This is a genomic window from Citrobacter sp. Cf072, from assembly GCF_030334485.1.
In the GTDB taxonomy this organism is placed as follows: domain Bacteria; phylum Pseudomonadota; class Gammaproteobacteria; order Enterobacterales; family Enterobacteriaceae; genus Citrobacter; species Citrobacter freundii.
The window spans coordinates 229958-287628 of the sequence record NZ_JAOWDX010000044.1 but is presented as its reverse complement, the minus strand read 5'-3'; the positions used below and the strand labels follow the sequence as shown (position 1 = coordinate 287628).

General features: G+C 52.0%; 53 protein-coding genes and 2 pseudogenes (2 of these 55 running past the window's edge). 23 read left to right on the top strand and 32 right to left on the bottom strand.

Going from position 1 to position 57671, the window contains the following annotated elements:
- The 3 genes in view from fepC to fepD are tightly spaced (each overlapping or abutting the next) and all read right to left on the bottom strand, a layout consistent with a single transcriptional unit that may run on beyond the window.
- A protein-coding gene (gene fepC, locus OGX66_RS10465) for an iron-enterobactin ABC transporter ATP-binding protein (RefSeq protein ID WP_003022023.1) crosses the window boundary here: on the bottom strand, positions 1-555 show its 5' portion. It extends 243 nt beyond the left edge of the window; 555 of the gene's 798 nt are visible here — the first part of the coding sequence; it begins with the start codon at positions 553-555; the stop codon falls past the left edge of the window.
- The gene (gene fepG / locus OGX66_RS10460; protein ID WP_003022026.1) at positions 552-1544 is read right to left on the bottom strand and encodes an iron-enterobactin ABC transporter permease; all 993 of its coding nucleotides are present in this window, start codon (positions 1542-1544) and stop codon (positions 552-554) included. The genes fepC and fepG overlap by 4 nt, the downstream gene beginning before the upstream one ends.
- Entirely contained in the window at positions 1541-2548 is a 1008-nt protein-coding gene (fepD, locus tag OGX66_RS10455) for a Fe(3+)-siderophore ABC transporter permease (RefSeq protein WP_003835646.1), read from the bottom strand. The genes fepG and fepD overlap by 4 nt, the downstream gene beginning before the upstream one ends.
- Before the next feature lie 109 nt (positions 2549-2657).
- Here fepD and entS point away from each other — a divergent pair, with 109 nt between their 5' ends.
- Complete coding sequence (gene entS / locus OGX66_RS10450) at positions 2658-3893, top strand: enterobactin transporter EntS (protein ID WP_058842522.1); 1236 nt, start codon at positions 2658-2660, stop codon at positions 3891-3893.
- Between the two features lie 61 nt (positions 3894-3954).
- On the opposite strand, the gene fepB is transcribed toward entS, so the two are convergent.
- Positions 3955-4911, bottom strand: coding sequence for a Fe2+-enterobactin ABC transporter substrate-binding protein (gene fepB, locus OGX66_RS10445; RefSeq protein WP_088902614.1), 957 nt, complete (start codon positions 4909-4911; stop codon positions 3955-3957).
- 187 nt (positions 4912-5098) lie between these two features.
- On the opposite strand from fepB, the gene entC reads away from it, so the two are divergent.
- From entC to entH, 5 genes are read left to right on the top strand one after another with little or no spacing between them, the layout of a single operon-like run.
- Positions 5099-6274, top strand: a complete 1176-nt coding sequence (gene entC / locus OGX66_RS10440) for an isochorismate synthase EntC (protein ID WP_003847433.1) — start codon at positions 5099-5101, stop codon at positions 6272-6274.
- 31 nt (positions 6275-6305) lie between these two features.
- Positions 6306-7916 carry a (2,3-dihydroxybenzoyl)adenylate synthase EntE gene (gene entE, locus OGX66_RS10435; protein WP_032936901.1) on the top strand — a complete coding sequence of 537 codons (1611 nt, stop codon included), beginning with the start codon at positions 6306-6308 and terminating at the stop codon, positions 7914-7916.
- 13 nt (positions 7917-7929) lie between these two features.
- On the top strand, positions 7930-8787 hold the full coding sequence (locus OGX66_RS10430) for an isochorismatase (RefSeq protein ID WP_088902613.1): 858 nt from the start codon (positions 7930-7932) through the stop codon (positions 8785-8787).
- Positions 8787-9542, top strand: a complete 756-nt coding sequence (gene entA, locus OGX66_RS10425; RefSeq protein WP_003022049.1) for a 2,3-dihydro-2,3-dihydroxybenzoate dehydrogenase EntA — start codon at positions 8787-8789, stop codon at positions 9540-9542. The genes OGX66_RS10430 and entA overlap by 1 nt, the downstream gene beginning before the upstream one ends.
- Positions 9543-9544: 2 nt before the next feature.
- Positions 9545-9958 carry a proofreading thioesterase EntH gene (gene entH / locus OGX66_RS10420; RefSeq protein ID WP_003022055.1) on the top strand — a complete coding sequence of 138 codons (414 nt, stop codon included), beginning with the start codon at positions 9545-9547 and terminating at the stop codon, positions 9956-9958.
- A gap of 44 nt (positions 9959-10002) precedes the next feature.
- Here entH and OGX66_RS10415 read toward each other — a convergent pair whose 3' ends face one another.
- Positions 10003-14466, bottom strand: coding sequence for an autotransporter outer membrane beta-barrel domain-containing protein (locus tag OGX66_RS10415; RefSeq protein WP_286511484.1), 4464 nt, complete (start codon positions 14464-14466; stop codon positions 10003-10005).
- A 594-nt stretch (positions 14467-15060) separates the two neighbouring features.
- Here OGX66_RS10415 and cstA point away from each other — a divergent pair.
- Together cstA and OGX66_RS10405 are read left to right on the top strand one after the other, a co-directional pair.
- On the top strand, positions 15061-17166 hold the full coding sequence (cstA, locus tag OGX66_RS10410; protein WP_003022061.1) for a pyruvate/proton symporter CstA: 2106 nt from the start codon (positions 15061-15063) through the stop codon (positions 17164-17166).
- A 63-nt stretch (positions 17167-17229) separates the two neighbouring features.
- Complete coding sequence (locus OGX66_RS10405) at positions 17230-17427, top strand: YbdD/YjiX family protein (RefSeq protein WP_006685574.1); 198 nt, start codon at positions 17230-17232, stop codon at positions 17425-17427.
- Between the two features lie 114 nt (positions 17428-17541).
- Here OGX66_RS10405 and OGX66_RS10400 read toward each other — a convergent pair whose 3' ends face one another.
- Positions 17542-18630, bottom strand: a complete 1089-nt coding sequence (locus OGX66_RS10400; RefSeq protein ID WP_088902611.1) for an oxidoreductase — start codon at positions 18628-18630, stop codon at positions 17542-17544.
- A 131-nt stretch (positions 18631-18761) separates the two neighbouring features.
- Here OGX66_RS10400 and OGX66_RS10395 point away from each other — a divergent pair, with 131 nt between their 5' ends.
- On the top strand, positions 18762-19922 hold the full coding sequence (locus OGX66_RS10395; protein ID WP_103798323.1) for a pyridoxal phosphate-dependent aminotransferase: 1161 nt from the start codon (positions 18762-18764) through the stop codon (positions 19920-19922).
- Here OGX66_RS10395 and OGX66_RS10390 read toward each other — a convergent pair whose 3' ends face one another.
- From OGX66_RS10390 to dsbG, 4 genes are all read right to left on the bottom strand, one after another.
- Positions 19923-20540 (bottom strand): IbrB-like domain-containing protein, encoded by a 618-nt coding sequence (locus OGX66_RS10390; RefSeq protein WP_088902609.1) that lies wholly within the window; start codon positions 20538-20540, stop codon positions 19923-19925. It lies immediately after the preceding gene.
- On the bottom strand, positions 20525-21748 hold the full coding sequence (locus tag OGX66_RS10385; RefSeq protein ID WP_003835626.1) for a phosphoadenosine phosphosulfate reductase: 1224 nt from the start codon (positions 21746-21748) through the stop codon (positions 20525-20527). Before OGX66_RS10385 ends, OGX66_RS10390 begins: the two co-directional genes overlap by 16 nt.
- A 171-nt stretch (positions 21749-21919) precedes the next feature.
- On the bottom strand, positions 21920-22825 hold the full coding sequence (citR, locus tag OGX66_RS10380; protein ID WP_032936897.1) for a DNA-binding transcriptional repressor CitR: 906 nt from the start codon (positions 22823-22825) through the stop codon (positions 21920-21922).
- A gap of 204 nt (positions 22826-23029) precedes the next feature.
- Positions 23030-23776 carry a thiol:disulfide interchange protein DsbG gene (gene dsbG / locus OGX66_RS10375; RefSeq protein WP_016149767.1) on the bottom strand — a complete coding sequence of 249 codons (747 nt, stop codon included), beginning with the start codon at positions 23774-23776 and terminating at the stop codon, positions 23030-23032.
- Positions 23777-24142: 366 nt separating this feature from the next.
- On the opposite strand from dsbG, the gene ahpC reads away from it, so the two are divergent.
- The 6 genes and pseudogenes from ahpC (at position 24143) to OGX66_RS10345 (ending at position 30791) form a co-directional block, all read left to right on the top strand.
- Positions 24143-24706 carry an alkyl hydroperoxide reductase subunit C gene (gene ahpC / locus OGX66_RS10370; protein ID WP_002894394.1) on the top strand — a complete coding sequence of 188 codons (564 nt, stop codon included), beginning with the start codon at positions 24143-24145 and terminating at the stop codon, positions 24704-24706.
- A gap of 154 nt (positions 24707-24860) precedes the next feature.
- Positions 24861-26426, top strand: coding sequence for an alkyl hydroperoxide reductase subunit F (ahpF, locus tag OGX66_RS10365; RefSeq protein ID WP_003835619.1), 1566 nt, complete (start codon positions 24861-24863; stop codon positions 26424-26426).
- A 222-nt stretch (positions 26427-26648) separates the two neighbouring features.
- Positions 26649-27203: a TorD/DmsD family molecular chaperone gene (locus tag OGX66_RS10360; protein ID WP_057101280.1), complete on the top strand. Its 555-nt coding sequence runs from the start codon at positions 26649-26651 to the stop codon at positions 27201-27203.
- Positions 27200-29470 (top strand): annotated as a pseudogene (locus tag OGX66_RS10355) (molybdopterin-dependent oxidoreductase). Before OGX66_RS10360 ends, OGX66_RS10355 begins: the two are co-directional and overlap by 4 nt.
- Positions 29467-30024: a 4Fe-4S dicluster domain-containing protein gene (locus OGX66_RS10350; protein ID WP_003022094.1), complete on the top strand. Its 558-nt coding sequence runs from the start codon at positions 29467-29469 to the stop codon at positions 30022-30024. The pseudogene OGX66_RS10355 and the gene OGX66_RS10350 overlap by 4 nt, the downstream one beginning before the upstream one ends.
- Complete coding sequence (locus tag OGX66_RS10345; RefSeq protein ID WP_270921605.1) at positions 30024-30791, top strand: dimethyl sulfoxide reductase anchor subunit family protein; 768 nt, start codon at positions 30024-30026, stop codon at positions 30789-30791. The genes OGX66_RS10350 and OGX66_RS10345 overlap by 1 nt, the downstream gene beginning before the upstream one ends.
- Before the next feature lie 69 nt (positions 30792-30860).
- Here OGX66_RS10345 and uspG read toward each other — a convergent pair whose 3' ends face one another.
- The gene (gene uspG, locus OGX66_RS10340) at positions 30861-31289 is read right to left on the bottom strand and encodes a universal stress protein UspG (RefSeq protein ID WP_003022101.1); all 429 of its coding nucleotides are present in this window, start codon (positions 31287-31289) and stop codon (positions 30861-30863) included.
- A gap of 183 nt (positions 31290-31472) precedes the next feature.
- Positions 31473-31883, bottom strand: a complete 411-nt coding sequence (gene rnk / locus OGX66_RS10335; RefSeq protein WP_003022104.1) for a nucleoside diphosphate kinase regulator — start codon at positions 31881-31883, stop codon at positions 31473-31475.
- A 275-nt stretch (positions 31884-32158) separates the two neighbouring features.
- On the opposite strand from rnk, the pseudogene OGX66_RS10330 reads away from it, so the two are divergent.
- Positions 32159-32988 (top strand): annotated as a pseudogene (locus OGX66_RS10330) (alpha/beta fold hydrolase).
- Between the two features lie 96 nt (positions 32989-33084).
- A complete protein-coding gene (locus OGX66_RS10325) occupies positions 33085-33708 on the top strand; it encodes a flavin reductase family protein (protein ID WP_003022109.1) in 624 nt (207 codons plus the stop codon).
- A gap of 41 nt (positions 33709-33749) precedes the next feature.
- On the opposite strand, the gene rna is transcribed toward OGX66_RS10325, so the two are convergent.
- From rna to citC, 8 genes are all read right to left on the bottom strand, one after another.
- Positions 33750-34556, bottom strand: a complete 807-nt coding sequence (gene rna, locus OGX66_RS10320; protein WP_003835606.1) for a ribonuclease I — start codon at positions 34554-34556, stop codon at positions 33750-33752.
- A 110-nt stretch (positions 34557-34666) separates the two neighbouring features.
- On the bottom strand, positions 34667-36130 hold the full coding sequence (gene citT, locus OGX66_RS10315) for a citrate/succinate antiporter CitT (protein ID WP_003022114.1): 1464 nt from the start codon (positions 36128-36130) through the stop codon (positions 34667-34669).
- A gap of 25 nt (positions 36131-36155) precedes the next feature.
- The gene (gene citG, locus OGX66_RS10310; protein WP_003835603.1) at positions 36156-37061 is read right to left on the bottom strand and encodes a triphosphoribosyl-dephospho-CoA synthase CitG; all 906 of its coding nucleotides are present in this window, start codon (positions 37059-37061) and stop codon (positions 36156-36158) included.
- Positions 37030-37584, bottom strand: coding sequence for a citrate lyase holo-[acyl-carrier protein] synthase (citX, locus tag OGX66_RS10305; protein WP_044712724.1), 555 nt, complete (start codon positions 37582-37584; stop codon positions 37030-37032). Before citX ends, citG begins: the two co-directional genes overlap by 32 nt.
- Positions 37585-37587: 3 nt before the next feature.
- Positions 37588-39120 carry a citrate lyase subunit alpha gene (gene citF, locus OGX66_RS10300; protein WP_003835599.1) on the bottom strand — a complete coding sequence of 511 codons (1533 nt, stop codon included), beginning with the start codon at positions 39118-39120 and terminating at the stop codon, positions 37588-37590.
- A 9-nt stretch (positions 39121-39129) separates the two neighbouring features.
- Positions 39130-40038 (bottom strand): aldolase/citrate lyase family protein, encoded by a 909-nt coding sequence (locus tag OGX66_RS10295; RefSeq protein WP_088902608.1) that lies wholly within the window; start codon positions 40036-40038, stop codon positions 39130-39132.
- Positions 40035-40331, bottom strand: a complete 297-nt coding sequence (gene citD / locus OGX66_RS10290) for a citrate lyase acyl carrier protein (RefSeq protein WP_003022125.1) — start codon at positions 40329-40331, stop codon at positions 40035-40037. Before citD ends, OGX66_RS10295 begins: the two co-directional genes overlap by 4 nt.
- The gene (citC, locus tag OGX66_RS10285; RefSeq protein WP_003022129.1) at positions 40328-41404 is read right to left on the bottom strand and encodes a [citrate (pro-3S)-lyase] ligase; all 1077 of its coding nucleotides are present in this window, start codon (positions 41402-41404) and stop codon (positions 40328-40330) included. Before citC ends, citD begins: the two co-directional genes overlap by 4 nt.
- Positions 41405-41793: 389 nt before the next feature.
- Between citC and dpiB the strand changes: the two genes are divergently transcribed.
- Both dpiB and dpiA read left to right on the top strand, forming a co-directional pair.
- Positions 41794-43455 carry a sensor histidine kinase DpiB gene (gene dpiB, locus OGX66_RS10280; protein ID WP_049002017.1) on the top strand — a complete coding sequence of 554 codons (1662 nt, stop codon included), beginning with the start codon at positions 41794-41796 and terminating at the stop codon, positions 43453-43455.
- Entirely contained in the window at positions 43424-44104 is a 681-nt protein-coding gene (gene dpiA / locus OGX66_RS10275) for a two-component response regulator DpiA (RefSeq protein WP_003022133.1), read from the top strand. Before dpiB ends, dpiA begins: the two co-directional genes overlap by 32 nt.
- A gap of 116 nt (positions 44105-44220) precedes the next feature.
- On the opposite strand, the gene dcuC is transcribed toward dpiA, so the two are convergent.
- Positions 44221-45606 (bottom strand): anaerobic C4-dicarboxylate transporter DcuC, encoded by a 1386-nt coding sequence (dcuC, locus tag OGX66_RS10270; protein WP_003022136.1) that lies wholly within the window; start codon positions 45604-45606, stop codon positions 44221-44223.
- 462 nt (positions 45607-46068) lie between these two features.
- Between dcuC and pagP the strand changes: the two genes are divergently transcribed.
- Both pagP and cspE read left to right on the top strand, forming a co-directional pair.
- Complete coding sequence (gene pagP / locus OGX66_RS10265) at positions 46069-46632, top strand: lipid IV(A) palmitoyltransferase PagP (protein ID WP_003835590.1); 564 nt, start codon at positions 46069-46071, stop codon at positions 46630-46632.
- 189 nt (positions 46633-46821) lie between these two features.
- Positions 46822-47031 carry a transcription antiterminator/RNA stability regulator CspE gene (cspE, locus tag OGX66_RS10260; protein WP_000034825.1) on the top strand — a complete coding sequence of 70 codons (210 nt, stop codon included), beginning with the start codon at positions 46822-46824 and terminating at the stop codon, positions 47029-47031.
- 51 nt (positions 47032-47082) lie between these two features.
- Here the strand turns inward: cspE and crcB are convergent, their stop codons facing one another.
- Positions 47083-47466, bottom strand: a complete 384-nt coding sequence (gene crcB / locus OGX66_RS10255; protein ID WP_003831281.1) for a fluoride efflux transporter CrcB — start codon at positions 47464-47466, stop codon at positions 47083-47085.
- Positions 47467-47556: 90 nt separating this feature from the next.
- Between crcB and OGX66_RS10250 the strand changes: the two genes are divergently transcribed.
- Entirely contained in the window at positions 47557-48345 is a 789-nt protein-coding gene (locus OGX66_RS10250) for a deaminated glutathione amidase (protein WP_136345840.1), read from the top strand.
- A gap of 128 nt (positions 48346-48473) precedes the next feature.
- Positions 48474-48677: a twin-arginine translocase subunit TatE gene (gene tatE, locus OGX66_RS10245; RefSeq protein ID WP_003022699.1), complete on the top strand. Its 204-nt coding sequence runs from the start codon at positions 48474-48476 to the stop codon at positions 48675-48677.
- Between the two features lie 97 nt (positions 48678-48774).
- On the opposite strand, the gene lipA is transcribed toward tatE, so the two are convergent.
- From lipA to OGX66_RS10195, 10 genes are all read right to left on the bottom strand, one after another.
- Positions 48775-49740: a lipoyl synthase gene (gene lipA, locus OGX66_RS10240; protein ID WP_003022702.1), complete on the bottom strand. Its 966-nt coding sequence runs from the start codon at positions 49738-49740 to the stop codon at positions 48775-48777.
- Positions 49741-49946: 206 nt separating this feature from the next.
- Positions 49947-50588, bottom strand: coding sequence for a lipoyl(octanoyl) transferase LipB (gene lipB / locus OGX66_RS10235; protein ID WP_057101285.1), 642 nt, complete (start codon positions 50586-50588; stop codon positions 49947-49949).
- 114 nt (positions 50589-50702) lie between these two features.
- Complete coding sequence (gene ybeD, locus OGX66_RS10230; RefSeq protein WP_003022706.1) at positions 50703-50966, bottom strand: DUF493 family protein YbeD; 264 nt, start codon at positions 50964-50966, stop codon at positions 50703-50705.
- A gap of 106 nt (positions 50967-51072) precedes the next feature.
- A complete protein-coding gene (gene dacA / locus OGX66_RS10225) occupies positions 51073-52284 on the bottom strand; it encodes a D-alanyl-D-alanine carboxypeptidase DacA (RefSeq protein WP_003022711.1) in 1212 nt (403 codons plus the stop codon).
- A 142-nt stretch (positions 52285-52426) separates the two neighbouring features.
- Positions 52427-53536: an endolytic peptidoglycan transglycosylase RlpA gene (rlpA, locus tag OGX66_RS10220; protein ID WP_286511476.1), complete on the bottom strand. Its 1110-nt coding sequence runs from the start codon at positions 53534-53536 to the stop codon at positions 52427-52429.
- 10 nt (positions 53537-53546) lie between these two features.
- Positions 53547-54659, bottom strand: coding sequence for a peptidoglycan glycosyltransferase MrdB (gene mrdB, locus OGX66_RS10215; protein ID WP_003022718.1), 1113 nt, complete (start codon positions 54657-54659; stop codon positions 53547-53549).
- 2 nt (positions 54660-54661) lie between these two features.
- Positions 54662-56563 carry a peptidoglycan DD-transpeptidase MrdA gene (mrdA, locus tag OGX66_RS10210; RefSeq protein ID WP_003022722.1) on the bottom strand — a complete coding sequence of 634 codons (1902 nt, stop codon included), beginning with the start codon at positions 56561-56563 and terminating at the stop codon, positions 54662-54664.
- Between the two features lie 30 nt (positions 56564-56593).
- Entirely contained in the window at positions 56594-57061 is a 468-nt protein-coding gene (rlmH, locus tag OGX66_RS10205) for a 23S rRNA (pseudouridine(1915)-N(3))-methyltransferase RlmH (RefSeq protein WP_003022725.1), read from the bottom strand.
- A gap of 3 nt (positions 57062-57064) precedes the next feature.
- Positions 57065-57382 carry a ribosome silencing factor gene (gene rsfS / locus OGX66_RS10200; protein ID WP_003022728.1) on the bottom strand — a complete coding sequence of 106 codons (318 nt, stop codon included), beginning with the start codon at positions 57380-57382 and terminating at the stop codon, positions 57065-57067.
- A 254-nt stretch (positions 57383-57636) separates the two neighbouring features.
- Positions 57637-57671: the 3' portion of an adenosylcobalamin/alpha-ribazole phosphatase gene (locus OGX66_RS10195; protein WP_049002024.1), read on the bottom strand. It continues 577 nt past the right edge of the window; only the last 35 of its 612 coding nucleotides appear in the window; its start codon lies off the right edge, out of view; it ends in the stop codon at positions 57637-57639.

Genomic DNA, 57671 nt, shown 5'->3' with positions numbered 1-57671 from the left:
CAGTTCCAGCAGATCGATCTGATGACTGATATCCAGCCAGGTGGTGGGTTCATCAAGCAGCATAATCGACGTTTCCTGCGCCAGCACCATCGCAATCCATGCACGTTGACGTTGTCCGCCGGAAAGGGTATCCACACTTTGTGATGCCAGGTGGGTGATACCCGTCGCCTGCATGGCGTTTGAGACCGCAATTTCATCCTCTTGCCGCCAGCGGGTAAACAGCGGCTGGTGCGGATAGCGCCCGCGGGCAACCAGCTCCTGTACCGTAATATCTCCCGGCGTGGTGGCGTTTTGCGCCAGCAAACCTATTCTTCGGGCGACTTCTTTGCTGGCATAGTGTTGAATATGTTCGCCGTCGAGCCAGACCTTGCCGTTCGCGGGCGTCATCAGGCGACTAAGCGTGCGCAGCAATGTCGATTTCCCGCAGCCATTTGGCCCGATAATCGCGGTGAAGTGACCGTCGGGAATCGACACATTGAGGTTTTCCGCCACGGTAAACTTGCCATAACCCAGCGTTAACTGGTCGCCACGCAAACGGGCTACTGATTCGGTCATTTTTTGCGGGACTCCTGAATTAACAAGACGATAAGATAAATACCGCCGAGGCTTACGGTGACAACGCCCACCGGAAGCTGATAAGGCATAAACAGCTGTTGGGCGCATAAATCCGCCATCAGCAGCAGCAACGCGCCGCACAGCGCTGACAGGGTTAATCCCCAGCGCGATGTGCCGCTTATACGTCGTGCGATATGCGGCGCGACAAGGGCAATAAACGAGATAGGACCCGCCAGCGCGGTGGCGGCAGCGGTCAGTACAACCGCAACCAGCATCATCATCAGACGCGAGCGCTCAACGCTGACACCAAGCGCACAGGCGCTGTCATCACCCATTTCCAGTAAGCGCATCCGGCGTACCAGCAATGTGGCGCATACCAGCATGATAATAATCAGCGGGGCAGACGGCCAGGTTTTGGCCCAGGTCAGGCCATTGAGCGATCCAGCGTTCCACAGTCCGGCCGTTAGCGCGGTTTCTAATGATGCTTTCAGCAGTAGCCAGGTGTTGAACGCCACCAGCATGGCGCGTATGCCGATACCAATAATAATTAGCCGGAAGGTGTCGATCCCATTGCGCCAGGCGAGCGCCCAGACCACCAGAGAAGTCAGGATCCCACCGAGCATGGCCGCCAGCGCGATCGCGGTAAGATGCTGTCCGAACAGCACCATTGCCACCAGCACACCGCTCCAGGCACCGGTATTAAAGCCCATCACATCCGGGCTACCCAGCGGGTTACGCATCAGCGACTGGAATATTGCGCCGCTCACGCCGAGCGCTGCGCCAATCAATAGCGCCATGAGCACGCGTGGCAAACGCCATTCGGTCACCACCAGGGTAATACTGCGCGGCGCATCGCCGAGCAGGGCGGCAATAATTTGCTGGGTTTCCAGCGTAACAACGCCGCTACGCAGGCTCCATAAACCAATGACGAGACAACCTGCAACCAGCAGCAGGCTGCTGATTATCAGGCGGCGGGAGAGGTGCATCATGCGCCACCCCCGCGCGATTTACGGCGTACCAGAAAGATAAGCACCGGCGCGCCGATGAAAGCGCTGACCACCGACACGCGCAGCTCGCCGGGAACAATCAGGCGACCGATGATATCGGCAATCAGTAACAGAGAAGGGGTTGCCAACAGGGTGACGGGCAGTGACCAGCGGTGATCCGCCCCCACCAGCCAGCGCGCCATGTGAGGTATCATCAGGCCGATAAAGGCGATAGGACCGACAATCGCGGTCGCGCTGCCGCACAGTACGGTAATAACCAGCAGGCCAATAAACTGTGTGCGAGCGACTTTACTACCAAGCGCGGTAGCTGTGTCGCTCCCGAGGCTCAGGCTATTCAGGGCGCGACTGAGGAACAGTGCGACAGCCGCGGCAATCAGTACTGGTACCAATACAACCTTCAGCGTTTGCAGGCTGCGGATATCCAGTGAGCCAGCTTGCCAGAAACGCAACTGATCGTAAACGTCCGGGTTGAGCAGGGCGATGCCGGTGGATAATCCTTCCAGCACCGCGCCCAGGGCAACGCCCGCCAGCGTCAAACGTACCGGGCTTAACTGCCCACCGCCCTGACTACCGGTAAAAGCTACGATCAGTGACGCAGCCAGCGCACCGCAAAAGGCCATCAGCAGTTGCTCTTGCGCAGAGGAAAAGCCGAACAGCGCGGCGCCCAGCACAATAGCGAAGCTGGCACCGGAGTTGACACCCAGAATGCCGGGATCGGCGAGAGGATTACGCGTGAGCGTTTGCATTAATGCGCCAGCCAGGCCCAGCGCACCACCGGCGAGCAGCCCCGCCAGCGTGCGTGGGAGTCGCGCGTCAAGCACGATGGTGCAATCAGCGCTTTGACAACTGCCGGTGAGCGCATCCAGCACCACGGAGGCAGGTAGCGACTTGGCGCCAATAACCAGACTTAATACCGTGGTCAGAACAAGTAATAACAATAGTCCGGGCACGGCGAAGGCGCGTGTCGCGGAAACAGAGCATGACATATCAACTTCCCTGATAATGATAGTAATTATCGTTATCGATCTTATTTGGATATGTTAGCATGTGCAGCCATCGAATGGATATTGAAAAAGTACCTGGTAAGGCTCTGTAATGAATCGACAATCATGGCTGCTCAATCTCAGCCTGTTAAAGACCCACCCTGCATTTCGTGCAGTCTTCCTCGCCCGTTTTATTTCCATTGTCTCTCTGGGGCTACTCGGCGTCGCGGTTCCGGTTCAAATCCAGATGATGACCCAGTCGACCTGGCAGGTCGGTTTGTCGGTGACGCTGACCGGCAGTGCAATGTTTATTGGCCTGATGGTGGGCGGTGTGCTGGCCGACCGCTATGAGCGTAAAAAAGTGATCCTGCTGGCGCGTGGTACCTGTGGCATTGGCTTTATTGGCCTGTGTTTGAATGCGTTACTTCCCGAACCGTCGTTACTGGCAATTTATCTGCTTGGCTTATGGGACGGTTTCTTTGCTTCGCTGGGCGTGACTGCTTTACTGGCAGCGACGCCAGCGCTGGTCGGGCGGGAGAATCTGATGCAGGCCGGGGCGATTACCATGCTGACGGTACGTCTGGGATCGGTAATTTCGCCGATGCTTGGCGGGGTGTTGCTCGCGACCGGCGGCGTGGCCTGGAACTACGGACTGGCGGCGGCGGGGACCTTCATTACCTTACTACCGTTGCTGAGTCTTCCCGCGTTGCCGCCTCCGCCGCAGCCGCGTGAGCATCCGCTGAAATCGCTGCTGGCAGCATTCCGCTTTCTGCTTGCCAGCCCACTGATTGGCGGCATTGCACTGCTCGGTGGTCTGTTAACCATGGCGAGCGCCGTGCGCGTGCTGTATCCGGCGTTGGCGATTAACTGGCACATGTCGAGTGCGCAAATTGGCCTGCTGTATGCGGCTATTCCGCTGGGGGCAGCCGTGGGTGCATTGACCAGCGGACAACTGGCGCACAGTCTTCGTCCGGGACTGATTATGCTGGCATCGACCGTGGCTTCATTTCTGGCTATCGGTCTGTTTGGCTTGATGCCCGTTTGGCAGCTTGGTGTGGTTTGTCTGGCGCTGTTCGGCTGGTTGAGTGCGGTCAGCTCTTTGTTGCAGTACACCCTGTTACAGACGCAGACGCCGGAAGCGATGCTCGGGCGAATTAATGGTTTGTGGACCGCACAGAACGTCACCGGTGATGCGATTGGCGCGGCGTTGTTAGGTGGTCTGGGCGCGATGATGACGCCGGTTGCTTCGGCAAGCGTGAGTGGGTTTGGGCTGGTGATTGTCGGTCTTTTACTGCTGCTGTTGTTGGGAGAAGTGCGCCGATTCCGGCAAGTCCCCGTGAATGTCTGATCGCGTTGTGCTCTACGGATTGTAGGCCGGATAAGGCGTTAGCCGCATCCGGCGCTGGCAATTAAAACAGAGCCGACAGACGTTGCAGCAGCAGCATTGCGCTGTAGTAGTCGAGACGGAAGGTTTCCGTACCCAGGGCGTAAACACGTTTATTTTGCACGGCTGGCAGATGCGCCAGAAGCGGATTAGCGTAAATAGCATCGGCATCTTTGCTGTCGCCAGCAAACAGGAACAGCGCTTCGCCGTTCAGGCCTGCCGCCAGGTTCTCACCGCCAAGCTGGATGATATCGTGGCGTTTGCCCTGACTCTGGCTGGTATGCAAGTTGGCAGGCAGCGTTGCCAGCGTGAACCCTAACTGCTCCATCAGCTTGCCTTGCGCTGACTCGGGCGTCCACAGATTGGCGCTGTGCGCCGCGGCGGTATATACCAGCGCGCTGACCGGCTGTGGTGGCAGGGTAATACGTTGCTTAACTGCCTGTAGTTGCTTATCAAACTCGGCAATACGCGCAGCAGCCTGTTGCTCCTGACCGGTAATTTCACCTAACTGGGTCAGCAGCGACTGCCAGCTTTTATCGTCGTAATTAATGATGAGCGTTGGCGCAATGGTGGACAGCTGATCGTACAGCGCGAGGGCAGAATCGCCCCCGGTGGCGCTTACCAGAATCAAATCCGGCATTTGAGCTGCGATGGCCTCGGCGCTCGGTTCGCCGATATACAGGCGGCTCAGTTTGCGTTCTTTTGCCACTTCGCTCCACTGGCGTAAAAAGCCCTGCGCATCGCCGATGCGATTGTTCGGCGTAGTGGCACCGCTGGCGATGACCGGGGCATCAATCGCTAGCAGCGAACCGGTGAGGGTCACGCTGGTGGAGACAATTCGCTGCGGTTTATGCTCCAGCGTATGCGTGCCGCGGCTGTCAGTAACCTGACGCGGCCAGTCGGCGGCGTGACCTGAAGAAATTCCTGAAAGAGATAAACCTGCCAGTAAGAGCACGGTGCGGCAAAAAGAGGGGAGACTCACGAATCAGCTTCCTGTTATCAGTATAAGTAATGCTTCTCATTTTCATTGTTAGCGAGCAAGGATGCAAGCCAAAGTCGCACATTGTGCTACCACAAGAGTTGACATACCGCCGCTTTACTTTTAGGTTAGCGACCGAAAATATAAATGATAATCATTATTAGAGCCTTTATCATTTTTGGAGGATGATATGGATACGTCACTGGCCGAGGAAAAAACGCAGACTATGCCGACGCTCGCTCCCGACAGTTTTTTCTTTATGTCGCCGTACCGTAGTTTTACGACGTCAGGATGCTTCGCCCGCTATGCGGAACCGGCAATTGATGGCGATTCGCCAGACAGCCCTTTCCAACAAAAAATGAACACACTGTTTGCTGATGCCAAATCACAGGGTATCGCGAATCCTGTCATGGTCGGGGCGATTCCCTTTGATACCCGCCAGCCATCATCGCTGTTTATTCCCCAATCGTGGCAGAGCTTTTCTCGTACGGCGAAGCAGCAATCATCACGTTACTTTACCGCGCATCAGTCGCTGAACGTCGTGGAACGTAAATCGATCCCGGAACAGGACTTTTTTGAAGATATGGTCGCCCGGGCGGCTGCGCTGACGTCTACTCCGGAAGTCGACAAAGTGGTGTTGTCACGCCTGATCGATATCACCACCGATGCCAACATTGACAGCGGTGCGCTGCTGGAGCGTCTGGTGGCGCAAAATCCAGCGAGCTACAACTTCCATGTGCCGATTGAAGACGGCGGCGTATTGATTGGTGCCAGCCCGGAATTGCTTCTGCGCAAAGAAGGCGAGCGTTTCAGTTCTCTGCCGCTGGCGGGCTCTGCACGTCGTCAGCCTGATGATGTGCTGGATCGCGAAGCAGGGATCCGCCTGCTGGCATCTGAGAAGGACCGCCATGAGCACGAACTGGTGACGCAAGCTATGAAAACGATATTGCGCGATCGCAGCCGTGAACTGCAACTGCCTTCTTCTCCGCAGCTGGTTACTACGCCGACGCTCTGGCACCTCGGCACGCCGTTTGAAGGTAAAGCCAACGCGCAGGAAAACGCCCTGACGCTGGCGTGCCTGCTGCACCCGACGCCTGCGCTGAGCGGCTTCCCACATCAGGTTGCGCGCAAACTTATCGCCGAGCTGGAGCCGTTCGATCGCGAACTGTTCGGCGGTATTGTCGGCTGGTGTGATGCCGAAGGTAACGGTGAGTGGGTAGTGACGATCCGCTGTGCGAAGCTGCTGCGCAATCAGGTGCGTTTTTTTGCCGGAGCAGGAATTGTTCCAGCCTCTTCCCCGGTTGCGGAATGGCGTGAAACGGGGGCCAAGCTCTCCACGATGTTGAATGTTTTTGGACTGCATTAAGAGCCTTGTGGACTGGTTTTAAGGAGCAATAATGAGTATTCCATTCACCCGCTGGCCGGAAGAGTTTGCCCGCAGGTATCGTGAAAAAGGTTACTGGCAGGATTTGCCGCTGACCGACATTCTGACCCGTCATGCCGACAGCGACCATACGGCGGTTATTGATGGTGAACGCTATCTGAGCTATCGCCAGCTGAATCAGGCCGCTGACAATCTTGCCTGCAGTTTGCGTCGCCAAGGGATTAAACCCGGTGAAACCGCGCTGGTACAACTGGGCAATGTGGCTGAGCTGTATATCACCTTCTTTGCGTTACTCAAGCTGGGCGTAGCTCCGGTGTTGGCCCTGTTCAGCCATCAGCGTAACGAACTCAACGCCTATGCCAAACAGATTGAACCGGCGCTGCTGATTGCCGATCGTCAGCATACGCTGTTTAGCGGGGACGATTTTCTAAACGCTTTTGTGGCCGAACACAATTCAGTGCGCGTGGTGCAACTGCACAACGACGAAGGTGAACACAATCTGCAAACGGCGATAAGCCAACCTGCGACTGATTTTACTGCTACACCGTCGCCCGCTGATGAGGTGGCGTACTTCCAGCTTTCCGGCGGGACGACCGGGACGCCAAAGCTGATTCCTCGCACTCATAACGATTACTACTACAGCGTGCGTCGCAGCAATGAGATTTGCCGCTTCACCGGGGAAACGCGTTATTTATGCGCAATCCCGGCGGCGCATAACTACGCCATGAGTTCGCCAGGCGCGCTGGGCGTGTTCCTGGCCGGCGGCACCGTCGTGCTGGCGGCCGACCCGAGCGCTACCCTGTGTTTCCCGCTGATTGAACAGCATCAGGTTAACGTCACGGCGCTTGTGCCACCTGCGGTGAGCCTGTGGTTGCAGGCTATTGCGGAGTGGGGCAGCAATGCGCAATTGGCTTCGCTGAAACTGCTACAGGTCGGTGGAGCGAGACTTTCCGCCACGCTTGCGGCGCGTATTCCGGCTGAGATTGGCTGCCAGTTGCAGCAGGTCTTCGGCATGGCTGAAGGGCTGGTGAACTACACCCGTCTGGACGACAGTCCTGAGCGCATCATCAATACCCAGGGTCGCCCGATGTGTCCTGATGATGAAGTCTGGGTAGCAGACGCTGACGGCAACCCCTTAGCCCAGGGAGAGACCGGACGCTTGATGACACGTGGTCCGTACACCTTCCGTGGTTATTTCAAAAGCCCTGAGCATAATGCCAGCGCCTTTGACGCCAACGGCTTTTACTGTTCCGGCGATCTGATCGCTATCGACCCGGATGGCTACATCACCGTTCAGGGACGCGAAAAGGATCAGATCAACCGCGGCGGGGAGAAGATCGCTGCTGAAGAGATTGAAAACCTGTTGCTGCGCCATCCAATGGTTATCCATGCCGCGTTGGTCAGTATGGATGACGAACTGATGGGCGAGAAAAGCTGTGCCTGGCTAGTGGTAAAAGAACCGCTGCGCGCGGTTCAGGTGCGCCGTTTTCTGCGCGAACAGGGTGTGGCGGAATTCAAATTACCCGATCGTGTTGAGTGCGTTGAGTCATTACCGCTGACTCCAGTGGGGAAGGTAGATAAAAAACAATTACGTCAGTGGCTGGCATCACGTTCACTGGCCTGAAGGAGAAATAGAAATGGCAATTCCTAAACTGCAGGCTTATGCGCTACCAACGGCGCTCGATATTCCGGTGAACAAAGTCGACTGGGCATTTGACCCTGAACGCGCCGCGCTGCTGATCCACGACATGCAGGATTATTTTATCGGCTTTTGGGGCGATAACTGTCCGATGATGGAGCAGGTCGTCGCGAACATCGCCGCGCTGCGCCAGTACTGCAAAGAGCATAATATTCCGGTGTATTACACCGCTCAACCGAAAGAGCAGAGTGATGAAGACCGCGCTCTGCTCAATGATATGTGGGGACCGGGCCTGACGCGTTCGCCGGAACAACAAAAGATCGTTGAGGCGCTGGCGCCGGATGAAGCGGATACCATTCTGGTGAAATGGCGTTATAGCGCATTTCATCGCTCCCCGCTTGAACAGATGCTCAAGGAAACCGGGCGTAATCAACTGATCATCACCGGGGTGTATGCGCATATTGGCTGTATGACCACCGCAACGGACGCTTTCATGCGTGACATCAAGCCGTTTATGGTTGCCGATGCGCTGGCGGATTTTAGCCGTGACGAACACTTGATGTCGCTGAAATACGTGGCGGGACGTTCCGGGCGTGTGGTTATGACCCAGGAATTATTACCGACGCCGGTTCCGGTCAGTAAAGATGCGTTGCGCAGCATTATTCTACCGCTGCTGGATGAGTCCGAAGAGCCGATGGATGACGAAAACCTGATCGACTATGGGCTGGATTCCGTGCGCATGATGGCGCTGGCGGCGCGCTGGCGTAAGGTTCATGGTGATATTGATTTCGTGATGCTGGCGAAAAAACCGACCATTGACGCATGGTGGGCTCTGCTCTCCCGCGAGGTGAAGTAATGGCCGGATTTGATTTTGCCGGGAAAACCGTCTGGGTAACCGGGGCGGGAAAAGGGATTGGCTACACCACGGCGCTGGCGTTTGCGAATGCAGGTGCTGAGGTGACTGGATTCGATCGCGAATTTCCTCAGGATAACTACCCGTTTACGACCGAAGTGCTGGATGTGGCGAATGCCGGACAGGTAGCTGAGGTGTGCCAGCGCGTCCTCAAAGCGCGCGAGCGTTTGGATGTGTTGGTCAATGCCGCAGGTATTTTGCGTATGGGTGCCACCGATGCGCTAAGCGCTGAGGAGTGGCAGCAGACGTTTGCGGTTAACGTTGGCGGAGCGTTCAATCTGTTTCAGCAGACGATGGCGCAGTTTCGTCGCCAGCAGGGCGGGGCGATCGTGACCGTCGCGTCGGATGCGGCGCACACGCCGCGTATCGGCATGAGTGCTTACGGTGCGTCAAAGGCCGCGTTGAAAAGCCTGGCGCTGACCGTCGGACTTGAACTGGCAGGCAGCGGTGTGCGTTGTAACGTGGTTTCTCCGGGGTCGACCGATACCGACATGCAGCGTACGCTGTGGGTCAGCGATGACGCGGAGCAACAGCGCATTCGTGGATTTGGCGAGCAGTTTAAGCTTGGGATTCCGCTGGGGAAAATCGCCCGGCCGCAAGAGATCACCAACACTATTTTATTCCTCGCTTCCGATCTGGCCAGCCACATTACATTACAGGATATCGTGGTGGACGGCGGTTCCACGCTGGGGGCATGACGATGATCTGGAAACGTCATTTGACGCTGGATGAACTCAATGCCACCAGTCAGAACACGATGGTGGCGCATCTGGGAATGGTCTATACACGACTGGGTGATGATGTGCTGGAAGCCGAAATGCCGGTGGATAGCCGAACGCATCAGCCGTTTGGCCTGCTGCATGGCGGCGCGTCGGCGGCCCTGGCGGAAACGTTGGGTTCGATGGCGGGTTATCTGATGACGCGCGACGGGCAGTGTGTGGTGGGGACGGAACTAAACGCCACGCATCATCGGGCGGTATCGCAGGGGAAAGTACGCGGCGTTTGTCAGCCGTTGCATCTTGGGCGTCAAAATCAAAGCTGGGAAATCGTCATCTTTGATGAGCAGGGACGACGCTGCTGCACCTGCCGTTTAGGCACGGCGGTTATGGGGTGAAAGATAAAACGCGTCTGAGCATACCAGACGCGTTTTTGTGTAGATTACCAGCTATAGTGCAGGTTAACGCTGCCACTGAGATCGCTGAAATCGTTGTTTCCTTTCTGCCCTGTTGCCTGCGCGCTAATGTTCCATTGATTGTTGATAGCGGCCTGGATCCCGAGTTTTATTTCAGCGCGATCGGCGGGAAGATCCAGGTTTACCGCTGAGTTATCAAAGGATACCGCCATATCATCGGTCATATGTAGCCAGTTGACTTCGGCGAATGGCTGAAGAATCGCATTGGTTGTCGGTGACGAACCCTCGACGCGAAGACCGAGGCGAGTGGTCCAGTTTTCGCTATTTTGACCGTCAATACGCGTATTGTGTGCTTGCACGCTGTCCGCTTTGTAGCTCTGCCAGACAACTTGTAATTGCGGTATCAGACTTAACGATTGGTTACTGGCGAAGTCCATCGTATATCGATAGCCGCTTTCCAGAGAGAGCGCGTTGGCGGTTGAGTCGTAATGTGTTGTTCCTGCATCACCGTTTTCAACGCTATTATCGTAGAAACCATATTGATACCAACTGTCGACATACCAGCCACGATGACGCATAGCATCAGCATACCAGGTTGCGTAAACGCCCAAATTGTAGCCGTCGATATCTCCGGTGGCTGAAAACTGACTGCCATCTGCGCCGCGGTTTCCTGTGCTATCTGTACTGCCATTGATATAGCTTCCCATGAGTCCCAGCGTCAGACTTTGCTGACCGTTGTTCCAGGTGGCGATATCCCCGCCAAGTTGGAACCGGACGTAATCGCTGTCCATGTCGACATTTCCATCCGCAGCAGTAGAGTCCGTGTTTCCGCCTTTTACACGTAGCCATAAGTCACCTTCATGTGAACGATACTGGCTATCCTCACGGTCGAAAAGCGTTTGCATTTGTAGCTCGCGAGCCAGCCACTGATTCCCCAGATAAGCGCCGATATCGGCACGGTATTGTGGATTTGATGGTTTACCGTCGCTGCCGCCGTCGTCGGGGTCGACAGGGGTTACGTCGCTGCCGCCATCGTCGGGGTCGACAGGGGTTACGTCGCTGCCGCCGTCATCGGGGTCGACAGGGGTTACGTCGCTGCCGCCGTCATCTGGGTCGACAGGGGTTACGTCGCTGCCGCCGTCGTCGGGATCGACGGGGGTTACGTCGCCGCCGCTGTCGTCGGGATCGACGGGGGTTACGTCGCTGCCGCCGTCATCGGGGTCGACGGGGGTTACGTCACTGCCATCGTCGTCAGGATCGACAGGAGTAATATCTCCCCCGTCATCGGGTGCCTCCGCCTGTGAGCGCAAATACCAATTTTCATTATCTTCGTATAAGCGATATTCGTACGGCCCAATCAGGACCCGATTGCCCAGCGAGAAAGCATCATCTGTTGATGTACCGCCAACATTCACAATTTCAATACCCTGGTCGGTGAATGCGCCTTCTCCTCCAGCCTGGTTGATGTACAGCGTGGTTTTACCGTCCACGTCACCCGCTACAATCAGTTCATCGGTCGGCGAGCTATCGTCGCCTAAATAAGTATTGAGTGTCAGGTTACCGCCATTGCCGGTGTAGTTGCCGTTAATAGTCAATGTATTGCCCGGCGTCGTCCCGGAGCTTGCGATACTGCCCTTGTTAGTGACATTACCGTTTATGATAAAACTGCTTTGGGCGGCAGTATTATCGCCAAAGCGTAATGTTCCAGCGTTGTCCACGTTGCTGTTAACGGTGCCATTGCCACCTAAGGTTGAACCCTTCCCGATAGTGACATACTGCTGACTGCCTGCGGCGCCAATAACGCCTGTCTCTGTTAGCCATAACGTCCCCTCCTGCACGGCGGTGGTACCGCTATAGGTGTTATTCGACGTCAGAGTGAGTGTGCCTTCTCCTTTTTTGGTAAGGCTCTTACCGTCCCAACCGCTGCGCGTGTCTGATGCGACGTCTTCCAGTTGGCTATTGACAGTAAACTGCTTGCCGCCATCGAGGGTGAATGTGCCGTGAGCAGGGGTGGCGACGGAGCCAGACTGTCCGGCATACCAGTTCAGGCCAACACCCAATTGGTATTGGGTGTTATCTGTGGCGCTGATTTGCCCGAATACTGACAGGTAATCCGGCATTGAGTCAGTATCCGTTGATAAGCTGGCAAAATCTCCGGTGATTGAAGAGTCTGTATCAATCAACGTAATGGCTTCAATGTCTTGTAATTGAGCGTCAGAGGTGAGTGTGCCGATATCCAGCGCGTTGCCGCTATTACTGATATGTAAATCACCGTCTAACGCAATCTCACCCCCGGTAATCAATGGTGCGCTATTGGTGCTGGCCAGGGCTGCTGCGCTAAGATCAACATTCAGGATGCTACTTTCCTGCAACGTCAGGCTATTAGCATGTAATGTGCTGTCGGCTGCCAGTTCTACGGTACCCGCATTGTCCAGCGATGTCAGGGTTGAACTGTCAGTAACGAGCCATTTTCCTTGATCGGCGAGCGTAAGGTTAAGCTCAGAGTCCAGGCCCCGGGTGTTAAAGTCGTGATTGATGGATGTTGCGCCCTCAAAATAAGATCCCGCATCCATTGTCAGATTGATATATCCCCAGCCGCTGTTAACGATGTCGCCGATAATCGTCATTTTTCCCGTACCGTTGATGGTGCCACCGGGCAATATATTGCTGCCGGACGACACTTTAGGTACCCAGATAGCGATTCCATCGTCGTTGGTTTTAATCGTTGTGTCACCACTCAGATTGACGATGCCGCCCTGTTGAACCATAACGCCAGAAGCGTTGCTGGCTCCTGTCATGTCGATGTTCATGTTGCTGGCATTAATAATGCCTGCGCGGGTAAAACTGTTATCGCCTATAGCCGAAAGCCCGTAGGAATTGGCTCCGTTCATAATGATGTCGGTATTGGAGATATTAATAGTTGAGCCACTAAATTGTGCTGATGCGCCATAGCCTCCCGAGGCATAAATTGTGTTTCGATTATCCTGAGAACCGTTGAAATTGATCGTTGATGGGTCAGAAAAAGATGTGTTGGCTACCAGCCCGTACGTTTTGGCGGTGTCGCTTCGTCCGTCGATCGTACTGCCTTCACCAATATTAACGACGGTGGCATACATGCTACTTTGGGCTGTTATCGCTGTTCCTTGCGCGGTTTTTACCGTCAGGTTATCCGCGTCAAGTTCCCCGTATCCTCGGCCAGTGAGGTAAATAGTTGATGCCGTTCCGGTGGCGCTGATGGAACTGCCGGAACCGAGATCTACCAGACCTCCCTCTATACGGATACCTTCGGTTTTGCCGCCGGTCACTTCAATTGTCAGGTTTTCGGCATGTGCTGCGGCAGTGACGTCTTCTTTTTTTGTCGCCGAATAATCTCCGACAAACAGACCATATCCTTCGGAAAAGCCTGCCACTGTTATGGTCGAATCGTGGCCAAAGTCGATGTTGCCTGAGATGTCTGCGCCGCGGCCACTTGTGTGTCCTGTAGAGGTAGTGGATACATCGATCGTCAGGTTATTAGCAGCGATCTGACTTCCCCTTCCTGACGTCAATCCATAGGCCGTTCCACCTGGGGTGGAGAGCGTTATCTTACTGCCTTCACCCAGATTAATATGGTTGTTTGACCCTGTCTGGATTCCATAAATCATCACAGTATTTGCTGAGTCTAACGTTGTGACATCAATAACCAGGCCGTTCGCGTTGAGCGTTGTATCTTTGCCGAAATAGAGACCACTGCCTCTCTCGGTACCACTGTTGATTTCTATGTGGGTGTTGTCTCCCAGATTGAGCGTGGTTTTCTCTGCCCTGGAGGTATCGATACCCGTCGCTTTACCGGCGGAGTTGGAGGTTACATGAATGGAACCGCCATCCATGGTGAATGTATTACCGCCATCATAGAAAAAGACACCGGTGCTATTTCCGCTCAGGGATTCAACGTTGATTTTGCTTCCTTGCCCGAAGTCGAGAGATGAATCCATACCGTGAATATAAACACCATAGGCGGTGTTGTTACTGGCAACGTTAATTAATAGATTGTTGGCATCGATGCGAGTACCCGGATTTACTTTACTAATGTAAACACCATTTGTTGAGCTTGTGGTGGTTGAACCGGTATCGGTTACGTTAATCTGTGTATCGTTTCCTAAATCATTTATCACACCATTATCGAGTTTAACGCCGATTGAACCGCTATCCCCCGTAACGTTAATTGATGCCTTACCCTCAATTTGCACTCCTTGACCACCAGTCACGGTGCTATCGATACCCGTCTCTCCTGATAATGACGTTATAGTGTCACCATTGTTCAGGATGATGGTTTCTCCGCTCTGTGGCCCTTTATCTGCGGCAAGGGCGGCGCTGGTCATGATGCCGACGGTTGATAAAAGCACCCCGGCAACGGTGGTTCGTACCCGGTTATCACCACGAGAGCGTTCTGACACGACGATGAACATGTTTCGCGCGATATTCCAGACAATGCGATAGCATTTATTCATTATTTATATCCTTATAAAATTATGCCGCCATTAATGAACAACATTCTGCGTAAAATGATTTTGGATGTTTCTATGTATGCTTTTGAAATATATGTCAGAAGGCGGTGGTGATGATTTTATGTGATTTCACTTAATCAATGTTGCTTTGGATTATAGGTAGGGGGCATCGCTAAAGGTAGCTTTTGATGTCTGATTTTTTTATCAGGATTAATAAAAGCACTCCATGTATAAAAAATGAGAATATCCTAAGATTATTAATGGTTTTATAATTAAGGATGTTGCTACTTATGGTTTTAAAATAAGGGCACATCGCCAGAGTGATGAAATGCTAAATAATTATAATTTACTGTAAATGTATCTATGTTGATGATGAATTCTGTAATTGGCCTCCTGGGCAAGCAAAACGCTGGCCCAGCCGCATAAGTAACGTAATTGTTTCAGCTATAGTTGTAGCAAAGGTGATCCAGTTAACAATGCAATGTAAATAGTCAGTGATGTCTCAGGTTTATGTGGTTGTCAGGTTGTTAAAATCAGGAAAGATGTTATAGAAACAAAATGTAACATCTTTCTGGATCACGCAAACGGACAACAACTATGAATAAATCAGGGAAATACCTCCTCTGGACATTGCTCTCCGTTATCGGAGCATTTGCCCTGGGATATATTGCGTTAAATCGTGGTGAACAGATCAACGCGTTGTGGATAGTCGTGGCGTCAGTCTGTGTCTACCTTATCGCTTACCGTTTCTACGGCCTGTACATCGCGAAAAATGTACTGGCGCTGGACCCGACGCGTATGACGCCAGCCGTGCGTCATAACGATGGTCTGGATTATGTACCCACCGATAAAAAAGTACTGTTTGGTCACCATTTTGCGGCGATTGCCGGAGCGGGTCCGTTAGTTGGACCGGTGCTGGCGGCGCAAATGGGCTATCTGCCGGGTATGATCTGGCTGCTCGCCGGGGTGGTACTGGCAGGGGCGGTGCAGGACTTCATGGTGCTGTTTGTTTCTACCCGTCGCGATGGTCGTTCCCTTGGCGAACTGGTGAAAGAAGAGATGGGCCCTACGGCGGGTGTTATTGCGCTGGTAGCCTGTTTTATGATCATGGTGATTATCCTCGCGGTACTGGCGATGATTGTCGTGAAAGCGCTGACCCACAGCCCGTGGGGAACTTACACCGTAGCGTTCACTATCCCGCTGGCGATTTTTATGGGGATTTACCTGCGCTATCTGCGCCCGGGCCGCATTGGTGAAGTGTCGGTCATCGGTCTGGTATTCCTGGTGTTTGCCATTATTTCCGGCGGCTGGGTAGCGGAAAGCCCAACCTGGGCACCGTACTTTGACTTTACCGGCGTACAGCTGACCTGGATGCTGGTGGGCTACGGTTTTGTCGCCGCCGTGCTGCCGGTGTGGCTGTTGCTGGCCCCGCGTGATTACCTCTCTACCTTCCTGAAAATCGGCACCATTGTTGGTCTGGCGGTAGGGATTCTGATCATGCGTCCGACGCTGACCATGCCAGCTCTGACCAAGTTTGTTGACGGTACTGGCCCGGTCTGGACCGGTAACCTGTTCCCGTTCCTGTTTATCACCATTGCATGCGGTGCGGTATCTGGCTTCCATGCGCTGATCTCCTCCGGAACCACGCCGAAGATGCTGGCGAATGAAGGGCAGGCTTGCTTTATCGGCTACGGCGGAATGCTGATGGAATCCTTTGTCGCCATTATGGCGCTGGTTTCCGCGTGCATCATCGATCCGGGCGTGTACTTTGCGATGAACAGCCCGATGGCGGTGCTGGCTCCTGCGGGCACGGTTGATGTAGTGGCTTCTGCAGCACAGGTAGTCAGTAGTTGGGGCTTTGCTATTACGCCAGATACTCTGCACCAAATCGCCAATGAAGTGGGTGAGCAATCCATTATCTCCCGCGCAGGTGGTGCGCCGACGCTGGCCGTCGGGATGGCGTACATTCTGCATGGCGCACTGGGTGGCATGATGGATGTGGCGTTCTGGTATCACTTCGCCATTCTGTTTGAAGCTTTGTTTATTTTGACGGCGGTTGATGCCGGTACACGCGCTGCGCGCTTTATGCTGCAGGACTTGCTGGGCGTGGTGTCACCGGGCCTGAAACGTACCGATTCGTTGCCTGCGAACCTGCTGGCGACGGCGCTGTGCGTACTGGCCTGGGGTTACTTTTTACACCAGGGCGTGGTGGATCCTCTGGGTGGTATTAATACCCTGTGGCCGCTGTTTGGTATCGCCAACCAGATGCTGGCAGGTATGGCGTTGATGCTCTGTGCTGTGGTGCTGTTCAAGATGAAACGCCAGCGCTACGCGTGGGTGGCACTGGTCCCAACCGCCTGGCTGCTGATTTGTACCCTGACCGCTGGCTGGCAGAAAGCGTTTAGCCCGGATGCAAAAATCGGCTTCCTCGCTATCGCCAACAAATTCCAGGCGATGATCGACAGCGGTAACATTCCGGCGCAGTACACCCAGTCGCAGCTGACGCAGCTGGTGTTTAACAACCGCCTGGATGCGGGTCTCACCATCTTCTTCATGGTAGTCGTTGTGGTGCTGGGTCTGTTCTCCATCAAAACTGCGCTGGCAGCATTGAAAGAGGACAAACCAACTTCGAAAGAGACGCCGTACGAGCCGATGCCTGAGAATGTCGAAGAGATCGTGGCGCAGGCGAAAGGCGCGCACTAATATTCTCTTAACCAATGAGCCCTCTCCTGAATGGGGAGGGCGTTTGTACGACAGGGAATCACTATGTTTGAAACACTCTCCAAAGCCGGGAAGTATTTAGGTCAAACCGCCCGATTAATGATAGGTGTGCCGGATTACGACAACTATGTTGAACATATGCGCGTCACGCATCCGGACCAAACGCCAATGACCTACGAAGAATTTTTCCGCGAGCGCCAGGATGCGCGATATGGGGGGAAAGGCGGCGCGAAGTGCTGTTGATTTTTTGCCGGATGGCACTGACGCTTATCCGGCCTACAACATCGCATTTGCCGTTATAATTAGTCGTCGTAGGCCTGATAAGGCGAAGCCGCTATCAGGCATCCCATACCCTAATCATACCGTAAACGATTCTACCTTTTCGAATGCTGCGCGCAGTGTCTCCGGCGTTAACGTTACCGGCAGGGCGTGAATGGACTCCACCGGGCGCAGGGTGTGCGTAATCACTTTGTCGATTTCTGCGCGATTATTGATGTCCACGTCCAGTTGAGCTAATCGGGTGGGCAGGTTGAAGCGCTGATAGGCGGTAATTAACTGCGCCAGCACGGCATCTTGACCCAACAACGCACTCTGCACCAGGATGCCGTACGCCACTTTAGTGCCATGTAAAAACTTCTCTGTTTGTGGGAGGACGGTCAGGCCATTGTGAACAGAATGCGCCGCCGCCACGCGGGTGTAGCGCTCGCCCAGACCACCAACCATGCCGCCTCCGGCAATAATCGCATCCACTACATTGCAAAACGTGCGGCTTAACGAGCCTTGTTGTTTATCTGTCAGCGCCTGCTCGCTGCTTTCCAGCAGGACGTCGCGGATCGTCTGCGCGGCATCGATACCCAGACGAACAGTTAATGGCAGGTTTTCTGGCTGAGGCGCAAGCACGACGGCCTCGTACCACTTCGCCAGCGTGTCGCCGATCCCCGCCAGTAGATATTCCTCTGGCGCATTGAGAACGATCTCGGGTTCGACCAGAACGAGGAAATTGGCATCAGGGAAAATTTCAAAATGCAGCGCCTGGCCTGCATCGTTATACCAGACGGAGAGCGGCGTCCAGGCGGCGCAGGTCGCCGCAATCGTAGGAATACCGACAAACGGCAGATCCAGACGACGGGCCAACGCTTTAGCGGTGTCGAGCAATGTTCCTCCGCCCACGCCAATCACCACGCTGCGATTATCTCCCGACTCTTTTGCCAGTTGAGCAACATCGGTTTCGCTGCAATGTCCCGTAAACAGCAGGCGCTTAGCCTCGGCGAGATGAAATGTCTCTGGCAGATAAGGGCGGGCCGCATCGATAGCGCGCTCACCATAAACCCACACGGCGCGTGAAAGTTGGTCGGTAGTGAAAAAATCGTTGAGTCTCGACAGGCTGCCGGGATGGGAAAAATAGTTGGCCGGGCCGGTGACGACGCGAATCTCTGTATTACTCATGTTGTGTTGTCCTTTGGCTGTCCTGTCCAGGCAGGTTATTTTTATATAGACGTCTGAACGTCTTGATTGCCAAATACTAGCATCGTGTTATAGTGGCTTCAACCACAACATCACACGCTGGGATAACAATAATGAGTAATAACCCGCTGATTCCGCAAAGCAAACTGCCTAACCTGGGCACTACTATCTTCACGCAAATGAGTGCGCTGGCGCAGCAGCATCAGGCCATTAATCTCTCGCAGGGATTTCCTGATTTTGACGGTCCGCTCTTTTTGCAGGAGCGTTTGGCGTATCACGTCGCGCACGGTGCAAACCAGTATGCACCGATGACGGGCGTGCAGCCGCTGCGCGAAGCCATCGCGGATAAAACGGCAGACCTGTACGGCTACAAACCCGACGCGAATAGTGAAGTGACCATCACGGCGGGGGCCACAGAAGCGCTGTATGCCGCGATCACTGCGCTGGTGCGCCCAGGTGATGAGGTGATTTGTTTTGACCCGAGCTACGACAGCTATGCGCCTGCGGTTGAATTATCCGGCGGGGTGGTTAAACGTATCGCGCTGCAACCACCGTCTTTTCGCGTCGACTGGCAGGCTTTTAGTGCCTTACTCAGCGACCGTACCCGATTGGTTATCCTGAACACGCCACATAATCCTTCTGCCACCGTGTGGCATCAGGCCGATTTTGACGCGCTGTGGCAAGCAATTAAAGAACGCGAGATCTTTGTCATCAGCGACGAAGTTTATGAGCATATCTGTTTCGCCAGGCAAGGGCATGCCAGTGTGCTGGCACATTCAGAGCTGCGGGAACGCGCTGTTGCTGTTTCATCGTTTGGTAAGACCTACCATATGACCGGCTGGAAGATTGGCTACTGCGTTGCGCCAGCAGCCATTAGCGCTGAGTTACGCAAGGTACACCAGTATCTGACGTTTTCCGTCAACACGCCGGCTCAGTTGGCCCTGGCGGATATGCTACGAGAAGATCCTGCACACTATCGCGAGCTGCCTGCGTTTTATCTGAAAAAACGCGACGTGTTGGTGAACGCGCTGCGTGACAGCCGACTGGAAATTCTGCCGTGTGAAGGCACGTACTTTCTGCTGGTCGATTACAGCGCCGTTTCCACGCTTAACGACGTGGAATTTTGCCAGTGGCTGACCACTGAAGTGGGCGTTGCGGCGATACCGCTGTCTGTGTTCTGCGCCGATCCTTTCCCGCATAAACTGATTCGTCTCTGTTTTGCCAAGCAAGAATCGACGCTGTTAACAGCAGCTGAACGTCTGGTGTCGCTGTAGCTATTTCACCGTCCAGGCTTTGGAGAATCGACGGTCGGCGAACAACTCTTGCAGACCGTTGATTTGCTTCAGGCGTAACACCTCGTCGTTGTCCATGCCGAGATCCTTGCTAATTCTTTCTTCACTCCATCCCAGTTGCGATAGCTCGCGGACAATCTCTGACATGGCGTGGATTTGATGACGCCCACGGGCGCGGTTGTGGCGAATGGTCGCCGCCATACGCTCATGGCGTTCTCGTTCTAAACAGGCAACCGGCAGGTATCCTTTAAGCCTGGGCCTCAGTGAGGCTTTGGCTTTACCTAACTCGTGGCGGTGGAAACCGTCGACAATTTCGTATTCCTCTGCCGTTGAGTGAACCACCACAATGGGCTGTGTAAACCCGTCTGCTTCAAGGGACTTCAGCAGCAGCTTTTTCTCCGGTGGCGCAACGTTATTGGGGTTGTAGTCATTGGGTGAAATGTGATCATTTTTAACCCAAAGTACGCAATCTACGGGTTCCTCGCGAAAGGGACTGACGCTGTGTATCGCCCGCCTGAATTCATTGATGGCTTCAATTCGTTCTTCTTCTGACAGGCCAGAAAGAAAGCCGAGGAGTTCGTGAGTTAGTCGGTGTTGCATAAGATTCCCCATTCCTGGCGTTTTGTTTTCATACGTTCGTTATAGCGTTGGTAGTTTTTGGGTTTCGTTGGACTGAATGAAAGTGCCCGACACCAGTAATCATTATTCAACAGGACTTTGCAGATACGTCGCCATGAAGGAATATCTTTCGAACCAATATCGCCTTCCTGAGTTTGCGGGATATTATCCATGCCTTTTTTCTTATACCACTGCAAATAGACGGCGATTTTGTTGCGGTAATGCTCTGCAGTAGTCTCCGGCATGCTGTTCAATAGCAGCATGGCATATTCCTGCCAGCTTAAATGCTCTGGTTTAAGTATTTTCCGATGACCGTAAAAATGGTTGTCATGACCGGCATAAATACCCCCGCTTTTAACACCGCTGACACGGGCGCACATAGCCGCCCAGCGCTCGGGTTCAATGACATGATATAGCCATAATCCCTGACGCTGTTCCGGGCCAAAGGGTTCGCAAATGCGCATATATCGTGTCGGGACCCCGGCCTGGTACATCAGATTATACAGGGGGTTACACGGCAATTTTGACTTCGCAAACCACGTCCAGATGTCGGCTGTTTTCCAGTCATACAGCGGGTAAATATACCAGGTGTGTCCACCAGGTGCAGCAGTCGTCCACGGCTTGTCATCGGCAAAACGCTGCTTTTGCGAGTTGGCAATGGCAACAAAGCGGTTATATGACTCATCGGCGCGGATGCCCACCATCATGGCAGCCGGTCGTTTCTGCGAAAACCAGTCAGCGAACTCACGAACAAATTGTTCAAAGGTCATGCCGGGTTGATAGAAGGAGAAATATTCAGGATCGGTTATGGCATCTGCGGGCGGCTGGCGAACCCATTGCGTACCCGGCTCCCAACACTGCCATTCGGGTTGAAATTGTGACAGTGAATTCTGCGTCGTCAGCGGTAATGCCACCCAATAGAAATTTTCGATGACATCGGAATAACTCTCGCGCAGCGCCTGGATATAATCGATAGTGCAGGAAAACTGCGCCTCCCAGTCGATAAACAAGACGTTTATTTTTTTCTGTAACTGGCGGGCAATGGCGGCGGTTAGATGTAACATCAGCCCCGAATCTTTACCTCCAGAGAAAGAAACGCAAATGCGTGGCAGAGCCTCAAGCGTCCAGGCGATACGATCCTGTGCGGCTTCGAGAACGTTTTGATTCAATGGTATTTTATAAACAGACATATCAAGACCATATCAGAGATTTTTATTGTTTGTATTAATAAGAGATGCACATTATTACGATATGCCAATTTATATAGTATGCAATATTTAAATATATATTTAATTTGTATGTGTTGCCTTGTTACATTCTGAAAATGAATTAAATGTACTGATGAGAAATTGCAATACGATTTACAGACCTTCTGAGGAGATTTGATTTATATATGCAGCGAATGCTTTGTTGTTAAGCGACGCCCTGTTATACATTAAAAATAGCTGGACGCTGGGTAGATTAAAGTCAACACTAATCTCTTTGAGATTAAGTGCAGTCGCATAGTGATCGTACATTAATTTAGGAATCAGGCCAATAATATCCGTGCTGGAAATAATATTAACGATTGATGTCAGAGAATCGCTACTAAATCCAATCTTACGATTAACAAAAAAAGTATTGGCTTGTGATTGACATTCTTTAATACCTTTCTCTTCGGTGAGTAAGAAGGTGAATTGCTCTTGCATAATTTGTTGCAGGGTGCTTGAGTCATTCATTCTGGGATGGTCTTTTCTGCAAATCAAAACACTCTCGATAGTCTTAAAAGGGATGCAAACGACGGAACGGTTATGGACCGGCATCATCGTAACCACCATGTCGGCCTTGCGGTAAGCCAGTATGTTTTCAGCAGTTTCTGCCGACATTAAGATATCGTGATGTTCGACTTCAATATCTGAATCTTGTACCAGAGCATGAATTAATGTCGTCACATTTACGGTGGTTGTAAGTTGTGGGCTGTAAATAATGAATTTATTTTTCAGCTGGGCACCATGCATGATGCTTATTGTTTGCTCCAGTTGATTAAGGTTTTGCTCAAGATGATGATGAAGATTAATACCCGTCACCGTGGGCGTAATACCTTTGCCGGAGCGAATAAATAAAGGGTCGTTAAACTGCGTACGCAGTCGTTGCAATGACTGACTTACAGCTGATGGCGTGATGTACAGCGTTTCTGCAGCCTTGCTGATGCTCAAATGTTGATATATGCATTCAAATATAATCAACAGGTTGAGATCGAACTTTTTGAGGTCATAGAGGTTAGCCATGCGTACTTTCCTGTGATGGTAATGTAGTGAGAAATTCAATTGTGGAATAGTTTAAATGGTAATTATTCTTGAAATTTATGTTTGTGTGCTTAATGAATAATTAACTTTAGCTAAAATAGCACAAGTTGCGTAATTTTCAGCAGGAAAGTTAATTTAAATGAGTGATTGATATGAGAACGATAACAATCACTCATCTTGTTACTTTTATTTATTTCCCATGATAATGTTTAATTTTTCTTTATCCGGTAAGCCTACTTCCTGTTGTAACGTATCGTCTTTACTCATGTAATAGATAGCCGGCGTTACGTTGGCCCCCAAATCATCCATCAACTTTTGGTTGATATTCAGTAACTTCATTTGCTCCGCAGGGACCGAAGCCGGGATTTCCAGCTTCATTTTCCCACCGGATGCCTCATAGTCATGCCAGGTTTTGGCCGGATCTTTGGTTGCCAGAATTGCAGCGGCGGTGGCCGGACTTTCAGGTTTAATTACGCCAACCAATAATGTACGCAACTGAACTTTACCGGATTCTACCCACGGACGCGCCTGCTGCCAGAACTGTTTACAATAGGGACAGAAGGGATCGGCAAACACGTACACAATAACCGGTGCTTCTTTTTTCCCGTCCAGAATCCACGATGCTTTTTCCATTCGCTGCCACATTTCACGTCCGGCAGGGGCATAGATCTCTTTTTCTATGAGCGAATTACTGAGGTTTTCGCCTTTTTCATTATACATGTAGCCGGAGATGGCATGTTTACCGTCAGGCGTGACATAGATAGTGACCCCCATGTCCTGGTATTTTCCCAGATAGCCTTTCATTCCACCCGGTGCATCGAAAGGCTTCAGGATGGTAATGCCCTGTTTCTCAATAGCTTTAACGGGAGCAGGCAGTTCTTCGGCATGCACCACGGCAGGGAGCAGGGTTAAAAGTAAGGTACGTTTAAACATTGATTTTCCTTATAAAATCAGCAGGAAAGGGGGCTTAATTGCAAAACCTATCGCAGCCATAGGTAAGATCGACGGTCCGTCGATTGCCCTTTCTTGAGTTGGGTGATGTAATCCCAATCGCTGTTACGACCTTTGTTAAGGTAATGTAGAGCGCAACACATAGCCAGCCCTGCTGGCACTGACGTTACCTGCGGGTAGCTCGGGTAATGAGGCTCCCTGCATAGGGGGCCTTTTTTACTTTTGTCTTTTAGGTTCGATTGAGTAAGTTGTTAGTTAACGCTTATTGATTTGATAAAGGAAACGCATTAGCCCTGCTAAGAGATTTTCGTTAACTTATCTCTCAACGAAAACACGGAGGAAGTACAGATGTCTTTGATTAATACCAAAATTAAACCTTTCAAAAACCAGGCGTTCAAAAACGGTGAGTTCATCGAAGTAACCGAGAAAGATACCGAAGGTCGCTGGAGCGTCTTCTTCTTCTACCCGGCTGACTTTACTTTCGTATGCCCGACCGAACTGGGTGACGTTGCAGACCATTACGAAGAACTGCAGAAACTGGGCGTAGATGTGTATTCCGTATCTACTGATACCCACTTCACCCACAAAGCATGGCACAGCAGCTCTGAGACCATCGCGAAAATCAAATACGCGATGATCGGCGACCCGACTGGCGCCCTGACCCGTAACTTCGACAACATGCGTGAAGATGAAGGTCTGGCTGACCGCGCAACCTTCGTTGTTGACCCGCAGGGTATCATCCAGGCAATCGAAGTTACTGCTGAAGGTATCGGCCGTGATGCATCTGACCTGCTGCGTAAAATTAAAGCTGCACAGTATGTCGCTTCTCACCCAGGTGAAGTTTGCCCGGCGAAATGGAAAGAAGGTGAAGCAACCTTAGCTCCATCTCTGGACCTGGTTGGTAAGATTTAAGTCGCATAATTTGTAGGCCGGATAAACGTAGTGCATCCGGCATTCCACAGGCGCAAATCTGCGCCTGTTTTATTCCAGCACCATGACGCAAGTTGCATTAATGCAGTCCCGCAAAATCGGCTTGCATGATGATGTTTTCAGAGAGGGAAGAATAATGCTCGACACAAATATGAAAACCCAGCTCAGGGCTTATCTTGAGAAACTGACCAAACCTGTTGAGCTGATTGCTACGCTGGATGACAGCGCTAAATCGGCAGAAATCAAGGAACTGCTGACTGAAATTGCTGAACTGTCAGAAAAAGTCACCTTTAAAGAAGACAATACTCTGGCGGTGCGTAAGCCATCGTTCCTGATTACCAATCCCGGTTCTCACCAGGGACCGCGTTTTGCCGGTTCTCCGCTGGGTCATGAGTTTACCTCTCTGGTGCTGGCTCTGCTGTGGACCGGCGGTCACCCGTCAAAAGAGGCACAGGCGTTGCTGGAGCAGATCCGCGATCTCGACGGTGATTTTGAATTTGAAACCTATTATTCGCTCTCCTGCCACAACTGCCCGGACGTAGTGCAGGCGTTGAACCTGATGTCGGTACTGAACCCACGTATCAAACATACGGCGATTGACGGCGGTACATTCCAGAACGAAATCACCGATCGTAACGTGATGGGCGTTCCGGCGGTATTTATGAACGGCAAAGAGTTCGGCCAGGGTCGTATGACGCTGACTGAGATCGTGGCGAAAGTGGATACCGGCGCAGAAAAACGTGCGGCTGAAGAACTGAATAAGCGCGATGCTTATGACGTGTTGATTGTCGGTTCTGGTCCTGCGGGGGCGGCGGCAGCGGTGTACTCTGCACGTAAAGGCATTCGCACCGGTCTGATGGGCGAACGTTTTGGCGGTCAGGTTCTTGATACCGTTGATATTGAAAACTACATCTCAGTACCGAAAACTGAAGGTCAGAAACTGGCAGGTGCGCTGAAAGCACACGTTGATGATTATGATGTCGATGTGATCGACAGCCAGAGCGCAAGCAAACTGATCCCGGCAGCGCAGGAAGGCGGTTTGCATCAGATTGAAACAGCCTCCGGCGCGGTGCTGAAAGCACGTAGCATTATCATCGCCACCGGCGCGAAATGGCGCAACATGAACGTTCCGGGTGAAGATCAGTATCGCACCAAAGGTGTAACCTATTGCCCGCACTGTGATGGTCCGCTGTTTAAAGGTAAGCGTGTCGCGGTAATTGGCGGCGGTAACTCTGGCGTTGAAGCGGCTATCGACCTGGCAGGTATTGTTGAACATGTGACGCTGCTGGAGTTTGCTCCTGAAATGAAGGCAGACCAGGTGCTGCAGAATAAGCTTCGCAGCCTGAAAAATGTCGACATCATTCTGAACGCGCAAACGACAGAAGTGAAAGGCGATGGCAGCAAGGTCACTGGCCTGGAGTATCGTGACCGCGTGAGCGGGGATGTTCACAATGTGGAACTGGCCGGTATCTTTGTACAGATTGGTCTGCTGCCGAACACCAACTGGCTGGAAGGCGCCGTTGAACGTAATCGCATGGGTGAAATCATCATCGATGCCAAGTGCGAAACCAGCGTGAAAGGTGTTTTCGCTGCCGGTGACTGCACCACCGTACCGTATAAGCAGATTATCATCGCGACCGGTGAAGGCGCGAAGGCCTCGTTGAGTTCGTTTGATTATCTGATTCGCACGACAGTAGCATAAAAAGAGTAAGACTCACCTGCAATGCCAAAACCGCCAGTCATCCGCTGGCGGTTTTTTATTTCCATATACTCACATTGTCAATTCTTGAAACAATAAACCGTATAAAACATTCACTTAATTAGCCTGATCATTATTTTCATCAAAGAAAGAGAGGGCGTTATCTTTATTATATTAACCTGCATTATTTTTCATTTGTTGTGTGAATAAATGGTTGGTTAATTCATGGGTGAAATATATGAAACCCTGACGATCTTTGAATCGACAGGGTTATTGTTACGTGATTTTTTTATCTCTCACGATAGTTGCACGCTGAAAGCGGCTTATTCAGCTTTAGATATAAATGCCTCGGCGCTAACAGAGCAGGAGTGGCTGGAAGCGGAGTACGACTTCAATGCGCTGTTTGTCGGACCGCAGAAGCTAAAGGCCGCGCCGTTTGCCTCGGTTTATCTTGAAGAAGATGCCCTTGTAATGGGTAAATCAACCCTTAGCATTCGGGAATTCATGGCAAATATAGGGTTATCTATAAGTGTCGTGAATAATATTCCGGATGATCATATTTCCTGTGTATTGGAATTGGCGGTTTTATTATCAGCTAATGCCAGAGCATCGTCAGAATACCAGGTGACCCTTACTCGATATGCCTCTGAGTATGTCGCGGTGTGGGTGCCCGAGTATATAGAAAAAATAAATATAAATGCACAAACCGCCACGTTGAAAAACGTTGCTGGAAGATTGTCTTCTTGGCTTGATGAATTAAAAACGAGAGTATCAATATGAGTAATGAACCGGGAGTTCTGAACAGACGTTCATTTTTGAAAGGGTTGATTGCCCTTGGCACGGTCGCAGCCCTGCCAGGGGGATTGCTGACTTCACGTTGTGCATTGGCGCAACCGCCCATTCCATTTAACCCCAAAACCTACAAAATCTATCGTAACGCCTGTCCGCGTAACTGCTATGACACTTGTAGCCTGAAAACCTGGGTGAAGGATGACGTCATCACCTTTGTGGAGGGTGCGCCTGAGTCAACGTTTACGCATGGAACTCCGTGTGTGAAGGGACTGAGCTATCCACGCAGGGTATACAGCCCGGACCGCATTAAATATCCGATGGTTCAGGATGTTCGCGGTAGCGGGAACTGGCGTCGTATTTCCTAGGACGAAGCAATGCAGCGCATTGCGACCAAGATGCTGGAGATTAAAAAGAAAGACGGTTCAATGCTGGGTCTGGCGATGACCAAATATTCCGGCAAATTTGGGGTATTGAACTATGCGGTTGAAGGGATGATGTCTTCGCTGGGTTACACCACGCGTTTTGCCGGAACACCTTGCTGGCCAGCCGGTATCGATGCCCAGAACTACGATATGGGTGATATGTGGTGTAACGACCCGGAAGATTTTGTGAAAGCAAAATACATCATTATCTGGGGCGCTAACCCGGCCTGGTGCTCTATGCACACCATGAAGTATATCTACCAGGCGCGGGAGAAAGGGGCGAAAGTGGTCGTTATCGATCCGCTGTTAACCCAGACCGCTGCGAAAGCCGATCTCTATTTACGCGTTCGTCCTGGTTCTGATGGTGCGCTGGCGCTGGGTATGGCACGTCATTTGGTGGATAAAGGTCTGGTGGACCAGGATTTCGTCAACAACTATTCCCACGGTTACCCGGAATTCGAAGCCTATCTGCGCAACAGCGTTACCGTAGAGTGGGCGTCTGAGATTTGCGGGCTGTCGGCGGATGTTATTCGCCAGTTGGCGGAAGAATTTACCGCGGTTAACCCTGCTACCGTGTGGATTGGCTACGGCATGCAGCGTCATGTTAACGGCGGCGCTAACGTACGGGCGATCGATGCCTTTGTGGCAATGACCGGCAATATTGGCATTGAAGGCGGTGGCGCTCGCTACGGCCACCTGCATACCTGGGGCTTTAACTACAATGCCATGCTGCAGAAGCCACCGGTAGGCTCCATCGGTATGCCAGGTGCAGCGGGAACTACCAGCGAGTTTGGTTCTGCGGGGGAAGTCGCACAGTATTCCGATCGCTCATTGAATATCAACCAGACCGCCAAGGGAATTCTGGAAGCCAACGAGCCGCCTGTCCGAATGCTTTGGGTTGCCTGTAAGAACCCGTTTGCTCAGGATTTTGATCGCAGCAAGATGGAAAAAGCATTCGAAAAACTGGAAATGGTGGTCTGTGCCGATCAGTTCTTTAACGAGACCGTCCAGCATGCCGATATCGTTTTGCCTGTCACCACGGCCTTTGAAGAGTGGAACGTAGACGCCTCATATTGGCACTACTGGCTCTCAATCAACCAGCCTGCAATTAAGCCAATGTACGAGGCAAAATGCGATCTGGAAATCGCCGTTTTACTTTCCCGCACAATCAACAAGCTGGAGCCGGGTTCTTGCACATTCCCGCAGGAGTTCAATCATAAGCGTTGGCTGGACCAGGAATTCAATGACGGAATGGCCAAAATGTTTGGCATCTCCTCCTGGGATGACTTACTGGATGGCCCGAAAAAAGCCATTTTGCCGAGTTCTGCGGCCTGGTATGACCGCAAATTTAAAACCCCCTCAGGAAAGTTTGAGTTCAGATCTGAGCTGTGTGAGAAAAATGGCCATACGGCGCTGCCGGAATACAAACCGGAGGCGAAAAGCACGCTGCCATTCCACTTGTTTACACCGCATGTGCAGTTCGGTATCCATTCCCAATTTATCAACCTTGACTGGATGCAGGTCTTCTATCCGGAGCCGTTTGTCTATATGCATCCGATTTCCGCAGAAAAAAGAGGCATTGCCGAAAACGACCTGGTGAAAGTGTTTAACACCGTAGGTGAAGTAGAACTGCGTGCGAAGGTGACCGCTAACGTTCCGGAAGATTTCCTGGTGATGTACGAGGCGTGGTTCCCGAAACGGAAATACAACGTTCAAAACGTGGTGGCAGATACCCCAGCCGATATGGGGTTGATGAAAACCGGTGCGCCAGGTGCGGCTATCCACAGTCAGTTTGCGGACATCATTTTGATCAGTAAAGGAGCAGCGGCATGAGACGCGCGTTTTTAGTTAATAGCGATAAATGCATCGGCTGCCGTGGCTGTGCAATGGCGTGTAAGAGTTTTAACCAGTTGGAACCTGAACGTTTCTGGCGCTATGTCTACCCGCTGGATAAAGAAATTTATCCGCATGAAGAGCGGGCGTTCTATTCGCTGGCCTGTAACCACTGCGAAAACCCGGCCTGTCTGGCGGCGTGTCCGGTAGAGGCGTACACCAAGCGTGAAGATGGCGTCGTGGTGCATAACCCGGAGCGCTGTATTGGATGCAAAAACTGTATCCGCAACTGCCCATACGGTGCGCCGCGTTTTAATGAGGAGACGAAGAAAGCGGAAAAATGCAGCATGTGCTACGAGCGCCTTGATGTTGGTATGCAACCGGCTTGCGTGAATGCCTGTCCGGTAGGTGCGCTGACACTTATCGATCTGGATGCCGATCCTATACCTGACAATGCCGTACAGTATCCGCCGGGATTCCCGCGTATGCCGCAGCTTAATCCTGGCACGCGTTTTATCCTTGCGCGTCAGCCGAAGCAGCCGGAGGGCAAGTAATGGAAAAGTATGAACTTCCGCTGGTTATTTTTACCGTATTGAGCCAGATGTCGGTTGGGATCACGCTCATTCTGACGCTACACACGCTGCAAGGAAAACTGGAAAGCAAACGCCTGTACTGGCTGGTAAGTGGGCTGGTTCTGGCGGTGGCGTCCGTTGCAGCGATCCTGCACCTTGCGCATCCGGATCGCGCCTACGATGCCCTGATTAACCTGCAGCACGCCTGGCTGAGCCGTGAAATTCTTGGCGCAACCTTATACGGTGCGGCGGTCGGGGTGACGTTTTTGGCAAAAGGGCACAAAGCGCCAGCTGTTCTGGCCTCTGTTCTCGGTATCGCGCTGGTGGCGGTGCAGGGGATGACCTATGCTGCCCCGGCAATGGTGGCGATAGCCAACGGTCTGACAATGCTGTTGTTCTTTATCACGGTGTGGGTGATGGGGTGTGCGGCGATTCCACTGCTTAACCTTGCACCTGCCGTTGCCGCATTGCGCCAGGGGATTGTTGTGTGTATGGCGGTCATGATCGCCGCGCCCATTATCTGGCTAAGCGGCGGCACTATCATGCAGATGACGGCGCATGCCTGGCTGACGTCGCCGCTTTATCTGGCGAGTCTGCTGTGTCTGGCGGTGGCCTTTGTGCTAAGCCGTCAGGGAGAGCGTCGCGCAAAAGCGATTTTTGTCCTGCTGTTTGTTGGCATATTCCTGAGTCGTCTGACGTTCTTTGGCGATACGATCAGCACCATCGTGAATATCGGTCATTTGTATTGATCGTGAGGTAATAAAAACCCCTGTCAGGCGTTAACCTGGCAGGGGTTTTCTTTAGCGAATCAGTGGCTGTTAACGAACAACCAGCACTGGCAAAGTCGCGTGGCGGACAACGCTGGAAGCGTTTGAGCCGAGCAGATGGGTGCTGATTGATGGGTTACGCGACCCAATGACAACGACATCTGCATTCAACTCTTCACCCAACTCGTTGACCACGTCACGGACGCTGCCAAAGCGGACGTGTTGCTTAATACGGGAAGGATCGATGCTGAAGTGACCGACCATCGTTTGCAGACGGGTTTCCGCTTCGTGTTGCAGATGCTCTTCAAAACGACGGACATCGGCCGCAAAGCGGTGCAGGCTTAAGCTCGCTGAGCCTGGCAGCACATGCAGCAGATGGATAACCCCTTTATCCTGGGCCAGAAATTCTGCATGGCGAATAGCCTTGTCGCTCAGTTCCATTTCGAATACATCAACAGGCATTATGATTGTGTTGTACATAAACATTCTCCTTGTCATTACATGAACACATAACAGCATAGTATTAAAAATGATTCTGTCAGTCACGACACAGATTTATGTTTTGCGAACATGAAAGAAAGCGAGGAGCAGGGAGATCTAACCGGAAAGAGGATGCGGATGCATCCCCTGTAAGATAAAGCGAGTGGCTTTGATAAGACAGAGTTAGCGCAGGTAGTCGCCTGCAGCTTCAGGCTGGTACTCAAGCTCAATAACTTCGAGGTGCGTTGAGGTCCCGCCTGGCAGTTCCCAGTGAATGGTATCACCAACGCGCAGCCCCAAAAGTGCAGCGCCGACAGGTGCCATTACCGAAAGCTGTGTGCTGCTGTCAGTCATAGTGGCCGGATACACAAGGGTACGCACACGGACTTCGCCATCACTCAGATTGCGGAATTTCACGCGGCTGTTCATGGTCACGACATCGTGCGGCATGGTTTCTGGAGAACACATTTGGGCACGATCCAGCTCGGCGTTAAGGGCGTCGGCAATCGGTAAACCAGCAAACGCAGGTTGCTCCAACAGGCGGTCAATGCGTTCCGCATCGAGGTCGTTAATGATGATAGTTGGTCTGGACATTTATTACTCCATGTCGTCGATACTGCGGGTGCGCAGGTAAATAATCCCAAAAGAAAACCCTCACCGTCAGGCGGCAAGGGTTTAGCTTTTATGATGATACTGAGACTTACCCCATGTTTGAAGTGATTTAGTTCACATTCAGGCAAATCATCAATATTGTCGCGTATGGTGTGATTTTAGCCGAAAAACGTGATCGTTCTCCAATTTGCATTATGCTTTTTAAGCGCTCGCTGCGGGCGCGTCAAACAACTCAGTGTTCCGCGACAGGAGATCTCATGAGCCAGTACGACAAACTTACTTTGAAAGACGGCAGCTATTTGCATTTTAAAGACTGGGGAAGTGGACAGCCCATTGTCTTCAGTCATGGTTGGCCGCTGACGGCAGATGCGTTTGAGGATCAGATGTTGTTCCTCGGGTCGAAAGGATTTCGTGTGATCGCCCATGACAGGCGTGGCCATGGGCGTTCGGCCCAACCCTGGGATGGTCACAATATGGATCAGTATGCTGACGATCTGGCTGAACTTACCGCGCATCTCAATCTTAAAGATGCCGTCCATGTCGGACACTCTACCGGCGGTGGGGAAGTGGCTCGTTATATTGGCCGGCATGGGACGCAGCGGGTGGCAAAAGCGGTGTTAATTGGCGCGGTGACGCCCATCATGATCAAGACTGACTTTAATCCAAATGGCGTGCCGAAAGAGGTATTTGATGGCATCCGTGAGGGGGTTGTGAACGATCGCGCCGCCTTTTTCTATGAATTGACCGCTGCATTCTATGGCTACAACCGTCCTGGCGCAAAAGAGTCGAAAGCCGTCAGGGAAAGTTTTGTTGAACAGGGTTTACAAGGTTCCATCAAAGCGTTGTACGACTGTATTCACGCGTTTTCGGAAACAGATCTGCGTGAGGACCTCAAAAAGATGACCATCCCGACGCTGGTGATCCACGGTGATGACGATCAGATTGTCCCGTTTGAAACCTGCGGAAAGGTCGCGGCGGAAATACTGCCTGATTCGCAGTGAAGGTATATGTCGGCGGCTCGCATGGCATTTGCACCACCCATAAACAACAGATCAACGGTGACCTGCTCAACTTTATTCAGTCGTAATCGTTGGCAGATTGTTCTACGCTGATCTTCTTTTTCCAGGGGGATGAGCGAAGCATAATTTGTGCTGCGCTGACGTTAACTTCAACAGGGAACGCTATGTATTTCTATCAACCGTCACAGGGACACGGCTTACCGCATGACCCGCTAAATGCCATCATTGGACCGCGCCCGATTGGCTGGATTGCGTCGCGTGACGGCAATGGTCGGCACAATCTGGCACCATACAGTTTCTTTAACTGTTTTAACTATCATCCGCCGATTATCGGTTTCGCTAGCAGCGGCTGGAAAGACAGCGTGCAGAATATTATCGAAACCGGTGAATTTGTCTGGAACCTGACGACTCTTGAGCTGGCCACTGCGATGAACGAAACGTCAGCCAGCTTGCCGCACGGTGAGGACGAGTTTTTTGCCGCCGGGCTTAGTAAAGCAGATAGCCGGATAGTCAACGTGCCGCGCGTGGCGCAAAGCCCGGTCAATTTTGAGTGTCGCTTATCGCAAAGCCTGCAACTGACTACCGCTGATGGCTCACCGGTTGATACCTGGCTGGTATTGGGGGAAGTGGTGGGCATCCACATTGATGAAACACTCCTGGAAGACGGCATCTATCAGACGGCGAAAGCGAAGCCGGTACTGCGTGCAGGTGGGCCAACGGCGTATTATTCGATCAGTGAAACACACCGTTTTGATTTAGTTCGCCCGGATGCACGAGCAAAACGCTGAGCTTACGGACCGACGCCAGCTTGCAGCGTCGGTCGCAAGTTTCAATATCCCACTTTGTCGATAATAAACTGTTTACCGCAGCTACCCGGATGCGGTTGCGGTAAGAATGACTGTGCAGATAACGTCTGGTTGATGTTGTCGGCTTTCAGGGATAACTGGATCTCAGTGAGATACGCCGGATTGCCGTGGCAGCTTAGCTTCACTGCTTTGACGTTCTCTTTGCCCCAGCTTTTGGCAACTGCGGCGTCAAATGCGTTACGGCTGACAGTTTTGCCGTAGTTTTCCGCCAGGAATTTGCCCACCTCGCTGTTCTTAACCTCATTATTCAGCCGTACCATCGTGCCAAAGTACGCGTCGGGATCAAAACCGAAACACGCGCCATGTTTGGCATACTCGTAACGTTCCAGACAGGATCTCCCTCCAGCGCCGGGCATTACGGCGCTGAGTTTTGCTGCGCTTTCCAGTGACAGCCCGGTTTCGGGGGCCGCGCATTTACGGCTGGCACGTGCTTCAGGCAGGTTGGGAATAGGGCGAGTCGCGCAGCCAAAACGCATCCAGCGGCGGTTGTCGACTCCACGGGCGGCAATGGATTTAGGCAGGCTGGGCCATAAACCGTGAACGGTCAGGAAATCCGCTTTGTCTGCGCTCTCTTTTTGTAAACGACATTCGTCAGGCTCCTGACGATTACGCTCGTGTTGGCTCTGACAAAATCCAGTTTGCCAGGAGAGGGCCAGCACGTAGCTGTCAAAATCAGCGTACTGTTTTGCCTGAAGTTCATCGGCCTGAGCTGCAGAAACTGGCAGCAGGAGTGCTGCCAGCAACGAAGAATAACGCCATGTTGATGTCATGATGATTTCGGATACTTATATAAATTCTGAATATCATCTATTTAATCATAAAAAATGCCAGTCAGGTTTAGCTGACTGGCATCATTTTCATCAGGTGTGAACCGAAATGATTAGCTCCACATTGCCAGAATCGGCCAGCCGACCAGCAGAAGCATAGAGATGTAGATAACGCCGAAGATAGCACCCAGACGCCAGTAGTCTTTGGACTTCACATAACCACAGCCGTAGATGATAACGCCAGGGCCTGTTGCATATGGAGTCAGACAGCCCATGATACCGATGGACAGTACCAGCAGGATACACAGGTGTTCCATTGGCACGCCCGGGATACCTTTACCGACAGCCAGAATAACCGGCAGCATGGTGGCAGTGTGTGCAGAAAGGCTGGCAAACAGGTAGTGAGCAAAGTAGAACACCAGCACCAGCACGATTACGGTCGCGTTAGGCGAGAAGCCTTCCAGGTGCGTGCTCATGGTGTTGGCGAACCAGTCGATGAAGCCTGAACGGGTTAAACCATTCGCCATAACGACCAGCGTGGCGAGGTTAACCAGGGTGTTCCATGCGCTGTTATAGCGGGTAATGTCTTTCCACGGTACCACGTGCAGCGCCAGCATCAGGGAGACAGCAAGCAAACCCACTGCGGTTGCATCAATCAGTTTACCACCGAAGACCCACAGGCCCAGGCTGAGCAGAACCAGACCGATCAGCGTTATCTCTTTACGGGTCAGTTTACCCATGCCTTTCAGTTCATCACCGGCCCATGCGGCAACTTCAGCACTGTGAGTGACTTCTGGTTTGTACAGAACGTATGACAACCACGGAGCAACGATCAGCAAAATAATACCGACCGGCAGGAAGCTGAGGAACCATTGCAGCCAGCTGATTTGAATACCGGCAATTTTGTTGACGAATTCCAGACCCAGTACGTTTGGCGCAGCGCCGGTCACGAACATAGAGGAGCTCAGGCTGGTACTGATTACCATCATCCACATCAGGTATCCGCCGATACGGCGCGCGGAAGGATCGTTCGGGAATGATTTAAACAGCGGCGGCAGGTTTTTGATAACCGGGAATACGGTACCACCGGTACGCGCGGTGTTAGACGGTGTAAACGGCGCCAGCAGAATGTCGATGATAACAATCGCATAGCCCAGCGTCAGGGTGCGTTTACCCATGAATTTCACCAGGAACAGCGCGATACGACGGCCCAGACCGGTGACTTCATAACCCAGTGCGAAGATAAACGCACCAAACACCAACCACACGGTGGTGCTGGAGAAGCCCGCCAGACCCCATTTCAGCGCTTGCTTACCCGCTTTAAATGCTGGGTCGGCCAGTTCTGAAGCATCAAACAGCAGATAGTTGCTGCCGATAACGCAGATCGTTACGGCGATAAAGCTGATCGCTGTTGCCGGAATTGGCTCGAGGATCATACCGACGATCATCGCCACAAACACGGCAAAGTAGTGCCAGGCCTGTGGAGGCATTCCATCAGGGACGGGGATAAGAAACATGACGCCCATTACGACCAATGGGGCCAGTAACTTCCATATTTTATCTTTTGCTAAAGACATGTGTGTGATTCTCCGGAAAGGATCTTTAATTGTGATAATGATGAACTTGTGAAATCTGAGCTAAGAACCAGGTGACGATCAGCAGATCGGCGCAGCCTCCGGGACTGAGGTTGCGTTCAATGCACTGTTGGTCGAACTGGTGTAGGTATTCGAGATCGGCAGGGGTACGAATCCCCCCTTGCTGCATCAGGGCGGTGGCCTGCTGCTGTAGCCAACGCAGACCTTCTGCGCCGCCACGTGAAGCCACGTTGGTGTCGCCGTTGATAGACATCAGCAGCAATAAAGTGTCGAGTAACGCCAGTTCAGGGTCGCGGCCCTGAGTCAGCAGCGCGCGGTAGTGCGGCAGGGCATGCTGGATGACTAGCGGGTATCCCGCTTCGGCTTCGCCCCGTGCGCCGGTTAATCCCAGTTGCTGATAAAGACGTTGGCCTGCCGTGAGTTGTTGATTGTTCTGGCGCAGTTCGCGCTCGGTCAGACCACGGCAAAATGTTGCTGCCGTTGAGCAAATGGTTTCAGCGGTAACAGTTAGTTGGAGCTGGTGCAGGCGGCCAATGGCGGCGCACAGCAGGCCCAGAGAAAAGATGCTCCCTTTATGAGTGTTCACCCCAGCGGTGGCGCGAAACATATCAGCTTCGCAGGCCATGCCCAGCGGGCGCAGTCCTTTCAATACATCCTCAGGCGACAGCTGTGCGCTAAACGCCCCATATTCAATAAAACGTGGCAGCCAGGCCTGAATCGCTTCGGCGCTGCGATGAAAATCTTCCAGCGCCATATCTTTATGCGCGCCGTTGTTAATACGATCTACCAGACCGGGTTTAGGTGACAGGTTGACTTCAGTCAGCATGGCGCGCCACGCGAGCGTTGCGTAAGCATCAGGCAGATCCAGAGGAAGGACTGCATTATTGGTTGATGTTGCGGGAATCGGCATCATGCAGCAGTGCCTCCATCTGAGAGAGTAAATCGGAAAGTGCGTGGGTTTTACCCCGCGCACAGTCGGCAGCACTTTGCTCGCACAGCAGACAGCGGCGGGCAGGGAGTGCGAAATGACGCCGGGACAGAATTTCCCCTTCAGGGGTCAGGACATCGATGTCCCATAGCCGTCCCAGCGGGTGTGAATGCTCAAGTTCAATCGTGGCGAGCTTGAGGTCGTGGGCCGGAGCCTCAATAGACAAAAGACCTTCTGGACCGCTGGCAGAAACCAGCGCTGTTTGCTCCCTGACAATCCAGGCAGATTGTTCCGCCAGTGCGAGCAAGGCGGTTACGCCGTGATTAAAGATGCGACGGGTTAATGCGCTGTCTTTAATCGGACCCGGTGCAACCACGGTGAACGAGACCAGCGGCGCAGAGTGACGTGTCAGCCAGTCCTGTTGCCTTGCTTGTCTCTCATCGCGGCTGGCGAGCAGCTCGGGAATCGAAACCGCGTGTTGGGTGGCGAGTTCAGGGAGCAGGTGCATGGCTTATTCCTTCACCTGATGCACAACGTCAATCACTGAACCGTCGCGATAACGCACAACGGCAATCACGCGGTCAGTGAATTCGATAGCGCGTGGCTGACCGGTGAGTTGCTGTGCACGTTCGCGCAGCCATCCAATGGACACCACTTTCATACCAGCTTCTTTCAGTCGTTCTGCCAGTTCCGGACGTGCAGGGTTGACGGCGATACCGTGGTCAGTGACCAGAATGTCAACGCTGGAGCCAGGGGTTACGCAGGTCAGCACGTTATCAACCAGTGTCGGGATGCGTCCGCGAACCAGCGGTGCGACGATGATGGAAAGCGCTGCGGCCACAGCCGTATCGCAGTGTCCGCCGGATGCGCCTCGCAGTACGCCGTCAGAACCGGTCAGTACGTTCACATTGAAGTTGGTGTCTACTTCTAATGCGCTCAGTACCACCACATCCAGACGGTCAACGGATGCGCCTTTTGAACCCCAGTTGGCATACTGGTTTGCACTGATTTCAATGTGGTTTGGGTTGCGGGCCAAGGACTCAGCCGCGTTACGGTCGAAGCTCTGCACGTCCAGCAGTTTGCGAATCAGGCCTTTTTCATGCAGATCCACGATGGTGGCGGTGATGCCGCCCAGCGCGAAGTCAGCACGGATATCGCGGCTGCGCATTTTGTCTTCCAGGAAACGCGTCACGGCCAGAGAAGCGCCGCCGGTGCCTGTCTGCAGTGAGAAGCCTTCATTGAAGTAGCCGGAGTTAGCAATGACCTCTGCCGCGCTACGGGCGATTAACAGTTCTCGCGGGTTAGTGGTCATGCGGGTCGCATCAGCACCGATTTTGTCCGCATCGCCGACCTGATCGATCTGCACGATCAGATCTACCTGATCCTGTGTAATGCTGGCCGGGTTATGTGGATAGGTCAGCAGTTGTTCAGTCAGCAGGACAACCTGTTTCGCGTTTTCGGCGTCTACGCGGGCATAGCCCAGTGAGCCGCAGCATGCTTTACCGGTATAACCGTTGGCGTTACCAAACTGGTCGCAGGACGGTACGCCGAGGAACGCCACATCAATGCTGAGTTCGCCGCTTTGTACCAAGTGTACACGTCCACCGTGGGAGTGAATCTGTACCGGTTCGGCCAGCAGGCCACGGGAGATCTCTTCCGCCAGCGGGCCACGCAACCCGGAGGTATAAATACGGCTGACCACGCCCTGACGGATGTGCTCAACCAGCGGAGCATGGCAATCGCTCAGAGAGCTGGAGGCCAGCGTCAGGTTTTTGAAACCCATACTGGCGATGGCGTCCATCACCAGGTTAATGGTCAGATCGCCACCGCGAAAAGCGTGGTGGAAAGAGATGGTCATGCCATCCTGTAAACCCGAACGACGAATGGCGTCTTCCAGGTTAGCGCACAGCTTTTTGTCGCGCGGTTTTTGCGCTTGTAGTTCTACTTTTGCGGTGCTCTGATAAGCGGAAAGCTCACTTTCTGCATGACGGCTCCAGGTCGCCACGCGATCCTGGCGTTGAGACTGTTCGATTTTCTGCGTCATTTTTTTGCCTTATTCTTCGCGAATGCCGGAAAGTTCTGCACGGGAGATAACCAGAAGGGCGCGCTCGATAACCGGGCTGTCGACCATTTTGCCGTTCAGGGAAACCACACCACGACCTTCGCGGGCAGCGGCTTCAGCGGCTTCTACGATTAAACGGGCGTGAGCCAGCTCTTTGCGCGTCGGGGCGTACAGGTTATGCAGGAGTTCTATCTGGCGCGGGTTGATGAGCGACTTGCCGTCAAAACCCAACTGCTTGATGTGTGCGGCTTCGTGCAGGAAACCTGCTTCGTTGTTGGCATCGGAATACACGGTGTCGAACGCCTGAATACCGGCAGAACGTGCAGCCTGCAAAATAGAGCAGCGGGCAAACAGCAGTTCAGTACCCTCTGGCGAGCGTTCAGTGCGCAGGTTACGCACATAATCTTCCGCACCCAGAGCAATACCGATCAGGCGCTCGGAAGCGTGGGCAATTTCTACCGCACGGGTAATGCCTAACGGCGACTCAATGGCGGCTAACAGGCCGGTGCTGCCGGGTTCACGGCCACAGGCGTTCTCGATGCGCAGAATTTCACTTTCGATGTCGATGACATCCTGCGCGGTATCGGTCTTCGGTAAACGTACGATGTCAGCACCGCCGCGTACCACGGCTTCAAGGTCGTTGATGCCCCATTCGGAGTCGAGGGCGTTTACACGCACGATGGTTTCAACGTCGTGATACAACGGATGTTGCAGCGCGTGGTACACCATGCGGCGAGCGGTATCTTTTTCACGCAACGCGACGGAGTCTTCCAGGTCGAACATCAGTGCATCTGCCGGGTAGATGAACGAGTTGCTGACCATGGCGGCATTGGCACCCGGTACGAACAACATGCTGCGGCGAGTACGGGTTTTACGTTGTTGCAAAGATGCGGAAATCACTGGCAATCCTCCCATGGCAGTGCCGGAATACCGCCAGCGCGGGCCAGTAGTGCTTCAAGTCGCGCACGTAAAATGCAGTCCAGTGCGCCTTTATCATCAACATTTAATTGCACGCCGCGTACGTTGTAGCGGGACAGAACGTCCAGGATGGTGGTCCGGATGGCATCACCGAACTGTTTTTCGACGCTACTGTTAACCTGCAGGTCAATATCCTGCGAATCGAGTGGGGCGATGCGAATCATCACATCACCGGACTCGAGTGTGCCTGCGACGGCTGCCTGGTTTATTTTCATTTTTCACCTGTTGCTAATGCGGGGGTATTTTGGCGGACTGCCGCACCCGATGAGGCTCGTTCAACCATGCTTTGCAGATAGTGCAGCGTGGCGTCAGGGACCAGGGATGCGATAGCCGTGAGATCTTTTTTAACCAGCAGCTTGCGCACCCAGGAGGCGGAAATCGGCATCTCCTGGAAGCACAGCCGCTCAATTTCCACCAGTTCAATTGGTGGGGCGGGAAGCGTTGGGGTCTCCAGCCAGTAGCGCATATCGTTGTTGTACTGGGAGGTGACGGTGCAATACGGCTCGGTACCGACGAAACGATGTGTAACGCCGAGAGCCGGTGCCAGGTACTGGCGGAAGATTTTCAGGTCTATTTCGGTGTAGCAGTGGTTAATAACGCTCTGCTCTTTGATGAAGTAGCACGGGAACGTGGCGCGGGAAATGATGTATTCCGAACCGCGATGCACGGTTAAACGTGGAATATCTTTTGTCCCTTTAAGCACCAGATCCAGCCGGTCTTCATACGGAAACCGTGAGGTATCTTCTTTGACCAAAAACAGATGCAGCCAGTCACATTGTGCGGCCGCCTGTTGGATCAGAAAACGATGTCCGTTGGTGAAGGGGTTGGCGTTCATGACGATACAACCAATTTTTTTCCCTTCACGACGCTGTTTTGCCAGAGATTCAGCGTAACGTTTCAGACGCGTGGTGCTGTTTTCCATCAGCACCATAATGCCGGGAACGCTGGTCAGCGTAGAAAAGCCACACTGTTTAAACAGCGATTCGTACTCGGTTTTGGTATAGATGAAGAGGTGCGTACAGTGGCGCTCATAGGCGAGGTTGATTAACTCGGTCGCCAGCGTCAGCGCTAAGCCTTCGCCCCGTACGGATTCGCAGATGGCGACACATTTAATAATATTCCCAGCGATACCGCCGCAGGCGATCAGGCGGTCGTCTCGGGTGACGGTGATAAATACTTCGACGGTGGTGTCAACGCTCAAATCATTCTCTTTCAGAAATTGCGTGATAGCCGCCATCTTTTTATTTTCTGAGCGTTTAACTTGCGTGAATATATTATTACCGAACATAGTGAATAGAGCCCCGATGCTATATTTGTTACTGGGTTTCTGTTTTTGTTGCTCTGCTTAGCAACCTGATAACGTTTTGTTTGCAATTGAAGGGAATGGTTTTTTATTACGGAGTATTTCTTTTTTTCCCTGCTGCATACATCGTAAGGGGTATTTTGGAGGTAATTTTTGATTTATTTCACAATAAGTTAGAAGGTTTTAATGTGTTTTATGGTTTTAAGTTTTTTAATTAATTTAACCTCGAAATAGCGTGTGGTTTTAATTTGTTTAATTGATTTAAAGTGGGGAATCTGCAACGATCTTGTTTTATACCGTAACGTGTAAATAAAACATTTCTATTACAACTACAATGAGAAATAAGTTTCGGGTAACGTGGATGAGGAAGATATATGGCTGAGCAGAAAAATAAAACACGGTTTCCTTTTTTCCGCAGCCTGGCGTTTCCTTTACGCATCTTTCTGCTTATTTTGGTCGTTTCTGTTTTTATCATCGCCGCCCTGGCACAATACTTTACCGCCAGCTTTGAAGATTATCTGGCCGCGCATGTCCGCGATATGGCAATGAACCAGGCCAAAATCATCGCCTCTAACGAGAGTATCATCACGGCAGTTAAACATCGTGATTACAAGCGTTTGGCGACGATTGCCGACAAACTGCAGAGCGGAACTGACTTCGACTATGTGGTTATCGGGGATACCAACTCCATTCGTCTATATCATCCGAACCCGGAAAAGATTGGCTACCCGATGCAGTTCACCAAACCCGGTGCGCTGGAAAAAGGGGAAAGCTACTTTATTACCGGTAAAGGGTCCATCGGGATGGCAATGCGCGCTAAAACGCCCATCTTTGATGACGATGGCAAAATCATTGGCGTAGTCTCAATTGGTTATCTGATCAGCAAAATCGATAGCTGGCGATCGGATTTCTTACTCCCGATGGCCGGTGTGTTTATCTTGCTGTTGCTGGTACTTATGCTGCTCTCCTGGTTTTTCGCTGCCCATATTCGTCGGCAGATGTTGGGTATGGAACCGAAACAAATTGCGCGGGTGGTACGTCAGCAGGAAGCGTTGTTCAGCTCGGTATATGAAGGATTGATTGCCGTGGATCCTGATGGATATATCACCGCAATAAACCGCAGTGCGAGGAAAATGCTGGGGCTGTCTTCACCAGGCCGAAAGTGGCTTGGAAAACCGGTGAGTGAGGTGGTTCAGCCAGCGGACTTTTTCACCCAACAGATTGCGGAAAAACGACAGGATGCGATGGTAAACTTTAATGGCCTGAGCGTCATCGCCAACCGTGAAGCGATTCGCTCCGGTGACGAACTGCTTGGGGCAATCATCAGTTTTCGTAGTAAAGATGAAATTGCTACCCTTAATGCGCAATTAACGCAGATCAAACAGTATGTAGAGAGCCTGAGAACGCTGCGTCATGAGCACCTGAACTGGATGTCGACCATCAATGGCCTGCTGCAAATGAAAGAGTATGACAAGGTTCTGGCCATGGTGCAGGGAGAATCCCAGGCGCAACAGCAACTGATTGACAGCCTGCGTGGCGCATTTGCCGATCGTCAGGTCGCCGGTCTGTTGTTTGGCAAGGTGCAGCGCGCGCGGGAACTGGGCCTCACCATGACTATCGTTCCGGGGAGCCAACTGCATCAACTCCCCGAGGGGCTGGATAGCACAGAGTTTGCAGCAATTGTTGGCAATCTGCTTGATAATGCATTTGAAGCGAGCTTACGCACCCTGCAAGGCAACAAGGTCGTAGAGCTCTATTTGAGCGATGAAGGGGATGACGTGATCATCGAAGTTGCCGATCAGGGATGCGGTGTGCCGGAAGCATTGCGTGAGAAAATATTTGAACAGGGTGTGAGCACCCGTACCGATGAACCAGGTGAACATGGCATCGGTTTGTATCTAATTGCAAGTTATGTGAGGCGCTGTGACGGGGTGATTACGCTCGAAGATAACTCCCCTTGCGGTACCTTATTTTCTTTATTTCTTCCGAAAGTGAAAAAAAATAATGACGGAACCATTAACGCTGTTGATCGTTGAGGATGAAACGCTACTGGCGGAAATGCATGCTGAATATATCCGCCATATACCCGGTTTCAGCCAGATATGGCTGGCGGGTAATCTTGAGCAGGCGAGGATGATGATTGAGCGTTTTAAGCCCGGTCTGATACTGCTCGATAACTACTTGCCGGACGGCAAGGGAATTACGTTGCTGCATGAGCTGACCCAGGCGCGCTATCCGGGCGGCGTAGTGTTTACCACGGCGGCCAGCGATATGGAAACGGTCTCCGAGGCCGTGCGCAGCGGTGCGTTTGATTACCTGGTCAAACCCATTGCCTACGAGCGGCTGGGGCAGACCCTGACGCGTTATCAGCAACGTCGACGCATGTTGGCGGGGAATGACAGCGCCAGCCAAAAGCAGATTGATGAAATGTTTAATGCCTACGCGCGGGGCGAACCGAAAGGGGATTTACCGACCGGGATTGATGCGTTAACACTGAATGCAGTGTTGAAATTATTCGCCGACCCGACGGTACACCATACTGCGGAAACGATCGCCCAGGCGCTTACCATCAGCCGAACGACTTCCAGACGCTACCTGGAGTACTGTGCCAGCCGTCATTTGATTATTGCGGAGATTATTCACGGTAAGGTGGGTAGGCCGCAGCGTATTTATCATGGCGGCTAAATGCTGATTTCTGACGTAGGCCGGATAAGATGCTTTAGCATCGACATCCGGCAATGGTGCGGTTTAAATGCCGGATGCGGCGTAGATGCCTAATCCGGCCTAAATTTCACTGAGTATCAGCCGCCAACGACGGCTGAAGAAGAACCTGGTACCATCACTTCAGTTGCGATAATCACCACCAGCAGTCCAACCAGAACCGGAACCGAAGTACGTTTCACCACTTCGAACGGAGAAATCTTTGCCATACCTGCTACAGCGACAACCACGCCGGAGACCGGGGAGATGGTGCGCCCAAGGTTTGACGCCTGCAGCATCGGGATAACAAGGTAAGCCGGGTTAATGCCGGAAGAATGCGCCAGCTTAGGGATCATCTCAACGAAGGCGTAGAACGGGGCGTTACCGGAACCCGTAGTCATTGCCGCCAACATAGTCAGGATCACCAGCACCATCATCAAGATAATGCTCGCTGAACCAAACGAGGTGGCGATAGAAATCAGACTCTGAATAAAGCCGATTGTGCTCAGACCCTGGGCAAAAACACCCGCAGCGACTAACAACATCACCACGTTAGCAAAGGCATCCGCCATGCCACGGTAAGCGACTTCCAGACCAGAGAAAACCTTTTGGGTGTTGAACCCACGTACGAACTCCAGAATAGCCGCGATGAGCATGCACAGAACCAGAATCGTAATGATGTGCAGCTGCGGGCCCCATTTACCATCAAAAATCAGGACGCCAACGATCGGGGTAAACGGCAGAATGGCGTAAAATGACGGGGCAGTCGTGGTGATTTCAGCCACATCTAACATTTCATGAGAAATGTTCTCTTTTTTATCCAGAAAACGCTGCCAGAAAAAGTGGGCAATCGCCATAGCAATGATGGCGGCAATGGAAATTGGCAGCGTGGTTTTAAAGGCGAAATCGATCAGCGGCATTTCCGCAGCTTTTGCCGCCAGCACCACATCACCGGATGTTGGTGAAAGAATAATTGCAGCAGGGGAGGCACAAATAGCCGCTGCAGCGCCACGGCTGATTCCAACGTTAACCATGACCGGGAACAGTGTTGCCATCAGCAAAACGCCCAGACCGGTTGCTGAAGAAACCGCCAGTGACATCAGGCAGGCGACAAAATAGGCGGCAATCATTAGCAGGTAAGGAGAGTTGATGTATTGCAGGGGCTTGGAGGCCAGCTTAACGACCATATCGTTCGCGCCAATATGGGTCATATAGGCGGCAAAACCACACAGCATCATGATCATCATGCCGAGATCGCCACCACGGCTCATCAGCAAAATTTTAATATATTCAACAATGTCTGTTGCCGTATAGCCCGTCGATGCCGCGCTGGATGGCAACACTTTATGCCCCATCAGCGCACTGATAATCAGCAAAACCAGACCGCCAACAAACAGTACGCCTGTCGCGGAATAACCTTTAATGATGTAGCGCGCTACACCCACAATAACCACAACTCCAATAAGGAGTTCAATAAATGTCAACATCGTTTCCCCTGTCGCATTGCTGCCCAGAAAGTAAAAAAACTAAAAAAAGTAAAAAGTGGTGACAGAATGTGCCTAATAAACCGATAACTCTTGCTGATTAAAATCAATAAAAATACGGATTCAAGCGATGGCTTAGCCGTTTTTTCTGCATCGTGGTTAAAAAAAGAATCTCACAATAAAAAACTGTGAAGTGCAGCGACGGTGTGTGTGTTTTGTGGTGATGTTGATTCTTAATTGTTAATTTATTGTAATATTATTTAACTTTTCCCGGAGGAAAGAACAATTTATTGGCAATAAAGAGAAAATAGTTCCTATGAGATGGCTCAATAAATTAAGGGCTAATTATCTTAAAAATTACATGCTGAGGAATATTCTGATTTTTTAGCTGCGCATTTTTGTTAAGCTAACATTAAGGTTGGGTTTGCTACAATTAATAATAAATCCCAGGATGGTAATTAAGTTGTGATTGTCGCTAAACGATATTTTCTCATTTTTTCATTTCTTTTTATTCAGTTAGCTTTCATTCCCCAGGGCGCTGCTGAAGATAAAGGCTGGTTCGCTACTTTTAAAGACAACGTCAGTGAAACCTGGCAGCAGCCGGAACATTATGATTTGTATATACCGGCTATTACCTGGCATGCACGCTTTGCCTACGATAAAGAAAAAACGGATCGCTACAATGAACGCCCGTGGGGGGCAGGATTTGGTCAATCCCGTTGGGATGATAAAGGTAACTGGCACGGACTTTATATAATGGCCTTTAAGGATTCCTACAATAAATGGGAACCCATTGGTGGTTATGGCTGGGAAAAAACCTGGCGACCGCTGGCCGATGAAAATTTCCATACAGGTCTCGGTTTTACCGCCGGTTTTACCGCGCGTGATAACTGGAACTACATTCCGGTACCCGTGCTGTTACCGCTGGCATCGATAGGGTATGGTCCGGCAACGTTCCAGATGACCTACATTCCGGGAACGTACAACAACGGTAACGTCTACTTTGCGTGGATGCGTTTCCAGTTTTGATGGACTACCTGTATTGTCAGATGGATTATTAAAAAGTCTTTTTAAAACAGTGTGATATCAGCGTTAACTGAAAAATAACGCGACATTTATCACTTTTTGATAAAGTTCGACTGGACAAAGTGCACCACAATTGTTGTACTGATACCCGACACAGCATTTGTGTCTATTTTTCATGTAAAGGTAATTTTGATGTCTAAGATTAAAGGTAACGTTAAGTGGTTTAATGAGTCCAAAGGATTCGGTTTCATTACTCCGGAAGATGGCAGCAAAGACGTGTTCGTACACTTCTCTGCAATCCAGACCAATGGTTTTAAAACTCTGGCTGAAGGTCAGCGTGTAGAGTTCGAAATCACTAACGGTGCCAAAGGCCCTTCTGCTGCAAACGTAATCGCTCTGTAAGCATACGACAGCAAGCATTCAAAACCCGCTTAATTGCGGGTTTTTTTCGCCTCAGTGTGCGGGAGAGGCCGAAACCAGCCAGAATGCCAGGGCGGTCATCGCAAATGATCCCAGCAGATTCACCAGCACATTCACCATAGCCCAACCAAATCGTCCTTCCTGTAGCAAAAACACCACCTCAGCCGAGAAAGTGGAAAATGTTGTTAGTCCCCCGCAAAAGCCAGTTGTAATCAGTACCTTCCACATTGGATCAATGTTTGTCATGCGATTAAACCATGCCAGACCCATACCAATGATAAATGCGCCAAGTAAGTTTGCAGCCAGCGTACCGAATGGAATGGCCTGATGTAGCGGGTTAAACCTCATGCTCAACATCCATCTTGCTACACTACCTGTACCACCACCGATAAAAACCGCTAAAAGGAGTTGTAACACTGCGTAATCCTGCTATTTGATTGTATATAGGATGAGTGTAACGCTGAATAATCGTGGTTGGCGAGCCTAACAACGTTTTCTGGAGGGAATATGTTCGTTGCAGCAGGGCAATTTGCCGTGGGACCTTCATGGGAAAAAAATGCAGAAACCTGCGTTTTACTGATGTCTCAGGCTGCGGGAGAGGGGGCATCGTTACTGGTATTACCGGAAGCGCTTCTGGCCCGTGACGATCTGGACCCTGACCTGTCAGTGAAATCAGCTCAATTGCTGGAAGGCGGGTTTTTGACGCGCTTGCTGCGAGAAAGCGCGCAAAACGAGATGACGACAATCCTGACGATTCATGTTCCCTCTGTGCCTGGACGGGCGTTTAACATGCTGGTGGCGCTACGGGCAGGTCAGGTAGTTGCCCATTACGCTAAATTACATCTCTACGACGCCTTTTCGATTCAGGAGTCACGAAATGTGGATGCAGGGGACGCCATAGCGCCGCTGCTGGACGTAGGCGGGTTAAAAGTAGGGTTAATGACCTGTTATGATCTGCGCTTCCCTGAGCTGGCGCTGGCGCACGCATTGCAGGGAGCGGAAATTCTCGTATTACCCGCAGCCTGGGTACGGGGATCGCTTAAAGAGCATCACTGGTCTACGCTTTTGGCTGCAAGAGCGTTAGATGCAACGTGTTACCTGATTGCGGCGGGAGAGTGCGGTAATAAGAATATCGGCCAAAGCCGGGTCATCGACCCTTTTGGTGTGACCATTGCTGCTGCGGCGGAAACGCCTGCACTAATTATGGTTGAGGTTTCTGCAGAGCGGGTAAGGCAGGTCAGAGCACAACTTCCGGTGTTAAGTAACCGACGTTTTGCGCCACCGCAATTATTATGACGTTTTTTTAAACAAGGCTTGATTCACCTTGTTACAGATTGCTATTGTGTGCGCGCGTCGAAAGGCCGTTAATATTCTCAGGTTAATATGGCGCTTTATGCAGCCTGGTTTAAGTGAAGAAGGTATCTATGGGTGAGATTAGTATTACCAAACTGCTGGTGGTTGCCGCACTGGTTGTTCTGCTGTTTGGTACCAAGAAGTTACGTACACTGGGTGGAGACCTGGGAACGGCAATCAAGGGCTTCAAGAAAGCAATGAACGACGATAATGCCGATGCTAAGAAAGATGCTGATGGTAGCGTTCAGGCTGAGAAGCTTTCTCATAAAGAGTAATGTCAGGAGCATGATGCTCATACTGCATACTCTGCATGAAAAAAACCGGCAATTTGCCGGTTTTTTTATTGCTGATATGTAAGTGAGTATTACACGATTACTTCACTTCCAGCCCTTTGGCCTGCATGTCTGCATGGTATGAAGAGCGAACGAATGGACCGCAGGCTGCATGGGTAAAGCCCATGGCCATAGCTTCGGCTTTCATCTCATCGAACTCATCCGGGCTTACATAGCGTTGAACCGGCAGGTGGTGACGGCTTGGCTGTAAATACTGCCCCAGCGTCAGCATGGTCACGCCATGACTGCGCAGGTCACGCATGACCTCAATGATTTCTGCATTGGTTTCGCCCAAACCAACCATCAGACCTGATTTAGTCGGAATCTCCGGGTGCGCTTCCTTGAAACGTTCCAGAAGCTTCAGTGACCAGTTGTAGTCTGCCCCCGGACGTACATTGCGATAAATACGCGGTACGTTTTCGAGGTTGTGGTTAAACACGTCTGGCGGCGTGGCGGTGAGGATATCCAACGCGCGATCCATACGACCACGGAAGTCAGGCACCAGCGTTTCGATTTTAATCGACGGGCTTTTCTCACGAATAGCGGTGATACAGTCAGCAAAGTGCTGAGCGCCGCCGTCACGCAGATCGTCGCGGTCAACGGAGGTAATGACGACATAGCGCAGCGCCATGTCAGCAATCGTCTGAGCAAGTTTTAACGGCTCGTTAGCATCCGGAGCAACCGGACGGCCATGGGCAACGTCACAGAATGGGCAACGGCGGGTACAGATTGCGCCGAGGATCATAAAGGTTGCGGTTCCGTGATTGAAACATTCAGCCAGGTTAGGGCAGGAAGCTTCTTCGCAGACAGAGTGCAGGCCATTTTTGCGCATTGCCGCTTTGATGCCCTGGATGCGAGTGGAGTCCGCTGGCAGTTTTATTTTCATCCATTCTGGTTTACGCAGCAGGGCTTCACGCTCTGTTGCCACATTTTTTACCGGGATAAGAGCCATCTTATCGGCATCGCGGTATTTAACACCGCGTTCCATCACAATGGGTTTACTCATAGCTTGCGTGTTCCAGTTGCGAATTACGAAGGAAAGCGTTTCAATTCAAGGGAATGTTGCATTTATCAACTATTTTTGAATTAGTGATACGCAGTATATCATTGAAACGGGCCAGAAAGCAGCCTGACAGGCTGGCAAAATGTAAAATAGTTGTTGTTTTGTGCCATTTGCCACAACATTTGCCGTGGCAAAGTATGACCGTATTTTCAGTTTGCAACGTACTCGTGCGGTGGGTTACCCAACAGCGCTAATATGTTGGCCAGCAGGCGTGGGCGAACGCTCTCGGTCGTGGCTGCGCTATCCCACTGCGATACTTTCGCCATCTCCATTCCGGCGTAACCACAAGGATTGATACGCAGGAAAGGCGATAAATCCATATCCACGTTGAGCGCTAAGCCGTGAAACGAACATCCTCTACGAATACGTAATCCCAAAGAGCAGATTTTCTTCTCCCCGACGTATACGCCAGGCGCATCGGCTCGCGGGTGGGCATCAATGCCGATTTCCGCAAGTGTGTTGACGACGGTTTGTTCCAGCAGCGTAACCAGTTCACGAACGCCAAGTTTGCGACGCTTCAGGTTCAACAGCACATACATGACCTGCTGGCCCGGCCCGTGGTAGGTCACCTGGCCGCCACGATCGCTCTGGATCACCGGAATATCGCCCGGCATCAGTACGTGCTCTGCTTTACCTGCCTGACCCTGGGTAAAAACAGGATAATGCTCTACCAGCCAGATTTCGTCATAACTGTTTTCATCGCGGGTATCGGTGAATTCGTGCATGGCCAGAGAAACTGGCTCGTAAGGTTGAAGACCGAGCTGGCGGACCAGAATTTTATCCTGATACAAAACGGCATCTCCGTAGATACTCACATAGAGTAGAGAATATAAAAGAGGGGGAAAAGTATATCACAGGAGAGAGGGGTTACCCGAGCGGGGATGCAGCGGGTAACCAACAGGTTTTTACAGTACCATGCGTACGATATCGATATTACCTAATTCTTCGTACAGCGTTTCAACCTGCTCAATGTGTGTAGCAGTAATAGTGATTGAGACCGAGTGGTAGTTGCCTTTGCTGCTCGGTTTTACCGTCGGAGAGTAATCACCTGGCGCATGGCGCTGTACCACTTCAACCACCTGATCAACCAGCTCAGGCAACGCCTGCCCCATTACTTTGTAAGTAAATGGAGTAGGGAATTCAAGCAGTTCGTTAAGTTTGGTTTTCATGTCAGCTCCGGCGTTACATCAATAAATAATAACTCCCACAGCGTGTGGGAGTTATCTGGATACCTAGTATATGGGGACGTAAATCACACTTTCAAGTGTTCGATTTTTAGCCAAACCAGTGATGGAACATTAATTTAATGTAATCAATGATTTTCCCAAAGAAGTTGCCTTCAGGGATTTCCTGCAGGACTACCAGCGGGCGCTGTTCGATGGTTTTGCCATCCAACTGGAAGTTGATGGTGCCAACAACCTGGTTTTTCTGCAGCGGTGCATGCAGTTCTGTGGTGTTCAGCACATAGCTTGCTTTCAGATCTTTCATGCGGCCGCGCGGAATAGTCAGGTAGACATCTTTATCTACGCCTAACGATGCGCGATCGGTGTTACCAAACCAGGCCGGTTCTGAAGCAAACTCTTTACCGACTTTCAGTGGATTCACGGTTTCAAAGAAACGGAAGCCCCAGGTCAGCAGTTTTTTACTTTCGGTTTCACGACCTTTATAGGTGCGGCCACCCATGACGGCAGAGATCAGGCGCATCTGACCTTCGGTTGCGGATGCAACGAGGTTATAGCCAGCTTTGTCGGTATGACCGGTTTTGATACCGTCGACATTCAGGCTGTTATCCCACAGCAGGCCGTTACGGTTTAACTGACGAATACCGTTAAAGGTGAACTCTTTTTCTTTATAGATAGAGTATTCGTTAGGCACGTCACGAATCAGCGCCTGGCCAATCATCGCCATGTCGCGAGCCGAGCTGTACTGACCGTCAGCATCGAGACCATGAACGGTCTGGAAGTGGGTGTTTTTCAGGCCCAGCGCGTTCACATAGCTGTTCATCAGACCGACGAAAGCATCCTGGCTACCGGCTGCGAAGTCCGCCATTGCCACACACGCGTCATTCCCGGATTGTAGGTTGATACCACGGATTAGCTGGGAAACAGGAACCTGCATTCCAGGTTTCAGGAACATCAACGATGAACCTTTAAACACCGGGTTACCTGTAGCCCAGGCGTCATTGCCGACAGTGACCAGATCGGTTTCTTTGAACTTGCCGGCTTTCATCGCCTGGCCGATGACGTAGCTGGTCATCATTTTGGTCAGACTGGCGGGGTCGCGGCGAGTGTCCGCATTCTGTTCTGCCAGAACTTTGCCTGAATTGTAATCAATCAGGATATATGACTCCGCATCGATCTGCGGAACACCCGGGATCATGGTTTTAATATTCAGGTCATCGGCATGGGCAGCAGAGAGAGAAGCTGCGCAGAGAGCCGCGGTGAGCGCCATACGCTGCACGAAACGAGCGGAAAAAGTGGTCTTCATGGTCTGAACTACGACGTCCGTGATGAAATTTAAAAAAGTGCCCTACTATAGCAAATGCAAAACGGGCAGGCATCTGACTTTCCGCGTGACTTTGTTAATGTCATTTACAGAAACTGACAGTTCAGATACCTGATTTACGTTATTACACGCCGGTGATGAAGGACTGTAATTGCGCCTCGGATTGAAGACGCTGCTGCAATGTGGAGGCTTCAGCTTTGCTGGCGAACGGCCCCATCTGGATACGCCAGACTGCGCCATTTTGTATCACCCGACCTGGAACGCCAAACTGCTGGCTTAAACGTTTTTGATACTGCTGCGCACGCGACTGCTCGCTGACTGCGCCAACCTGAACCACGTAACGTCCGTTGGCTACTGCCGCTGGAGCAGGTGCCGCGACGGCGGCTGGTGTTGCTGCTGGTGCGGTTGGTGTTGCCGGTGCGGTGATGGTCGGTTGCGGAGCCGGAGTCGGCTCGCTACCTTCCAGCACGCCTGCGGCGAGGGTGGTTGGTGCACCGAGGAATCCACCGCTGTTCACTGGCGCACCGGTTGGATCATCGCTTTTCAGCGTGGAATTGCTGATCGGACGAATATCGCCTTGCGGCTGACCCGCATCCGATGGCGAAGGCATACTTCCCATATTACCGCCACCGCTTAAATCAGGACGCGCGGGCAGGGCATAGGTTTGCTTTGCGACTGTCGTACACGCCATACCCGGACCGGACAATGAACCATCCTGGGCGACGATGATCGGGTCGATACGCACTTTGGTGTTGTTGGAGGTATTCAGCCGGTCTGCTGCTGCACGTGAAAGTGAAATCACGCGATCGTTGCCATAAGGGCCGCGATCGTTTATGCGCACGACAATCATCCTGCCGTTTGCCAGGTTAGTTACTCTGGCATAGCTTGGGACTGGCAGCGTGGGATGCGCTGCGGTCAGTTGCATCGGGTCGAACGCTTCACCAGACGCGGTTAAGTTGCTTCCGGGTTCCGCATCATAGATAGCGGCAAGTCCTGCCTGGCTAAAGCGGGAAGGATCCTGGACGATTTTGTAGCTCTTACCATCACGTTGATAGTCCTGATTCGCCGTTGGGTTCAGGGGTTCAAAGCGCGGATCGGCCCCGCTGATTTCAACAATCGGACCATTGCACACCGCAGGCTGCGGCGCGACAGCACCCTGTTGCTGACCATCATCACTCGAACACGCCGCGAGCATTCCTGCTGCGATGCAGATACCAAGCCACTGCTTACGCATTGCGTACCCCTTACACGCTTTTCGACAACATTTTTCTATGGGTGTGGATCGACATAACAATCCCGAACCCGGCCATCAGCACGATAAGTGCCGAGCCTCCGTAACTGACCAGTGGGAGAGGAACGCCAACCACGGGCAGAATACCGCTCACCATACCAATATTTACGAAGACATAAACGAATAATATCAACATTAAACCACCTGCCATGACGCGACCAAAGGTGGTTTGCGCGTGGGCAGCGATCCATAATCCGCGCATAATCAGCAAAATGTACAGCGCAAGCAGAATTAAGATCCCTACCAGACCCAGCTCTTCTGCTAATACCGCGAAGATAAAGTCCGTGTGACGTTCGGGTAAAAACTCAAGCTGCGACTGTGTACCGTGCAGCCAGCCCTTGCCGCGTAGACCGCCGGAGCCAATAGCAATTTTAGACTGAATAATATGATAACCCGCACCCAGTGGATCGGTTTCCGGATCGAGCAACATCATGACGCGCTGACGCTGGTAATCATGCATCAGGAAGAACCACAGTATCGGGATAAACGCCGCAACCAGAACCACCGCAACACCGATTAAACGCCAGCTTAAACCAGAAAGGAACAGAACAAACAGACCGGAAAGGGCGACCAGTATTGAGGTACCGAGGTCAGGCTGAGCGGCCACCAGCAGGGTGGGCATAAATATCAGCACCAGTGCAATGGCGGTATTTTTTAGCGATGGCGGGCAAACATCACGGTTGATGAAGCGTGCGACCATCAGCGGCACGGCAATCTTGGCAATTTCGGAAGGCTGAAAACGCACAATACCCAAATCCAGCCAGCGCTGTGCCCCTTTGGATATCGCGCCGAAGGCATCTACCGCCACCAACAGGATTATGCAGAAAATATAGAGATAGGGTGCCCAGCCTTCATAAACCCGGGGCGGGATTTGCGCCATCACCACCATGATGACCAGGCCCATTGCGATCTGGCCGACCTTGCGCTCCATCATGCCGATATCCTGGCCGCTGGCACTCCAGATGACCAGCGAGCTGTAAACCAGCAGCGCCAGCAAAATAAGCAACATCGTGGGATCGATGTGGATTTTGTCCCAGAATGTTTTTTTGTTCGGATTATCCGTCACGATTATTGGTCCTCCGCTGCTGCAACCGCGGGGTTTTCTGCAGGCAGATTGGTGTTGTTGTCGCCCAACATAATGTGGTCAAGGATCTGGCGCATAATGGTACCCACAGCCGGGCCCGCGCCACCGTTTTCAAGGATTATGGCGACAGCAACCTGGGGCTTATCATAGGGTGCGAAGGCCGTCATCAGCTTGTGGTCACGTAAGCGCTCGGCGATCTTGTGCGCGTTATAGGTTTCATTGGCTTTCAGGCCAAAGACCTGGGCAGTACCGGATTTCGCCGCAATTTTGTAAGGTGCGCTAGCGAAATACTTGTGCGCAGTACCGTTAGGGCGGTTTGCTACACCGTACATGCCGTCTTTCGCGATTTCCCAGTATCCAGAATGAATATCACCAACGGGCGGTTCGTGCGGCTGTACCCACGGAACCTGCTTGCCATTTTCTGCCGTGCTCATCAACAGATGCGGAACTTTTATCAAACCGTCGTTGATAAGGATCATCAGCGCTTTACTCATCTGGATTGGGGTTGCAGTCCAGTAACCCTGACCGATGCCGACCGGAATGGTATCACCCTGGTACCATGGCTTTTTAAACCGTTTTTGCTTCCACTCGCGGGTAGGCATATTGCCGGAGCGTTCTTCAGCGAGATCGATACCCGTATATTTGCCGTAGCCGAATTTGCTCATCCACTCTGAAAGTCGGTCTATCCCCATATCATAGGCGATTTGATAGAAAAACGTATCCGCCGACTCTTCCAGAGAACGGGTGATGTTCAGATGGCCGTGCCCCCATTTTTTCCAGTCACGGTAACGTTTTTCAGAGCCCGGTAATTGCCACCAACCTGGATCGAACAGACCAGTATTGCGGGTGATGACACCTGCACTTAATGCAGAAACCGCGACGTAAGGTTTAACTGTCGAAGCAGGAGGGTAAACACCCTGCGTGGCGCGGTTAACCAATGGGGTGTTCGGGTCATTGAGCAACCCGGAGTAATCTTTACTGGAGATACCATCGACAAACAGGTTCGGGTCGTAGCTCGGCATGGACACCAGCGCGAGAACGCCGCCGGTACGCGGGTCGGTAACCACCACGGCGGCTCGACTGCCCGCCAGCAGCGTTTCAATGTACTGCTGGAGTTTCAAATCGAGGGTGAGATAGATATCGTGCCCGGCCTGCGGCGCCACTTCTTTCAGCTGGCGAATGACGCGGCCGCGGTTGTTCACTTCAACCTCTTCATAACCGGTCTGGCCGTGAAGTACATCTTCGTAATAACGTTCAATACCCAGCTTGCCGATGTCGTGCGTCGCCGCGTAGTTAGCCAGTTTGCCGTCTTTGTCCAGGCGGTCTACGTCTTTATCGTTGATTTTTGATACGTAGCCAATGACATGGGTCAGCGCAGAGCCGTAGGGGTAGTAGCGGCGTTTATAACCTTTAACTTCGACGCCAGGAAAGCGATATTGATTAACGGCAAAGCGTGCGACCTGAACTTCACTCAGGTTAGTTTTTACCGGAATGGATGTGAAACGGTGTGAACGGGCGCGCTCTTTTTTAAAGGCGGCAATGTCATCGTCCGTCAGGTCTACGACGTTACGCAGCGCGTCGAGGGTATCCTGAACGTTGTCGACCTTTTCTGGCATCATTTCTATCTGATAAATGGTGCGGTTAAGGGCGAGCGGAATTCCGTTACGGTCATAAATGATGCCGCGACTGGGGGCGATAGGCACCAGTTTGATGCGGTTTTCGTTCGAGCGAGTCTGATAATCAGTAAAGCGAACGATTTGCAGATTATAAAGGTTGGCGATCAGCACGCCGGTGAGCAGCAAAATCCCCAAAAAAGCGACCAGCGCCCGGCGCACAAACAGCGCAGACTCAGCCGAATAGTCGCGAAAAGAATTCTGTAGTTTCATCCGCTGCTTAATCTACTCAAGAATCAATGATCACTCACGGTGATAAGGATGGTTGGTGGTAATGCTCCACGCCCTGTACAGACTCTCCGCAACCAGAACCCGAACAAGAGGGTGAGGAAGGGTTAACGCTGAGAGTGACCAGCTTTGTTCCGCTGCTGCTTTACAGGCAGGAGAAAGACCTTCCGGCCCACCAATCAACAAACTGACGTCACGACCGTCCAGTTTCCAGCGTTCCAGTTCGGTCGCCAGCTGCGGCGTGTCCCAGGGTTTGCCAGGGATATCAAGGGTGACGATGCGGTTTTTGCCTGCGGCAGCCAGCATCTGTTCACCCTCTTTGTCGAGAATGCGTTTAATATCCGCGTTCTTGCCGCGTTTTCCTGCCGGGATTTCGATCAGCTCAAAGGGCATATCTTTCGGAAACCGACGGAGATACTCCGTAAAACCGGTTTGCACCCAGTCAGGCATTTTCGTACCCACAGCGACAAGTTGCAGCTTCACGCATTAACTCCAGAGTTTTTCCAGTTCATACAGGCGACGGCTTTCTTCCTGCATCACGTGGACAATCACATCGCCGAGGTCAACGACGATCCAGTCTGCGACGTTCTCGCCTTCTACGCCGAGCGGCAGCAGACCAGCAGTGCGGGACTCCTGAACAACGTGGTCTGCGATAGACATTACATGACGGCTGGACGTGCCAGTACAGATAATCATGCAATCAGTGATGCTGGATTTGCCCTGAACGTCTAAGGCGATGATGTCTTGACCTTTCAGGTCATCAATTTTGTCGATTACAAAATCCTGAAGTGCTTTACCCTGCAAGTGTTCCCCCTGGGTGAAAATAGTTAAAAACGTCTGTTAGTATACCTGAACCAGAGGCGATATCGGGACAAATGTCTCCGAAAGCGCTTGTGAAGTGCGCTATCATCCCACCCCACGCCGCAGAATGCATCGCCATTTTTGTAAAACAATTTCTGCAAAGCTCTGAAGGGCGGGAAAAGTCAGGTTGCGGAGAATAACAGCCTGTCATGGGGTGTCAATGGGAGAGAAGCCCTTCGGCAGAAAAAACAGTGCTTTCACTCTCCGTCGTACCATACAGCCCGGCTGTTAA

What these genes read in the sequence shown, in the direction of transcription:
- OGX66_RS10360 (WP_057101280.1), top strand. Translation starts at nt 26,649, where the DNA reads ATGGGTGAAATATATGAAACCCTGACGATCTTTGAATCGACAGGGTTA.
- dpiB (WP_049002017.1), top strand. Translation starts at nt 41,794, where the DNA reads ATGGCTGAGCAGAAAAATAAAACACGGTTTCCTTTTTTCCGCAGCCTG.
- dacA (WP_003022711.1), bottom strand. Translation starts at nt 52,284, where the DNA reads ATGAAGACCACTTTTTCCGCTCGTTTCGTGCAGCGTATGGCGCTCACC.
- OGX66_RS10325 (WP_003022109.1), top strand. Translation starts at nt 33,085, where the DNA reads ATGTATTTCTATCAACCGTCACAGGGACACGGCTTACCGCATGACCCG.
- OGX66_RS10400 (WP_088902611.1), bottom strand. Translation starts at nt 18,630, where the DNA reads ATGAGTAATACAGAGATTCGCGTCGTCACCGGCCCGGCCAACTATTTT.
- entH (WP_003022055.1), top strand. Translation starts at nt 9,545, where the DNA reads ATGATCTGGAAACGTCATTTGACGCTGGATGAACTCAATGCCACCAGT.
- ybeD (WP_003022706.1), bottom strand. Translation starts at nt 50,966, where the DNA reads ATGAAAACCAAACTTAACGAACTGCTTGAATTCCCTACTCCATTTACT.
- entA (WP_003022049.1), top strand. Translation starts at nt 8,787, where the DNA reads ATGGCCGGATTTGATTTTGCCGGGAAAACCGTCTGGGTAACCGGGGCG.
- ahpC (WP_002894394.1), top strand. Translation starts at nt 24,143, where the DNA reads ATGTCTTTGATTAATACCAAAATTAAACCTTTCAAAAACCAGGCGTTC.
- rnk (WP_003022104.1), bottom strand. Translation starts at nt 31,883, where the DNA reads ATGTCCAGACCAACTATCATCATTAACGACCTCGATGCGGAACGCATT.
- citR (WP_032936897.1), bottom strand. Translation starts at nt 22,825, where the DNA reads ATGGCTAACCTCTATGACCTCAAAAAGTTCGATCTCAACCTGTTGATT.
- entC (WP_003847433.1), top strand. Translation starts at nt 5,099, where the DNA reads ATGGATACGTCACTGGCCGAGGAAAAAACGCAGACTATGCCGACGCTC.
- citF (WP_003835599.1), bottom strand. Translation starts at nt 39,120, where the DNA reads ATGACGCAGAAAATCGAACAGTCTCAACGCCAGGATCGCGTGGCGACC.
- fepG (WP_003022026.1), bottom strand. Translation starts at nt 1,544, where the DNA reads ATGATGCACCTCTCCCGCCGCCTGATAATCAGCAGCCTGCTGCTGGTT.
- dpiA (WP_003022133.1), top strand. Translation starts at nt 43,424, where the DNA reads ATGACGGAACCATTAACGCTGTTGATCGTTGAGGATGAAACGCTACTG.
- OGX66_RS10405 (WP_006685574.1), top strand. Translation starts at nt 17,230, where the DNA reads ATGTTTGAAACACTCTCCAAAGCCGGGAAGTATTTAGGTCAAACCGCC.
- OGX66_RS10430 (WP_088902613.1), top strand. Translation starts at nt 7,930, where the DNA reads ATGGCAATTCCTAAACTGCAGGCTTATGCGCTACCAACGGCGCTCGAT.
- ahpF (WP_003835619.1), top strand. Translation starts at nt 24,861, where the DNA reads ATGCTCGACACAAATATGAAAACCCAGCTCAGGGCTTATCTTGAGAAA.
- OGX66_RS10385 (WP_003835626.1), bottom strand. Translation starts at nt 21,748, where the DNA reads ATGTCTGTTTATAAAATACCATTGAATCAAAACGTTCTCGAAGCCGCA.
- OGX66_RS10395 (WP_103798323.1), top strand. Translation starts at nt 18,762, where the DNA reads ATGAGTAATAACCCGCTGATTCCGCAAAGCAAACTGCCTAACCTGGGC.
- rna (WP_003835606.1), bottom strand. Translation starts at nt 34,556, where the DNA reads ATGACATCAACATGGCGTTATTCTTCGTTGCTGGCAGCACTCCTGCTG.
- tatE (WP_003022699.1), top strand. Translation starts at nt 48,474, where the DNA reads ATGGGTGAGATTAGTATTACCAAACTGCTGGTGGTTGCCGCACTGGTT.
- entE (WP_032936901.1), top strand. Translation starts at nt 6,306, where the DNA reads ATGAGTATTCCATTCACCCGCTGGCCGGAAGAGTTTGCCCGCAGGTAT.
- dcuC (WP_003022136.1), bottom strand. Translation starts at nt 45,606, where the DNA reads ATGTTGACATTTATTGAACTCCTTATTGGAGTTGTGGTTATTGTGGGT.
- cspE (WP_000034825.1), top strand. Translation starts at nt 46,822, where the DNA reads ATGTCTAAGATTAAAGGTAACGTTAAGTGGTTTAATGAGTCCAAAGGA.
- OGX66_RS10415 (WP_286511484.1), bottom strand. Translation starts at nt 14,466, where the DNA reads ATGAATAAATGCTATCGCATTGTCTGGAATATCGCGCGAAACATGTTC.
- fepD (WP_003835646.1), bottom strand. Translation starts at nt 2,548, where the DNA reads ATGTCATGCTCTGTTTCCGCGACACGCGCCTTCGCCGTGCCCGGACTA.
- citD (WP_003022125.1), bottom strand. Translation starts at nt 40,331, where the DNA reads ATGAAAATAAACCAGGCAGCCGTCGCAGGCACACTCGAGTCCGGTGAT.
- dsbG (WP_016149767.1), bottom strand. Translation starts at nt 23,776, where the DNA reads ATGTTTAAACGTACCTTACTTTTAACCCTGCTCCCTGCCGTGGTGCAT.
- lipA (WP_003022702.1), bottom strand. Translation starts at nt 49,740, where the DNA reads ATGAGTAAACCCATTGTGATGGAACGCGGTGTTAAATACCGCGATGCC.
- OGX66_RS10390 (WP_088902609.1), bottom strand. Translation starts at nt 20,540, where the DNA reads ATGCAACACCGACTAACTCACGAACTCCTCGGCTTTCTTTCTGGCCTG.
- OGX66_RS10345 (WP_270921605.1), top strand. Translation starts at nt 30,024, where the DNA reads ATGGAAAAGTATGAACTTCCGCTGGTTATTTTTACCGTATTGAGCCAG.
- citT (WP_003022114.1), bottom strand. Translation starts at nt 36,130, where the DNA reads ATGTCTTTAGCAAAAGATAAAATATGGAAGTTACTGGCCCCATTGGTC.
- uspG (WP_003022101.1), bottom strand. Translation starts at nt 31,289, where the DNA reads ATGTACAACACAATCATAATGCCTGTTGATGTATTCGAAATGGAACTG.
- mrdA (WP_003022722.1), bottom strand. Translation starts at nt 56,563, where the DNA reads ATGAAACTACAGAATTCTTTTCGCGACTATTCGGCTGAGTCTGCGCTG.
- cstA (WP_003022061.1), top strand. Translation starts at nt 15,061, where the DNA reads ATGAATAAATCAGGGAAATACCTCCTCTGGACATTGCTCTCCGTTATC.
- citX (WP_044712724.1), bottom strand. Translation starts at nt 37,584, where the DNA reads ATGCACCTGCTCCCTGAACTCGCCACCCAACACGCGGTTTCGATTCCC.
- OGX66_RS10250 (WP_136345840.1), top strand. Translation starts at nt 47,557, where the DNA reads ATGTTCGTTGCAGCAGGGCAATTTGCCGTGGGACCTTCATGGGAAAAA.
- citC (WP_003022129.1), bottom strand. Translation starts at nt 41,404, where the DNA reads ATGTTCGGTAATAATATATTCACGCAAGTTAAACGCTCAGAAAATAAA.
- OGX66_RS10350 (WP_003022094.1), top strand. Translation starts at nt 29,467, where the DNA reads ATGAGACGCGCGTTTTTAGTTAATAGCGATAAATGCATCGGCTGCCGT.
- rlpA (WP_286511476.1), bottom strand. Translation starts at nt 53,536, where the DNA reads ATGCGTAAGCAGTGGCTTGGTATCTGCATCGCAGCAGGAATGCTCGCG.
- entS (WP_058842522.1), top strand. Translation starts at nt 2,658, where the DNA reads ATGAATCGACAATCATGGCTGCTCAATCTCAGCCTGTTAAAGACCCAC.
- citG (WP_003835603.1), bottom strand. Translation starts at nt 37,061, where the DNA reads ATGATGCCGATTCCCGCAACATCAACCAATAATGCAGTCCTTCCTCTG.